This window comes from Rhizobium sp. BK376 (assembly GCF_004341625.1).
Lineage (GTDB): Bacteria > Pseudomonadota > Alphaproteobacteria > Rhizobiales > Rhizobiaceae > Rhizobium.
The window spans coordinates 115,344-173,014 of the sequence record NZ_SLZG01000010.1 but is presented as its reverse complement, the minus strand read 5'-3'; the positions used below and the strand labels follow the sequence as shown (position 1 = coordinate 173,014).

The window sequence follows — 57,671 nt, the reverse complement described above, 5'->3', positions numbered from 1 at the left end:
GTCGAAGATGTCTCGGCACAGAGCACCGCGTCGATCCCGGTCGGCCGCTACGGCGACCCGCAGGAATATGGCGACGTCGTCACCTTCCTGGCAAGCACCAAGGCATCCTATGTGACAGGCAGCGTTCTCAGGATCGACGGCGGGTTGATCGCAAGTATCTGATTTCGATAGGCTATCATCGGATCCGCGGCGCTGTTGGGCGTCGCTGCGGATCCGAGAAGTGATGACCAGCTTGAGGTCCTAGACGATTGCTCGATGACAGATCGCCACGCTGGCGATGCCATGGCGGCTTTGCCGGTCAAATCCATCCCATCATCAGTCCGCTGCCCAACAACCTCGCACGGTTCGCACGCCGGTTGCATTTGTAATTCGTTCGGATGAGTTACGTTTCGTAACTGGCCAGTTACCCCGATGCGGGACATCATGGGGACTGTCAAGCAGGTTGCGGATCGGGTAGTTGTGATAGACAAGAGATCATTTGGTCTCCAATATTGCAGCCGAGGATGATGATGAGCGAAGCCAAGACCGCCGGAGCCCGACGCAAGACCACAAAACCTGTCTCAGCGGAGACGGTTGTGGGCGAAGTGTCGGCGCTGAAGCCGCGGTTGCGGGACGCGGAGCGCACCAGCACGGCCATCCTGGCTGCTGCAACGAAGGAGTTCGCGGAACGCGGCTATGGCGGCGCCCGTGTCGATGCGATTGCCGCCCGGGCCAACATCAACAAGCGGATGCTCTACCATTATTTTGGTGGGAAGGATGCGCTCTATGTCGCAGTGCTCGAGGGTAGCTACATCGCCATCCGCTCGGCCGAGGCGAGGCTCGACCTCTCCCACCGCGCACCACGCGACGGCATGCGCGAACTGGTTGTTTTCACATGGCAATATTTCCTTGCCCATCCGGAATTCCTCGGCATACTCAGCACGGAAAACCTGCACAAGGCAAAATTCCTGAAGCGCTCCGCGCGAATTTTCGAGCTGCATTCGCCGTTGGTCGCCGAGATATCCGGGCTGCTCGATCGTGGGGAAGCCGGCGGTGATTTCCGGCCCGGCTGCGATCCGGTCAAGATCTATATGACGATCGCCGCGCTCGGCTCGTTCTTTCTGACAAACCGCTGGACTCTCTCGACAATTTTTCGTCGAAACCTGTCCGACAAGGCCGAGATCGAAGCCTGGGGCGAGCATATCGTCGAGGTCATCTTCGCCTATCTCCGGCCTTGATCGGCTGTCGCCCTCCACCCGATCGACTATCCCGGCAAGCCTCCCTTCGATTGATGAAGCTGGTTGACAGGGTTCATGACGCATGTCAGTTATGTAACTATCTGGTTATTTATTGGGAGGAATAATCATGGTGGCAAAATCGCTCGGCATCATCATGCACGGCATCACCGGGCGCATGGGATACAACCAGCATCTGGTTCGCTCCATTCTGGCAATCCGCGATCAGGGCGGCCTGCTGCTGTCGAACGGTGACCGGCTGATGCCCGATCCGATCCTCGTCGGGCGCAATGCCGACAAGATCGGGGAGATTGCCCGTAAGCACGGCGTTACCCGCACGACGACCGATCTCGATGCCGCCCTTGCCAATCCCAACGACACGATTTTCTTCGATGCCGGCTCGACCCAGATGCGCATCGGCCTTCTGACCAAGGCGATCGAGGCCGGAAAGCACGTCTATTGCGAAAAGCCGATCTCCGAGACCCTGGAAGAGGCGCTATCCATCGCAAGCCTCGCGGAACGTCGCGGCGTCAAGAATGGCGTCGTCCAGGACAAGCTCTACCTCCCCGGCCTGCGCAAGATCGCGCTCCTCCGCGACAGCGGCTTCTTCGGCAAGATCCTCTCCGTTCGCGGTGAGTTCGGCTATTGGGTGTTCGAGGGCGACTGGGGCGTCAAGGCGCAGCGGCCGTCGTGGAATTACCGGAAAGCAGACGGCGGCGGCATGATCCTCGATATGCTGCCGCATTGGCGCTATGTGCTCGACAATCTCTTCGGCGAGGTCAAGGCCGTCAGCTGCTATGGCGTCACGCATATTCCCAGCCGTATCGACGAGAGCGGCAAGACCTATGTCGCCGATGCCGACGATGCCGCCTATTCCACCTTCGAGCTTGAGGGCGGGATCGTCGCCCATATCAATTCGTCCTGGGCCGTGCGCGTACGCCGCGACGATCTGGTGACGTTTCAGGTGGATGGGACGCATGGTTCCGCCGTTGCCGGCCTGACGAAATGCTGGACCCAGCACCGCGTCAATACGCCGAAGCCTGTCTGGAACCCCGATCAGCCGCAGACGATCGACTTTTACAATACCTGGGACGAAGTGCCTGAAACCCAGACCTTCGATAACGGCTTCAAGGCGCAATGGGAGGATTATCTGCGCTATGTCGTCGAGGACGCGCCGTGGAAATTCACCCTGCGCGAAGGTGCGAAGGGCGTTCAGCTCGCCGAGCTTGCCCATAAGAGCTGGAAGGAGCGGCGCTGGGTAGACGTGCCCTCCCTTTCCGATGCCGAGCGCAAGGTGGCGTAGAGACGATGGCACTGACGCTCAATCTCCCTGTGGCCGGCGGAAAGCTGGCAGAATATGTGGTCGCCAACGCCCCGCTCATTCCCGAAGAGGGGACGAGAGGTGGTCGCGGCTTCAACCGTGTTGCCTTCGCCGCGGCACACGTCGTCGTCGACCCGCTGGCCGACAACGATCCCTGGCTTGATCACAACATCGACTGGGAGCGCACGATCGCGTTTCGCGAATATCTCTGGGACCTCGGTCTCGGCGTCGCCGAGGCCATGGACACGGCGCAACGCGGGATGGGGCTCGATTGGGCCGGCGCAAAGGAGCTGATCACCCATGCCCAGTCGGCGGCACGCGGCCGTTCCGACGCTTTGATTGCCTATGGTGCGGGTACGGATCACCTTGCATCCGGTCCTGACGTCAGCGTGGATGACGTCATCAGGGCCTACGAGGAACAATTCGCCTTTGTCGAAGGGCAGGGCGGCCGGATCATCCTGATGGCAAGCCGCGCCCTGGCGGCTGCCGCCAAGGGACCGGATGACTATGTCCGCGTCTATGACCGGATACTCTCCCAGGTGCGCGAGCCCGTCATCATTCATTGGCTCGGCGACATGTTCGATCCGGCGCTCAGCGGCTACTGGGGCTCCAAGGACGATCTTGCGGCCATGGATACGGCGGTCGGCATCATCAACGCCAATGCCGCCAAAGTGGATGGCGTGAAGATATCGCTGCTGTCGGCGGAAAAGGAGATCCTGATGCGCCGACGTCTCGATCCGCGCGTGAAGATGTATACCGGCGACGATTTCAACTACGCCGAACTGATCGCCGGCGACGAGCAGGGCTATTCGCACGCTCTTCTCGGCATTTTCGATGCGATCGCTCCGGCGGCCAGCGTTGCATTGCAGAAACTGGCCAAGGGCGACATGGATTCGTTTCATGCGGCCCTGGCGCCGACCGTCCCGCTCTCAAGGCATCTCTTCAAGGCGCCGACGCGTTTCTACAAGACCGGCGTGGTGTTCCTCGCCTATCTGAACGGCTTCCAGAACCATTTTCATATGCTCGGCGGCCAGCAAAGCACGCGCTCCATCCTGCATCTTTCGGAACTCTTTCGCCTTGCCGACAAGGCTCGCGTCCTACGTGATCCTGATATGGCGGCAACACGGATGAAGACGATACTCGCGACTGCTGGAATTTAAGTACCTGCTTCCGGCAGAGAGGGCCGGCGGTTGGGTGGGAGGACAAGCAGAATGGCTGTCGAAGGCCTTTCCATCAATCTCGCCACCGTGCGAGAACAATACAACATGCGCGAGGCTGTCGAGGCCTGCTTGAAACAGGGCATCACGGCAATTGCGCCCTGGCGTGACCAGGTTCATGCGATCGGTCTCGATGAAGCCGCGCGCATCGTCGCGGACAACAGGCTCCGTGTGACCGGCCTCTGCCGCGGAGGCATGTTTCCCGCCGACGCGGATGGACGGGCGGCAGCCATCGATGATAACAAGCGGGCAATCGATGAGGCCGCGGCACTGAACGCCGACTGTCTCGTCCTCGTCGTCGGCGGGCTTCCCCCCGGTTCGCGCGATATCCACCGCGCTCGTGAGATGGTCGCCGAGGGCATCGAGGCAATCCTGCCGCATGCGCGGGCTGCCGGAATTCCCTTGGCGATCGAGCCGTTGCATCCGATGTATGCGGCCGACCGGGCTTGCGTGAACACGCTGGAGCAGGCCCTCGACATCTGCGATCTCCTGGGCGACGGCATTGGCGTTGCGATCGATGTCTACCACGTGTGGTGGGATCCGGAGCTTGAAGATCAGATCGCGCGGGCAGGGACGTCGAATAGAATTCTGGCTCACCATATCTGCGACTGGCTCGTGCCGACCCGGGACCTGCTGCTTGACCGCGGCATGATGGGCGACGGTGTCATCGACCTGAAGCGTATCCGCAAGGCCATTGAAAAGGCTGGATATTTCGGCGCTCAGGAGGTCGAGATATTCTCGGCTCAGAACTGGTGGAAGAGGCCCGGCCATGAGGTGCTTTCCACATGCATCGAACGGTTTCGCACCGTCTGCTGAGCAAAGCGTGATTTGGCACCCTTGCTGAAATTTTTCTGGCCCTTGTAACGTTCGGCTGCGCCGCGCCGTAGGGGGCATACGGGGTGGATTTCCAATGTAGATCGTAGGCGGAAAATCAGTCGGCCACCGAACAAGGCGCAAGCCTCGGGAGGGGCACGGTTGTTACCTCCATTGCCGTGTGCACTGAAACGACCATGGGAGACGTAATGTCGACGATCGAAAACAATGACGACAGCCTCGCTGCGCGCAAATCCTTGAATGAGGCTATGAGTTCCCACGTTTCGGGGGATCTTCCGACGGCGGAAAAGCACTATGTGCAGGTCTTGAACCGGGACTACCGCACCGAGGATATCCTGCCGCTCTTGGCCGGCATCGTCGCGAAGCGCGGCGATTACGAGCTCGCACTCTACTATTGGGATAGTTTGCTGACCCTGAAGCCCGGCCATCTGGTCGGCCTTCTCGAAAAGGGCGGCATTCTGCACAAGCGCGGCCAATTGGCCGATGCCATTGCCTGCTACAAGCTGGCGCTCTCGGTATCGCCCGGCAATCCGCTGATTCTCAACAATCTCGCTGTGACCATGTCGGATGCCGGTCGCCGGGATGAGGCATTGGAGATGTTTCATCAGGTTCTGCGACTGCAGCCGGACAATATCGACGTCCGGCACCAGATCCGGCGTCTGTCTTCGGCGATCGTGCCCTTCTGGCATATTGCGATGATGAACGATCAGCCGAGAAACGATGCCTTCGAGGCCGCGATCAAGCGCGCCATCGAAATGCGCGGTGCTGAAGCTCAGATCCTGGATATCGGCTCGGGAAGCGGCCTGCTCTCGATGATGGCGGCCCGAGCTGGTGCCAGGAATATCGCTACCTGCGAAGCCGTCCCCGTCATTGCGAAGACAGCTGCCGAGATCATTGCCGATAACGGGTTCGAGGACAGGATCAGTGTCGCTGCGAAAACATCGCAGGATCTGGTGATCGGCAAGGACATGGAGAGACGCGCCGATATTCTGATCTCGGAGATTCTTTCAAGCGACCTGCTGGCCGAGCATGTCATAGCGACGTTCGAAGATGCGCATTCAAGGCTTCTCAGCGACGATGCGATCATCATCCCGCGCGCGGCGACGGCGCTCGGGTGCCTTGTCGCGAGCGACACCCTTGCCGAATATGCCCATGTCCAGACGGCCTCCGGCTTTGATGTCTCCCGCTTCAATGCCTTGGCACCGAACCGCCTGCCCCTTCACGGGACCATGACAGGCTGGACGCGCCTATCGGACGATTTCGAATTGGTCAGCATCGACCTTACGCAGCCGAAACATGCGGCGGCGAGCAGGAAGATAAGGCTGCCTGTCAGCGTTTCGGGTCGGGCGACCGGTATCGTGCAGTGGATGCATATCGACCTCATCGACGATATCACCTTCAGCAACCATCCGGACGATTACCATGACGGCGGCTGGCTCCAGGTGCTGCACACCTTCCCCAAGCCGGTTGAGGTTGTCGCGGGCCAGACGATCGAACTTGTCGTTGGCCATGATCGCAGCAGCCTGATAGTGATGCCCGCGTAAGAGGGGTCATCCGGTTGGCAGCATGATGGTTGGCAACCGGAACCGCTGGATGGCTAGCCATCAGCTGCCATCTTGATGGCAACCCTCTCGGGGTCTATATTTGCTGCAAAGGAGATTCCGATGGTTGAACCTCAACTCTCAGTCAGAAGTGCTAAGGCGCGTGATCTCGCCCATCGCCTTGCTCGCCGAGAAAATCGTTCGATCGCGGAGATCGTTGAGAGGGCATTGGAGGCCTACGATATCCGGGAAACTGGGCGTGAGCCTGCGTCTTCCTTCTATCGTCGGCTTTCAGAAAAAAGTGGTACAGATATCGATCTGGAAGACGTTATCCGAGAAGGTCGCCAGCCTCACAAGGGTATCGACCTTTGATCCTGCTCGATACGAATGTCGTCTCGGAAACATTGAAGAGATATCCCGACGAAGCTGTTGTCGCATGGCTTACGCGCTACGACGCCGAACTCGCGTTGTCGACTGTGACAATTGCTGAAGTTGCTTTCGGCATTCAAAAAATTAGGCCCGATCAACGGGCGGATCGTCTGGAGCAAGGTCTTTACGAATGGCGCAGACGTTTTGCAGACCGGATATTCGGATTGACGGAAGAGGCCGCTCTTGCCTACGGCGAAATCATGGGATCCGCGGCACGCCAGGGGCGTGTGATGTCCGTGCCTGATGGCATGATCGCCGCGATAGCGCTGGTAAACGGAGGCAAACTTGCGACCCGTAACCTCAGCGACTTTAGTACTACGGGCGTCGAATTAATTTCGCCATGGGACTTCTAGAACGCCGCCGTTCTTTTCGGCGGCGTCTTTGAGTTCATTTGATCGGCGATCCAATCAGTTCCCGAGAATACCGGGCAACCGCAAGCCTTTTTCCTTGGCGCATTCGATGGCGATGTCATAGCCCGCGTCGGCGTGGCGCATGACGCCGGTGGCCGGATCGTTCCAGAGCACGCGCTCCAAGCGCCTTGCCGCGTCATCCGTGCCGTCAGCGCAGATGACCATGCCGGAATGTTGGCTGAAGCCCATGCCGACGCCGCCGCCGTGGTGAAGTGACACCCAGGTGGCGCCCGATGCGGTGTTGAGCAGAGCGTTCAGCAGCGGCCAGTCGGAAACGGCGTCCGAGCCGTCCTTCATCGCTTCCGTCTCGCGGTTCGGCGAGGCGACCGAGCCGGAATCGAGGTGGTCGCGGCCGATGACGACAGGGGCCCTCAGTTCGCCGTTCTTCACCATCTCATTGAAGGCGAGGCCGAGCTTGTGGCGGTCGCCGAGGCCGACCCAGCAGATGCGCGCCGGCAGACCCTGGAAGGCGATGCGCTCCCTGGCCATGTCGAGCCAATTGTGCAGGTGCTTGTTGTCGGGCAACAGTTCTTTCACCTTGGCGTCGGTCTTGTAGATGTCTTCCGGATCGCCCGACAGAGCCGCCCAGCGGAAGGGGCCGATACCGCGGCAGAAGAGCGGGCGAATATAGGCAGGCACGAAGCCCGGGAAGGCGAACGCGTTTTCGAGACCCTCATCCTTGGCGACCTGGCGGATGTTGTTGCCGTAGTCGAGTGTCGGAACGCCGGCATCCCAGAAGGCAACCATTGCCTCCACATGCGCCCTCATCGAGGCGCGGGCAGCAACTTCGACGGCCTTCGGGTCGCTCTCGCGCTTGGCCTTGTGCTCGGCAACGGTCCAGCCGGCCGGCAGGTAGCCGTTGCGCGGGTCGTGAGCCGAGGTCTGATCGGTGACGATGTCGGGGCGCGGGCCGCCGGCCTTCATCCGCTTCACAAGCTCGGGGAAGATTTCGGCGGCGTTGCCGAGCAGGCCGACGGACTTGGCTTCGCCGGCCTTGGTCCACTTGTCGATCAGCGCTAGCGCTTCGTCGAGCGTCCTTGCCTTCTCGTCGACATAGCGGGTGCGGATGCGGAAATCGATGCGGGTCTCGTCGCTTTCGACGGCGAGGCAGCAGGCGCCGGCCATGACGGCCGCCAGCGGCTGCGCGCCGCCCATGCCGCCGAGGCCGCCGGTCAGGATCCACTTGCCCCTAAGGTCGCCACTGTAGTGCTGACGACCGGCTTCGACGAAGGTTTCGTAAGTGCCCTGGACGATGCCCTGCGTGCCGATATAGATCCACGAGCCGGCCGTCATCTGGCCGTACATGGCAAGACCCTTCTTATCGAGCTCGTTGAAATGATCCCAGGTCGCCCAGTGCGGCACGAGGTTGGAATTGGCAATCAGGACGCGCGGCGCGTCCTTGTGGGTGCGGAATACGCCGACCGGCTTGCCCGATTGAACCAACAGGGTCTCTTCTTCCGTCAGCGTCTTCAGCGTTTCGGCAATCTGGTCGAAATCGGCCCAGGTGCGGGCGGCGCGGCCGATGCCGCCGTAGACGACCAGTTCGTTCGGATTTTCCGCCACATCGGGGTCGAGATTGTTCATCAGCATGCGCAGCGGCGCTTCTGTCATCCAACTCTTGGCGTTCAGTTGGTCGCCGCGCGGGGCACGGATTTCGCGGATGTTGTGGCGTGGGTTGCTGGTCATGTCAGATCTCCAGAGAGGGCAGGATACCTGCGGAAACGGAAAGGTTGAGGGCGGCTGTTGCGACGAGATCGCCTGCGGCCCTGAGGTCGGTCGCCATGTAGCGGTCTTCTTCGAGCGAAGGGACTGCGGCGCGGATGGTCGAAATCGCCTTCTGCAGTTCCGGGCTGGTGGCTAGCGGGCTGCGCAGTTCCACACCCTGTGCCGCCGTCAGCGCCTCGATGCCGATGATGCCGAAGAGATTGTCGGTCATGCCGAGCAGGCGGCGGGCGCCGTGGCAGGCCATGGAGACGTGGTCTTCCTGGTTGGCCGAGGTCGGCGTCGAATCGACAGAGGCCGGGTGCGACATCTGCTTGTTCTCGCTCATCAGCGCCGCCGAAGTCACTTCGGCGATCATGAGGCCAGAGTTCAGGCCCGGCTTCTTGGCGAGAAAGGCCGGCAGGCCATAGGAGAGGGCCGGATCGACGAGCAGCGCGATACGTCGCTGCGCGATCGCCCCGATCTCGCACACGGCGAGCGCGATCTGATCGGCGGCAAAAGCGACCGGCTCGGCGTGGAAATTGCCGCCCGACACGACGGAATTATCGGAGAGAACCAGCGGGTTGTCGGTGACCGCATTGGCCTCGATCTCGAGGGTGCGGGCCACGGAACGCAGGAGATCCAGGCAGGCGCCATCGACCTGCGGCTGGCAGCGGATGCAATAGGGGTCCTGCACCCGCTCGTCGCCCTCGATATGGCTCTGGCGGATCACGGAATTGTCGAGGAGAGCGCGCAGGGCAGCTGCCGTATCGATCTGGCCGCGATGGCCACGCAGCGTGTGTATGTCTGGATGGAAGGGAGCGGATGATCCCATGGCCGCATCTGTCGACATGGCGCCTGTTATCAGCGCGGCCTGGGCCGCACGGTGGGCGCGGAAGAGCCCGGCAAGCGCCAACGCTGTCGAAACCTGTGTGCCATTGATCAGCGCAAGGCCTTCCTTGGCCGCAAGTACGACTGGCTTGAGGCCGGCCTTATCAAGTGCCGCAGCGCCATCCATCCGCTGGCCGGCGAAAAAGGCCTCGCCTTCTCCCATCATGACGACGGCCAGATGCGCAAGTGGAGCGAGATCGCCGGAGGCTCCAACCGATCCCTTTTCTGGGATGACGGGGATGACGCCCTTTTCGAGCATGCCCTCGATCAGCCGAACGAGATCAAGCCGGACGCCCGAGGCGCCGCGGCCGAGTGAGACCAGCTTCAAGGCCATGATCAGGCGCACGACGTTTTCCGGCAGCGGCTGGCCAACGCCGCAACAATGCGACAGGATCAGATTGCGCTGCAGGGTGGCGACATCGGCGCTGTCGATCTTGATCGACGCGAGTTTGCCGAAGCCGGTGTTGATGCCGTAGACCGGTGCATTGCCGGCGGCGATCTCGGCGATGCGTGCCGCGGCTTTTGCAATGCCGGCGTCAAAAGACGGATCGAGCCTTGCCGGTTCGCCGCTCCAATAGATTGCGGAAAGTTCGCTCAGCGAGACGGAGCCGGGATGAAGCGTGATGGTCATCGGTCGATCCTTTCGCCCTTGAAGACACGTGCATGGAGTGGATTGAAGCCGATGCGGTAGACCAGTTCGGCCAGGCTCTCGACATTCCAGATCGCCAGATCAGCGGATTTGCCGACCGCCAGCGTGCCGGTTTCGTCGAGCAGACCAAGGGCGAGTGCACCTTCGCGTGTGGCGCCGGCGATACATTCCTCGACGGTCAGGCCGAAGAGCGTGGCCGACATGTTCATGGTCAGAAGCAGCGAGGTCAGCGGCGAGGTGCCGGGATTGCAGTCGGTGGCGATAGCGATATGGGCGCCGGCGTCGCGGAGCGCCCTGACCGGCGGCTTCTGCTTTTCCTGAATGGCGTAGAAGGCACCCGGCAGCAGGACCGCAACGGTACCGGCCGCAGCCATGGCGCGGGCGCCGTCTTCATCGAGATATTCGAGATGGTCGGCGGACAGCGCCCCATAGGAGGCAGCGAGTTTGGCTCCGCCGAGATCGGAGAGTTGCTCGGCGTGAAGCTTTACCGGGATGCCCAGCGCCTTTGCCTTATCGAACACGCGGGCGATTTCGTCAGTGGAGAAGGCGATGCCCTCGCAAAAGCCGTCGACGGCGTCGACGAGCCCTTCCGCATGCGCCTGCTCAAGTCCGGGCAGAACGACATCGCTTATATATTCGTTGTTGCGGCCCTTGTATTCGACCGGCGTCGCATGGGCGCCGAGATAGGAGGTCAGGACGCGGACTGGGCGAATTGTTTCGAGCGCGCGGGCCGCCTGAAGCATCTTCAGCTCGGCTTCGACGTTCAGTCCGTAGCCCGACTTGATCTCGATCGTCGTCACTCCCTCGGAGAGCAAGGTGTCGAGGCGCGGTAGGGCTGCTTCGACAAGACCGCCGACGGAAAGCGCGTTGGTCGCCTTCACGGAGGACACGATGCCTCCGCCGGCGCGTGCAATTTCCTCGTAGGTCGCGCCTTCCAGCCGCATCTCGAATTCACGGGCGCGGTTGCCGCCATAGACGATGTGGGTGTGGCAATCGACGAGGCCGGGTGTGACCCAGCGGCCTTCGAGATCGACAATCTCCGCCTTCTCGATCGCAGCCACGGGAAGATCGCTCTCCGCGCCGACGAAACTGATCCGACCGCCCTCGGTGACGAGCGCGCCTTTTTCGATGATGCCCAACCCGGCCTGATCTGCGGCGAGCGTCGCCAGGCGCACGTTGCGCCAGAGGCGCGGACGGGCCTCGATGTCCGAGCTGCGCGCCAAAAAACTGTTCCCACTCATCAGCTTTGCGCCTTTCTTTATTGGGCATCATGTATATACATAATGGAAAAGGTGACAAGTGGGAATTTGTGCGCTTCTGTTGGAAAAGAAAGATGCGCACTGCCAGAAAAGAAGGCCAGAAAAGAAGGGAAGAGGCCATGACCAGACTTCATGCGGAATCAGCGCTGTTGACGAACGGCTGGCAGAAAAACGTGCGGTTGACCTTGGCCGATGGCCGGATTGCTTCGATCGAAATCGGTGCCGCGCCGGAAGCCGGGGACGAGCGCCATGGGGTTATCGTGCCCGGCATGCCGAACCTGCACAGTCATGCCTTCCAGCGCGCCATGGCGGGCCTCGCGGAAGTGCGCGGCCCCGCCAACGACAGCTTCTGGAGCTGGCGGACGGTCATGTACAAATTCGCGCTGTCGATGACGCCTGAACATGTCGAGGCGGTGGCAGCACAGCTCTATATGGAAATGCTGGAGGCGGGGTTCTCTCGCGTCGGCGAGTTCCATTACCTGCATCACGACAAGGATGGCAGCCACTATGCCAATATCGCCGAGCTGGCGGAGCGCATCGGGGCGGCAAGCCTTGAGACCGGCATCGGCCTGACGCTCCTGCCCGTGCTCTACGCTCATTCCGGCTTCGGCGGGACGGCTCCGATCGAAGGACAGCGACGCTTCATCAATTCGCTCGATAGTTTCCAGGCCCTGATGGCCGGCTGCCAAACGGTGGTCGCACGCCTGCCGGGGGCGGAACTCGGTATCGCGCCACATAGCCTGCGTGCCGTCACGCCGGAGGAACTGGCTGCAGCTGTTGGGTCCGCTGGTGAAGGGCCGATCCATATCCACGTGGCAGAGCAGACGAAAGAAGTTGACGATTGCGTCGCATGGTCCGGGCAGCGGCCGGTCGAATGGTTGCTCGACCACGCACCGGTCAATGATCGCTGGTGTCTGATCCATGCGACCCATATGACGGATGCGGAAACGCGCGGCATGGCGCGGAGCGGTGCGATTGCCGGCCTATGCCCGATAACCGAGGCCAATCTTGGCGATGGGATCTTTCCCGCACCGCACTTCCTTGGCGAGGGTGGTCGCTTTGGCATCGGTTCCGATTCGAATATCCTGATTTCGATCCCCGAAGAGCTACGCCAGCTCGAATATTCGCAGCGCCTTGGCCTGCGCGCCCGCAACGTCATTGCCGAAACGGGCGGCTCCACGGCTCGCTCGCTCTTCGAGGGCGCGCTGGCCGGTGGCGGTACTGCGCTGAGGGCCGGGTCCGGTCTTGCCGAGGGAGGTTTCGCCGATATGGTGTCGCTCGACGCGTCCGCGGTTCCCTATCTCGCTGACGATCAACTTCTCGACCAGTGGATCTTTGCCGGCGGCGTTTCCGTCGATTGCGTCTGGGCGCTCGGGCGCAAGCAGGTCGAGCGCGGGCGGCATGTGAAGCGCGAGGCGATCGCCAAACGCTTCGGCGCTGCCATGCAGGAACTGCTCGCCGGCTGAGGCTGGCTCCACTGAACCGTTGCAGCCGAGAGGTGGTTGGGATCACCTTCGCGCAAGGTCCCCGTGTAATTCCTTGCCGGTCTCCGTTGTTTCCGGAGGCAGGTGGGGAAAGGGGGCTTCAATGCTTTCCACGTATCTTGGATATTCGATCGTGAATCGTGATATCCCGGCAGCGCTCGATCGCGTCGCGGCGCAGCCGGCGACAAAGCGAGAGATTGATTACTACAATGCGAATATCGGCAAGGTGAAAACCGTTGACGATTTCATGGGCGATTATCGTCTCTATAATTATGCCGTTCAGGCCTATGGCCTTGACGATGTGGGATATGCGAAAGCCTTCATCAAAAAGGTCCTGGAGAGCGATCTCAGCGACGACAACAGCTTTGCAAACCGCATGTCCGACCAGCGCTACAAGGATTTCGCTGCGGCTTTCAACTTCGGCGGAAACGGTACTGCTGACGTCCAGTCGGAGGCCCAGGAAGACGAGCTGATCGGCCTCTACAAGCATTCGTTTGCCGACGAAGAGACATCTGCAAAGACTGAGGCGGATTACTGGAACGCCAATATCGGCAAGGTAAAGAACGTCAGCGGCCTCCTCAACGACAGTCGCATGCGCGACTTCATGCTGAAGGCCACGGATATCGATCCGACCTATGTGTCGAAGGACTTTCTCAAGTCTGTCCTGACGAGCGATCCGAACGATCCCAACAGCGTCGCCAATCAGAGCGGCATTGCCGGCTTCAAGACCCTTGCCGGATTGTTCGATTTCAAGGCCGACGGAACATTGTCCGGCGATACGGCCCAGACCGCCGACCAGGCATCTAAGCTGGTGGAAGCCTATCACTTGACCGTGCCGTCCTATGTCACGGAGACGGCGGCGAAGTACAACAAGGCTTATTACGAGAGCAAGATCGGGTCGATCACAACCGTTTCGCAGCTGACCGGCGATCCCCGTCTTTTCGCCTATATCAAGTCGGCGTTCAACATGCCTGCAACGCTGAGTGCGACGTCGGCGGAGTCGGTTTTCAAGAGCAATCTGGATGATCCAAAGAGCGTTGCAAACATTCTGGGGCTTGCCTCAGCGGTCAAGAAGTTCAATTTCAACCAGGGTGGGACGCTTCCCAGTGGAACCCCGGCTCAGAGCGATGAGCAGATAAAGCTGACTTCGAAAGACTATCTTGCCAACTACAGTAGTAGCCATGATCTGGATGTGACCAACGCCGCCAACAATTTCATCAATCGCACGACCAGCGGCATCAAGACGATCGACGACTTCTTCCTGAGCAACAAGGACGACAAGAGCCCGTTGAACGACAAGCAGCCTGAACTGTACGAGGTTGCGCTGCGGGCCTACGGGATCGAACTGGATACGATCACCAAATCGGACCTTCGCAAGGTTCTGACAAGCGATCCCTATGATCCCAAGAGCTACGTCAACTCGCTGAAGGACGACCGTCTGGTGAAACTCGCCAAGGCGTTCAATTTCGACAGCGACGGCAAAATCACAACGCCCCTGGAAGCGCTGTCTCAAAATCAGATCAGCAAATATGCGTCCGACTACAAGAAGCAGAAGACCGTCTTGCTGACAGGCGCACAATTGACGGCGGCTAAGAAGACTGTGCAGGACGATACCGACTATTTCAAAGAGACTATGAGCAAGGTGAAGACAGCGTCGGACTTCCTTGCCGACAAGAAGCTTGTTTCCTTCGTGCTGACTGCCGAGGGCCTGGACCCGAAGACCTATGAGAAGGACAAGGACTTCCTAAAGAAGGCTTTCGCTGCGGATCCGGACGACGCGAAGAGCATTCTCAACAAGCCCGAAAACGCCAAGATCAAGGATATCGTCGTCTCGTTCAACTTCGACACCAAGGGTAATCTGACGCGGGACACTTCAGGCGTTGCCCAGTCGGAGATCGGGTTGAAGCAATTGAACGCAACGTTTCTTCGTCAAACCCTGGAGAACCAGGAGGGAGAGACGAGCGACGGGGTTCGGCTCGCACTCTATTTCGAGCGCAAGGCTTCCGGCGTGACCTCGATGTTCGACCTGATGGGGGACAAGGCTCTGTTTCAGGTCATCACGACGACGTTCAACTTGCCGAGCGGCATATCGAACATGGATGTCGACAAACAGGCCGAGGCGTTGAAGCAGTTCATCGATATCAAGGACCTGCAGAATCCGAAAAAAGTCGATTCGTTGCTGAAGCGGTTCACGGCGATGTACGACCAACAGAATGGCACTGCCAATTCGCCATCGCTTTCCATCCTAACCGGGGGGGGAGCGGTCGGAATCAACGCGGACACGCTCCTTTCCATCGCCCAGCTTCGGTCGCGCTGACGGGGTTGTCCGAAGAGATTGGGAAACATTTGCCGCGGGCCGCTATTTGGCCTGCGGCGCTGTTATGCTGGCTTCCAGCTGGCCGCCATTGGCTGCCTGCCCTTCGCCCGAGGGGTTTAGGACTACGAGACTCAGGATCGAAGCGATCATTAGAACTACGACGGCAATCATCACTCGCATACGGTATCCTCATCAACCTTCGCGACAAAACGCTTGGCGATGGGCCTGGGTTCCCGTAGCGTTGGTGATCTACTGTTGCGATGGGCTCTGCTGATTCGGCATCAGACCCTCGGACTCGCGCATGGGCTGCGAGGGGTTGACCAGCAATATGCTGAGAATGACCAAAACCAAGGCAAAGATGAGGGAAAGGCCGATCAGTAGGGGGCGGATCGCCATCGCTCGCTGCTCCGTTCATTAGTGTGACCGTTATGGGACAAATAACACAAGAGCACGAGGTTTTTGAGGCAGTTGCCCATGGGGAACCCCCTTTGGGATGATAGTTTGATCGGTTCATTCAAGACAGCCGAGTTGAGTTGTTCTTACCGTGTTGCTGGCCTCGACGCTGCTTTATCCACGGGAGGATACTATGCGTGAACCTGACATGCAGAAACTCGACGCCTTCGTTAATCGATTGCTCGGAGATATCGGGGCGGCCACTTCCGGCGCCCTCGTCATTCTTGGAGATCATCTCGGTCTCTTCAAAGCCATGGCCGATGGTGAACCGCTGACGGCAGCGGAGCTTGCAGGCAGGGTGGGCGTCAAGGAACGCTACGTGCGGGAGTGGTTGTCCGCACAGGCGGCATCCGACTATATCATCTACGACGAGCGGACCGACCGCTTCAGCCTGACACCGGAGCAGGCGATGGTCTTTGCGCAGGAAGACAGTCCCGCCTTTTTCATGGGCGCCTACGATATGATACAGTCCATGTGGATGGATGAGCCGAAGGTGGCCGAGGCGTTTCGCACGGGCAAGGGCCTCGGCTGGCATGAGCACAGCCTGTGCCTCTTCCGCGGGACCGAGCGATTCTTCCGGCCAGGTTACAACAAACACCTCATTGATGAATGGATCCCCGCGCTCAAGGGCATGAAGGAAAAGCTGGAAAGAGGGGCAAGGGTGGCCGATATCGGTTGTGGCCACGGGGCTTCCACGATCCTCATGGCCCGGGCCTATCCCGAATCCAAATTCCATGGCTTCGACTATCATGGTCCGTCCGTCGAGCGGGCGCGCGAGGCGGCGAAGGAAGCCGGCGTGTCCGATCGCGTGACGTTCGAACAGGCGCCGGCAAATCAGTTTGCTGGACAAGGCTATGATCTCGTTGCCATGTTCGATTGCCTCCACGACATGGGCGACCCTGTTGGCGCCGGTCGGCACGTCAGGGAGACGTTGGCGCCGGATGGCATCTGGATGATCGTCGAACCATTTGCCCATGACACGCTGAAGGAAAATCTCAATCCGGTGGGCAGGGTCTACTATTCCGCCTCAACCATGATCTGCACGCCTGCCTCGCTATCCCAGGATGTGGGGCTGGGACTGGGTGCGCAGGCGGGAGAAATGAAGCTCCGCAAAGTCGCGATGGATGCTGGATTCCATCATTTCCGGAGGGCGACGGAAACGCCGTTCAATATGGTCTTCGAGGTGCAAGCCTGAGCGAACCCGAGCTGAGATAGTAGCTCCCGGGAGCCCGGGTCCATCCGCGGGCTTCCCCTCTCGATCTGCTTGACAAGCTTCTCTGCGCTGGGCAGGTTTTGCCCATGCGAAACCCTTCTTCCAAAGCGGATGAGATTCTTCAGTCCGCCGGCAACCTGATCATTCTCGGCGGATATAACGGATTCAGTTACGCTGATATTTCTGAATCCGTGGGTATCAGAAAGGCGAGCATCCATCATCATTTTGCGACCAAGGCCGACCTTGTGCGGACCGTTGTGGCGCGCTACCGCGAAGGCGTTCGCGCGGCGATGGCGTCGCTGGAGGCGAGCGTTCCGGATCCGGTCGCGCGATTGCGCGCCTATACCGGCTATTGGGAGGCCTGTATTCGCGATAGCTCGGCGCCCTTCTGCATCTGCGCCATGCTCGCGGCGGAGCTTCCGGTGCTGCCGCTTGATGTGGCGGTCGAGGTGCGTGGCCATTTCCGCGATCTTTCCGCCTGGCTGGCTTCGGTGATGGAGGAAGGTGTGCGGCAGGGGCGTTTTTCGTTATCCCGCACGGCTGCCGACGAGGCGGCCACGTTTATGGCAACGGTTCATGGTGCAATGCTCTCGGCGCGCGTCGAAGGCGACGAGGCGGCATTTGCTGTGATCGTCGGGCCGCTGTTTGATCGGCTTTCAGTCCGTCATTGATCACGGGTGCGCAAGCGCCTGTTTGCGATCAAGTCAGCCTCACCATTGTTTGATTGGCCGCTCTGTCGGTGGCTGGATAGGATCGCCCATATCGCAGAGAGACGGATTGGGCGAACGCTTTCAGATTGTTCGTCGCCCAAATCGATCGATCTGGCATCCAGTTGTGTTATCGGAACGTCTACCGATTAGTAGGTCAGTCAAAGGAGATATAAGATGGATCGTAAGCATCTGGCAAAGGGCGCCTTTGCGCTGGCGGCGGGTATCGTCGTCACGTTCGCCGCTGTTCAGGCAGCAAACGCCGCAGATCGGGTGCGCGTGCGTGGCACCATCGAAAGCCTCGACGGCGATACGCTGAAGGTCAAGGACCATGACGGCAAGGAAATCATGGTGATGCTGAAGTCAGGCTGGGCCGTGGCCGGCGTCGTCAACGCATCCGCTGCCGATATCAAGCCGGGCGATTTTGTCGGCATCGCATCTGTGCCGACCTCCAGCGGCGTCAACGGCGCAATCGAGGTCGTGGTGTTCCCGGCTGCGATGAAGGGCACCGGCGAGGGTGATCGTCCCTGGGACTCCAAGCCGAACAGCTCGATGACCAATGCGACCGTCGCCAATGCCGTCAAATCGGTGAGTGGCCCGACGCTGACACTTACCTTCCAGGGCAAGGAAAAGAAGATCAATATTCCTGATGGCACTCCGGTCGTGACCTTCGCGTCCGCGAGCAAGGATGACCTGAAGGCCGGTGCAGGCGTCTTCATCACCGGCGACAGCTCCGGCGATGGCATGGTTTCCACCGATCGGGTCGCTGTGGGTCTCAACGGTGTTGTTCCGCCGATGTGATCCATTCCATGAGCCGCGTCGCGGACGCGGCAGCGGCCCATGGCAAAAAATCTCTCCCGGACTGTAACAAATTGCCGCTAAGCATCGTATTCCTATTCGTGGGAGGGATGACGCCATAGGCGACGATCGGTCCTTCCACTCTTACGAGGAGTACCGTCATGGCCGAGAGCGAAGGTGGTCTGTCGTTGCCATCAGCTAAAACCGTCTACATTCGTCGCCACTCCCTGGTCACGCGCATCTCCCATTGGATCAACGTCCTGTGCCTCAGCCTGCTTTTGATGAGCGGGATGCAGATCTTCAACGCGCATCCGGCACTCTACTGGGGTCAGTATGGTGCGGATGCCGATCCGTCCTGGCTGCAGATGAAGGCAGTCGAGGACGGTGAGACGCTGCGCGGCACGACCCGCATTGGCGACATCACGATCCCGACGACCGGCATTCTTGGCGCTTCCAGGGTTGACGGCGAAATGACCGAGCGCGGTTTTCCGGCCTGGGCGACAATCCCGAGCTATCAGGATCTGGCGACGGGCAGGCGATGGCATTTCTTCTTTGCCTGGCTCTTCGTCATCAATGGCTTCGTCTATCTCGTCTATGGCTTTGCCGCGGGCCATTTCCGCCGCGATCTCGCGCCCTCGGGCGGCGAGCTGAAGCCCCGCAATATCTGGCACGAAATCATCGACCATGCGCGGCTGCGTTTTCCGAAGGGCGACAAGGCGCGGCACTATAACGTGCTGCAGAAGGTCACCTATCTCGTGGTCATCTTCATTCTGCTGCCGCTGATGCTGGCGACCGGCCTGACCATGTCGCCAGGCATCGACGCCGGCTATCCCTTCCTGCTGGACGTCTTCGGCGGTCGGCAGACCGCGCGCAGCATCCATTTCATCAGCGCCTGGACGATCGTGCTCTTCGTCATCGTCCATCTCGTGATGGTCATTCTCTCTGGCCTCTGGAACAACCTCCGTTCCATGGTGACCGGGCGCTATGCTATCCGCACCGAAGGATCGAACATATGACCTCGATCATAAACCGCCGACGTTTTCTGATCGGTTCCGGGGCCGCGCTCGGCGCAGTGGGACTGACCGGGTGCGATGATGTCGTGCAGAACGAGAACGTGCAGAAGGTCCTGGCGATGGCCGAGCAGCTGACCATGCGCAGCCAGCGCCTGCTCGTGCCGCAACAGAAGCTCGCGCGCGAATTCACCGAGAAGGATATCTCTCCGACCTTCCGCCCGAACGGCACCAGCCAGCCGGGTAGCGAGGAATATGCTGCGATGGTGGAGAACGGCTTTTCCACCTGGAAGCTGAAAGTCGATGGCCTGGTCAACCAGCCGATGGACCTCTCGCTCGCGGATCTGAAAAAGCTGCCGTCCCGAACGCAGATCACGCGCCACGACTGCGTCGAAGGCTGGAGCGCGATCGGCAAATGGACCGGTGTGCCACTTGGTCTCCTGCTGCGCAGCGTCGGGGTAAAGCCGGGCGCGCGTTATGTCGTCTTCTACTGTGCCGATGAGCTCGAACAGACCCTGGATGGTAGCGGCCGCTACTATGAAAGCATCGATCTTATCGACGCGTTCCATCCGCAAACCATTCTTGCCTATTCGATGAACGATAAGGATCTGGAAGTCGCCCATGGCGCTCCCTTGCGCCTGCGTGTCGAGCGTCACCTGGGCTACAAGCACGCCAAATACCTGATGCGCATCGAGGTCAGGGACAAGTTCAGCGATATCTGGGGCGGGAATGGCGGCTTCTGGGAAGACCGTGGTTATGAATGGTACGCCGGCATTTGAGGCGGCTTTCAGGCCTGGTTTAGGGAAGGCAGGTCGCTTTCTCGCGACGCGATGAATGCGATGGCCTGGTCTGCGGGAACCGCTTTTCCGAAGAGATAGCCCTGTCCGATATCGCAGCCATGGTTGACGAGATAGACGAGTTGGCTGTGTTCCTCGATCCCTTCCGCCGTTGTCTTGATGCCGAGGCTGCGGCCGAGGCCCAGCATGGCGCGGACGATCTTTTCCTGCCGCTCCTCGCTGCCGTAGGTGGCAACGAAACTCTTGTCGATCTTGATCTTGTCGAAACGATAGCGTGCCAGCTGCGCCAGGCTGGAGTATCCGGTGCCGAAGTCATCGAGCGCAATCTGGACGCCGGCGCCGTGGAGTTCGTCGAGAATGAGTGCGGCGATCTCCGGCTCCTGGATGAGCGCATTCTCGGTAATTTCAATCTCGAGCCGATGCGGCGGCAATTGTCCCTTGGCGAGAATACGCAGAATGCGCGTCGCGAGCAGCTTGTCTTCCATCTGCACGGGCGAGACGTTGAAGGAAAGCGTAATGTGATCCGGCCAATGCCGGGCATCGAGACAGGCCTGCTTGAGGAGATTCTCGAAGAGTTCCGTGATCATGCCCGTCTCTTCGGCAATGCCGATGAAGGCGGGCGGAGGAATGCTTATACCGTCATTGTCGGTCCAGCGTGCCAAGGCCTCGAAACCGCAGATATCGCCACTCCTAAGATTAATGAGAGGCTGATAGAAGGGCCGGATTTCGTTTTCCTGGATCGCCGCGCGCAGTTTCGATTCCAGTGCTGCCCGCTCGGTCACCTTATTTTGCATCGCCTCTTCATAGGCGAAATAGCGGTTCGGTCCCTGGCTCTTCGCCTCATACATCGCAAGATCGGCGCAGTGGGCCGCTTCCTCGAGATTTGCGTCCGCCATCGTCGTTGTCGCGTAGCCAATGCTGGCACCAACCTCCGCAGGGAGGGACCCGATATGGATGGGGCGCGTCAACGCATGGATGATCATCCGTGCGAATTTCTCTTCGCGCTCGCGCGTCAATCCGGTTGCGACGACGATGAATTCGTCGCCGCCGAAACGATAGACGCAACCGACATCGCCGAGCGCGCTCAGGCGCCGTGCGACCTCGATCAGCAGGGCATCGCCGCCCTTGTGTCCGACGAGGTCGTTCACCTTCTTGAATCCGTCGAGATCGACGGAAAATACGGTGACCGTCTGGTCCTCCGGCTCGCCGTCATCATCTGAGGATCTCATCTGGCGGCGGCCGAAGAGCCGGCGCTCGAATGCATATCGGTTTGGAAGCTTCGTCAGATGGTCGTGGGTGGCCGTCCAATCAGCGCGTGCCTGGGCCTTCGCGCGCAGGTCCATTTCCTTACGCAGGTCATAGATGCGGAAGATGGAGTAAAGGAAGCTCATGGCGCCGCCGATATTCAGCGCAAGGACCACCGCTTCGGCGCCGTAGCTTCGATAGGCCTCCAGGAACCCCAGAAGGTTCTGCTGGAACTGCAATTCGATACCGAGCAGCCAGAGCGCAAGACCCAGCACCAGCAAACACAGGAACTGCTTTCCCGCCCTCGTACGAAGAAAATCCGACATCCTCACCCCCAACATGTCGAATGTTTCTTATCGTAACATTGTGAAATAAACGTTGAAATATTGAGGGCGATTTCTCGCAGATTTTGGAGAAAGTGTATTAACCAGCCCGTCTCTGTGGCCTCTGTCTCGGCAATTGCGGCAGTGCAGATCCGGACCGACTTACCCTTGCAGGGACGCGCTGTGACAGAATGGCGCGGAGCCCATTTTGCGATAAAAGATACATTGTAGGTATGTCTTTTATCGAATAAATCTCCTGCATCGATAGATCTGAAAGCAAGGAGACCAAGATGTCAGAACCTCTCAGCGAACCGATAAGGGCCATCGTCCGGGCCACAGTGCCGGCGCTTGCGGCGCATGGAACGGACATTACAGCGGCGATGTATCGGCGGCTGTTTAGGGATGCCGAAGTGCGCGATCTCTTCAATCAGTCCAATCAGGGGGAGGGCGGCCGGCAGACCAAGGCACTTGCCGGTGCGATCCTTGCCTATGCCCGCAACATCGACAATCTCGGCGTCATGGGGGCAGCCGTCGAGCGTATCGCGCAGAAGCATGCCGGCCTGCAGATACTGCCGGCTCACTATCCCTATGTCGCGTCAGCGCTGCTCGGCGCGATCGAGGAAGTGCTGGGCGAGGCTGCGACGAGCGAGGTCCTTGCGGCCTGGGGCGAAGCCTTCTGGTTTCTGGCAAACATCCTGATCGGCCGCGAGAAGCAGATCTATGGGGACTTGCAGAACTCCGAAGGCGGCTGGACGGGATGGCGGCAGTTCCGCATCGAGACCAAGCGGCGGGAGAGCGACATCATCACGTCCTTCATCCTGCGGCCGGTCGATGGCGGCGCCGTGATACGTCACCGCCCCGGCCAGTACCTGACGTTTCGCGTTGCTTTGCCTGGGCTTTCGCCCCAGCGGCGCAACTACAGCATCTCGTCGGCACCGAACGGCGAGACTTATCGTATCTCCGTCAAGCGCGAACCACATGGGCTGGTTTCCAACGCATTGCACAACGATTTTGAAGAGGGCGCGCTGCTCGATGTCGCCCCGCCGACCGGCGATTTCTTCCTCATCGAAAAGCCGCAGCGCCCCATCGTGTTGCTCAGCGGCGGCGTAGGGTTGACGCCGATGGTAAGCATGCTGGAAGCGATTGCCGGCTCGGATGGCAATGTGCCCGTTCATTATGTCCATGGCGCTCAGGATGGCCGCGTCCACGCCATGGGCTCGCATGTCCGCGCGCTGGCGGCTGACCGTCCGCATCTGAACACGACGATCTTCTACCAGGCGCCGACCGATGAGGACGAGAAGGGCGTGCATTACGACCATGACGGCTTTGTCACCGTCGACTGGCTGGCCGACAATACGCCGATTGCCGAGGCCGATTTCTATCTCTGCGGTCCCAAGCCGTTCCTCGCCGCCTTCGTCAAGGGGCTGGCCGGTGCCGGCGTGCCGGAGAGCCGTATTCACTACGAATTCTTCGGCCCTGCCGATAATCTTTGACGGCAAAGACTGAGAGTGCCTCCGGATTCCGGCCTGAAGTCCGGAGGCCTATTTTAGATTTCACCGATAAAATGATGGATTGGCAAGGTATCTTTGTGTGGTAGATATCCATCCGCCATTTCCATCGTTGTTCGGACAGCAGACCATGCGACTGACCGTTTACTCCGACTATGCGTTGCGCCTGATGATGTATCTCGGGCTGAACGGCGATCGTCTTGCGACCATTTCAGAGATTTCCGAAGCCTACGATATTTCGAAGGCTCATCTGATGAAATCACCCATGAACTTGGACAGAAAGGTCTCATTGAAACTGTGCGAGGGCGCCAGGGCGGAATGCGGTTGGCACGCGGTGCCTCCGAGATCGGTGTCGGTGAGATCGTCAGGGCATGCGAGCCCGATTTTGCCATCGTTCCCTGCATGGAGGCGGGGGCAACCATGGTCTGCGCGGTTCAGCCAGCCTGCGTTCTCAAGCGTGCGCTGGCTTCTGCGGCTGCTGCTTTTCTGGATGTGCTCGACGGCTATACGCTGGCGGATCTCGTTCGCCCCTCGGTGCCGCTACGCCAGCTTTTGGGTATCAACCTGGATGTCGTTCGGGCACCCCGGCCTAACCCTCGATGATCTCGAACTGGTCGGGTGTCGCCGCGGCAAGTTCCGCCCAGTCGAGTTCCCGTTCAAGGGCGTGGAAGACATCGTCATCGATCGCCCCGCTGCGGCGCAACTCTGCGAGCTTGACGCGTTTGGCCCTGATGGTTTTCCGCCTAAGCTTGTCGAACTCGCTGGCTTCACGGGGGTGAATTCCGCTGCTGGTCAGTTTGCGCTCTCCGCGATAGATTTCGCGCAGCGTACGGACCTCATCCGTCTGTTCGGACTTGTCCAATTCATCGAGTGCAGTATCGAGCAATGCCAGTCGCGTGGCGGCGATCTCGTCGCGCAACGAGTCGTCGCTTTTAAATTTAAGCAGATGGATCAGGGGGCCGAGCGTCAGGCCCTGCAAGATAAGCGTGCCGAGTACGACGGCGAGAGCGCTGAATACGATCAGATCGCGCGAAGGAAAAGAAGCCGGAAGAGCGATTGCGGTTGCAAGCGTGACTACGCCGCGCATGCCGCACCATCCCGCAAGGATGGTCATCGCCATGGATGGCGACCTCTCCGAAACGATCCCCGCCTTGGCGAGATAATGGAGCACCCGATTGTAGAACAACACCCACAGCATGCGAACGCCGACCACGACAAGGAATACCGAGGCTGCAAAAAGCGAGGCAAAAGCCAGGTCGTGTTGATAAAGCTGCATGATCGTCGCGCGCGCCTGCATGCCCATCAGCAGAAATGCCAGTACATTGAGCATGAAGATGGTCGCTTCCCAGACCGAGTAGGAATGGATACGGTTGCGCGCCGTCTGCCGCTCAGGCATGTAGCGGGCAATGACCATTGCATAGACGACGATGGCAAGCACGGCGGAAAGATGCAGCCGCTCTGCGATCACCCAGGTGCCGAAGGTTGCTACGAATTCGAAAAGCGACCCGCCGAGCGTGCCTGCGAGCCTTGTCGCCAGAAACAGGTAGAGCTTGCCGAGAAGAAAGCCGAGGAGCAGTCCGCCGGGAACGGCAAGGGCAAGCCGAGGGGCGAGTTCCGTGAGGGGGACGATCCCAGATGCCGTCGAAACTGCGGCGCTGAAAATGAGCAGCGCCACGGCATCGTTCAGCAGGCTTTCACCTTTTAACACGGCAAATGCCCGGCGCGGCAGGGAAAAGCGGCTGAGCATGGCCGTTGCGGCGGCCGCATCCGGCGGCGCGACGATTGCGCCGAGTGCGATCGCGGCGGCGACCGGCAGTCCTGCAAAGGCAACGCCGAGCCAGGCAACGGCGAGTGTGGTGAGGATCACGGCGATGGCGGCCAGCGATATTAGTGGCAGCCAATTCTGTCTCAATGTCCGCGGCGGCAGATCGTAGGCGGCGTCGAAGAGGGCGGGTGAAATAAACAAGGCGAGCGCAAGCTGGGGATCGATCGAGATCGCCGGCGCCCAGGGCAGCGCCGCAACGAGTACGCCGGCGACCGCTAGCATGGTCGGATATGGAATGACCAATCGCCGCGACGGCTGCAGGACTATGACCGCTACCGCCAGCAGAGTGAGCAAGCTTTCGAAGAAGGCCATGATTGAGGTTCCCCTTGGCGTCGATCATGTCCGGAAAAATGCGGAGGGCAAAGAGGTAAGCTGCCAGGTTCGGAAGGGAACGCACTTTTGGCGAAATGGTTTCCGGCTAATCTTGTCACGGCATTGTCCGGGTCTCGACAAAGATTCTTCCGTCGGGAATGGAAGTTTTCATGACATATGTCATTTAATTGGTTTATGATGATGGTCGTCATTTAAGTCGTCGCAGAGAGGAATGCCATGTCCGCCTCAGATCCCGTTGTCATCGTTTCGGCCACACGCACACCACTCGGGCGTTTCCAGGGAGAACTATCGGCGCTTGCTGCGCCGGAACTCGGCAGCCATGTCATTCGCGCGGCGCTTGAGCGCGCCGGCCTCTCGCCGGAACGCGTCGAGGAAGTGCTCTTCGGCTGTGTTCTTCCGGCCGGCCAGGGACAGGCGCCCGCCCGGCAGGCTTCTAGAAAGGCGGGCCTTCCCGATGCAGTCGGCGCAACCACGGTCAACAAGGTCTGCGGTTCCGGCATGAAGGCGACGATGCTGGCGCATGATCTCATCCTTGCCGGCTCAGCCTCGATCGTGGTGTCGGGCGGCATGGAATCGATGTCGAACGCGCCCTACCTGCTGGCCAAGGCGAGGGGTGGCTATCGCGTTGGCCACGACACGATTTTTGATCACATGATGCTCGACGGCCTGGAGGACGCCTATGAGAAGGGCCGGCCGATGGGTGATTTCGGCGAGGCAGCAGCCGAGGCCTATCAGTTCACCCGTGACGATCAGGATGCCTATGCGGTCGAAACGTTGACCCGGGCGCGGACGGCAATCGAGAGCGGCGCCTTCGAAGCCGAGATCACGCCCCTGTCGGTGCCCGCGAAAGGCGGTCCTGTCACGATCAGCAAGGATGAGCACCCCTTGAAGGTCTCCCCCGAAAAAATCCCGACACTAAAGCCAGCCTTCCGCGCCGACGGAACAATCACGGCGGCAAGTGCATCTGCAAATGCCGATGGCGCGGCCGCCCTGGTGCTGACGCGGCGCTCCGTTGCCGAGCGCGAGGGCCTTCCCATCCTCGCCGAGATCAAGGCCCATGCGACCCACAGCCAGGAGCCGGCCTGGTACACTACCGCGCCGATCCCTGCGATCCGCAAGGTGCTCGACAAGACCGGCTGGAAGGTCGGGGATGTCGACCTTTTCGAGATCAACGAGGCCTTCGCCGTCGTTGCGATGGCCGCCGCAAAGGATCTCGGCATCGAGCGTGATCGCCTGAACGTCAATGGCGGCGCTTGCGCGCTCGGTCATCCGATCGGCGCGACGGGAGCCCGGCTGATCGTGACGCTGCTGCACGCGCTGGAGCGCCGCGGCGCCACGCGGGGCGTGGCTGCACTCTGCATCGGTGGCGGCGAGGCGACGGCGATCGCCGTCGAACGGGTGTACTGAACTGCCCCAACGGCTCACCAGCCGTAGCGGCGTTCGCTGCCAAATACGCAAACTCCGAAAAAGCGTCCGGCTAGCCGGTTTGGACGGTCGCCGCTTCAGCAAGTTCTTCCAGGATCGGGCAATCGGGCCTGTCATTGCCATGACAGGCATGGACGAGGTGCTCGAGCGTTCGCCGAAGCTCGGTCAGTTCTCGGATCTTGCGATCGATCTCGGTCAGTTTGGATGAGGCGATCTCGCGGACGTCTGCGCTGGCGCGGCTCTTGTCCTCATAGAGCGCCAGCAATTGCCGGCATTCCTCGACGGAAAAGCCGAGACCGCGCGAGCGGTGGAGGAAGCGCAGCTTGTGCACGTCGTCGCTGCCATAGTCCCGGTATCCATTATCGGCCCGATCCGGATGGATCAGGCCTATATCTTCATAATAACGGATCGTCTTTGCCGGCAGGCCGGATCGATCAGATGCTTCGCCGATATTCATGTCGTTCTCCTATAGCTCTTCCCGCCGCAGCCGTAGAGCGTTGCCGATGACCGAAACCGACGACAGGCTCATGGCTGCAGCCGCGATCATCGGCGACAGCAACAGGCCGAAGACCGGGTAGAGAATGCCGGCCGCGAGGGGTATGCCGAGCGCGTTGTATCCGAAGGCGAAGCCGAGGTTTTGCTTGATGTTGCGGATCGTCGCCTCAGACAGATGACGCGCGCGGACGATACCGTTCAGATCGCCCTTGACGAGCGTGATGCCGGCGCTTTCCATCGCGACATCGGCGCCAGTGCCCATGGCAATGCCGACATCGGCGGAAGCGAGCGCCGGCGCGTCGTTGATGCCGTCTCCGGCCATGGCGACGACCGCACCGCGGGCGCGGAGTTCATCGACCAACGCTTTCTTGCCTTCGGGCAATATATCGGCACGGACCTCATCGATGCCAAGGCTCCTGGCGACGGCAGCAGCAGTGACCGCATTGTCGCCTGTTGCCATGATGATTTTCAGTCCGCTTGCATGCAGCGCCCTGATCGCCTGCGCCGTCGTGGGTTTGATCTGGTCCGCGACCGCGATCAATCCGGCCAGCTTTCCGCCGAGCGCGACGAACATGACGGTCTTGCCGTCGGTGCGCAGAGCTGCGGTTTCCGCATCCAGCGAGGCGACATCGATATCAAGATCGGCCATCATTGCGCTGTTGCCGAGCGCAACAGCAGTATCGCCGGACAGGCCACGGACACCCTTGCCGGTTATGGCCTCGAAGCCTGAGATGTCGCCGAGCACGGCACGGCGCTCCTCGGCGCCAGCGACGATCGCCTCGGCCAGTGGATGTTCCGAGCCGCGCTCGAGGCTGGCGGCCAGCGACAGCAGACGGTTCTCGTCCATGCCGTTCACGGCAAGCACATCGGTGAGCCTTGGCTTGCCTTCGGTCAGCGTCCCCGTCTTGTCGACGATCAATGTATCCACCTTGGCAAAGCGCTCCAGCGCCTCGGCATCCCGGATGAGCACGCCGGCATGCGCGCCGCGGCCCGTCGCGATCATGATCGACATCGGCGTGGCAAGGCCGAGCGCACAAGGGCAGGCGATGATGAGGACGGCAACGGCTGCAAGCAGCGCATGCGCCAGCCGCGGTTCCGGGCCGACGAAAGCCCAGATTGCAAAGGCTATGATGGCGGCAAGAACGACGGCAGGCACGAAGACTGCCGACACACGATCGACCATGCCCTGGATGGGTGCACGGGACCGCTGTGCCTTGGCGACCATGTCGACGATCCGCGACAGCATGGTGTCGGCACCGACTTTCTCGGCGATCATGATAAGCCCGCCGTTTCGGTTGATTGTCCCGGCAGTCAGGGCATCGCCCTTGCTCTTCTCGACCGGGAGGGGCTCGCCCGTAATCATCGTTTCATCGACCGTCGATTGACCTTCTGTAACCGAGCCATCCACGGGGACGCGCTCGCCCGGCCGGATGCGCAGCCGGTCGCCTGTCCTGACGTCATCGACCGGGATGTCCGTTTCGCTGCCGTCGGCATGGATAAGCCGTGTCGTTTTGGGAGCAAGGTCGAGAAGGGCGCGGATCGCCGAGCCGGTGCGTTCGCGTGCCTTCAGCTCCAGAACCTGGCCGACGAAAACCAGTGCAACAATGACGGATGCCGCCTCGAAATAGACCGGAACGGCCTCGCCATGGCCACGGATGCTCATCGGAAAGATATCCGGCGCCAGCGTCGCGACCACGCTGTAGATATAAGCCGTTCCAACGCCGAGCCCGATCAAAGTCCACATGTTCGGACTGCGGTTGACCAGCGAGTTCCAGGCGCGGCGGAAGAAAGGCTGGGCCGCCCAGATGACAACAGGCGTTGCGAGGATGAATTCGATCCATGTCGCGGTGGTCTTGCCGATCGCCTCGCGCAAAGGCAGGCCGAGCATCGGTCCCATGCTGAGAATGAGCAGGGGGATCGACAAGGCAGCGCTGATCCAGAGGCGGCGCGTGAAATCGACGAGTTCCGGGTTGGGGCCTTCGTCGGCTGCGGAAACTCCCATCGGCTCCAGCGCCATGCCGCATTTCGGACAATCGCCCGGTTTCTCGCGGATGACTTCCGGGTGCATCGGGCAGGTATAGAGCGTGCCCTTCGGCATCGGCTTCGCTGCCGGCTGGCCGCTGCGATAGGCATCGGGATTGGCTTCGAATTTCACTTTGCAGCCGTCGGAGCAGAAATAGAACTTCTCGCCCTCGTGCGTCAAGAAATGCCGCGCTGTCGAACGATCGACATTCATGCCGCAGACCGGGTCCTTGGCGGTCAGGTAGTCCTGCGGCGTTGCCTCGAATTTTCCGCGGCAGCTGTCGCTGCAGAAATGATAGGTACGGCCGTTGTAATCCAGCGTGGGCTTGCCGGCACGGGGATCGACGGTCATGCCGCAGACGGGGTCGCGGATTATCGCGTCATTACCATGGCTGTGATGACCACCATGGTCGCGATGATGATGATGCGTGTGATCATGTTCTTCATGCAATGTCATATCAGGCTCCAGATGCTCGCAAGAGCAGTTGGCAGCTCTTATGAACCTTCTAGTAACTGGAAGGTCAAGCACTTTTCGAACCGTCCACGAAACTGTCGTGAAGCGAACTTTGCTGATAGGTTCCGCATGACGATTTCCGTGAAGTGATTCCAATGCGATACGATCTCAGCGACCTCCCGCTATCCGAACTTCTGCCTGCCTTAAGCCAGGCGGAGGACATGCTGGCGCGGCTTGATGAACGTGTGTTGAGACACGCTGTCGCCGATGGATTTAAGGAGCGCGGTCATTTCTTCGATTCTGTTGCGGCGCTCTGGGTCGGCGGCGAACTCGTCCATGTCGAGGATCTGGTGCTGCATGACGCCCATATGGATGCGCGTGCCCCGACCCATGAGTTGACCATCGCCCACGCTGTCCTGCGGGCGCGCCGCCGCCTCTGGAATGCCGAACCGGCCTGGGGCATCAGTCCGGCCGGAATTGCGGCGATACGGGGCGGGGCGGAGGGTGCGGACGATGTCGTCGTGCCACGTCCTCCCTCTTTGCAGACAGCCGAAGATGCAGGCGAAATCGGCGATGAGGACGAAGAGGAAGATTCTCTCGCCGCTGAATTTGCCGAGATCGACGCCATTCTTGCTCGGTCCGAACGCGCTCTCGAGGCAGGCGCCGGCATCTCAGAAAGTCGCTCGGCTGCCACGGACGTCGATCCGCTGGGGCTGGTCCATGATGAAGAATGGGACGAGGAAGAACGGCTTCAGGCATGGCGAAACGTAATCCGCGATGCGGATGCTTTACCGCCATCTCTCGGTGCCGCCATGCTTTTCGATGCCTGGGAACGGATCGAGCCGCTGCGCCGGCAGCACTGGATGGGCAGCCTGCTCGTCAGCGCCTATCTGCGCAGCCGCGGAAAGGTCACCTCCCATCTCTTCAGTCTCAATGTCGGCTTGAAGTCGATCCGTCACGAACGCCGCCGGTCCCGCGATGGTACGCTTCGCCTGCTGGCCTTCCTGGATGCCATGACACAGGCGGCTGATGCCGGCTTGAAGGAGCTCGACCGGCTCTCGCTTGCCAGGAGCCAGATGGAGCGGCGAATGAAGGACCGGCGCTCGAACAGCAAGCTGCCCGGCGTGATCGAACTCATCCTGTCGCGACCGATCGTATCGGTGAATATGGTCGCTCGGCATGTCAATGTGACGGCCCGTGGAGCCCTCAATCTCGTTGGTGAACTCGGCGTACGGGAAATGACCGGCAGAGGGCGTTATCGCGGCTGGGGTGTCCTCTAGACGCTTCCCTGGCGGCAGAAAGAAGGGAAGTGGTTCGCCGACAATCCCGCCATCCGGACACTTGGCTCTAGGCAGCCCGTTGGGCCGGAACATTCGCATGAACAAGACGTTTGCAGGTCCTGGGGAGCGCGTAGAACGCCAAACGAGGAGTTGAACCTATGGCCGAGAAGACGCTGGACGACCTTTTCCATGACACACTGAAGGATATCTACTATGCCGAGCGGCAGATCCTGAAAGCCCTGCCGAAAATGGCACGCGCTGCAAAGGCACCGGAACTGCGCGCCGCTTTCGAAAAACATCGCGAGCAGACGGAAGGCCATGTCGACCGGCTGCAGGAAGTCTTCGAGATCATCGGCAAGCGGGCACAGGGCAAGACCTGCGAAGCCATCCAAGGCATTATTGCCGAAGGAGAGGAAATCATCGAGGAATTCAAGGGCACCGCGGCACTCGACGCCGGCCTCATCTCTTCGGCACAGGCCGTCGAGCATTACGAGATCACCCGCTATGGAACATTGAAGGCCTGGGCGGAAAAGCTCGGGATGAAGAATGCCGCCAAGCTTCTGGACGCAACCCTCCAGGAGGAATCCGAGACCGATATGGCGCTGACAAGTCTGGCAAAATCAGCGGTGAATTCCGCTGCACAGAAGAAGGTCGCTTGAAGTTGAACGTTACGGTCGCAGCGCCCTTGAAAGCGTTGCGACCTTTCTAATTTTCAATTGTAACGTTGAAGCGGATAGCGACCCGGGGGCCATGAAGCTGAACCATATCTTCACGATCTTTTCCACTGCCGTCGCAGAAGGTGCGGGCAAGCCCGTAACCTTCGGCATTGCCTTCATTGTTATTATCCTGTGGGCCATTTCTGGCCCGTTCTTCGGCTATTCCGAAACCTGGCAGCTCGTGGTCAATACAGCGACCACCATCGTGACCTTTCTGATGGTTTTCGTCCTTCAGAATTCGCAGAACCGCGACAGCAAGGCGATCCAGACGAAACTTGACGAACTCATCCTCACCAGCAAGGCGCAAAACAAATTCATCGGCGTCGAAAATCTCGATGAGAACGAGCTGCGCGCGCTCAGCAAGAGCCTGCACAAGCAAGCCGAACGCATCGAGGCGAAGGTCGATCGAAAACGAACCAAGAAGAAACCTGTGGCACAGATCGCTAAATCGGCATCGCCAAGAGAAGAGGCGGCATCCCTGCCAAAGAGTTCTCGAACTGCCCGCAACACCGTTGTCCCATCGGCCGGCAAGAGTAAATCATAAGGCTCTAGCGCCTTGCCACTGGGGTTGTTCGATCACCTTTCATGATCCCGGCGTGAATTCCAGGGACATCCTTATGGATCGGACGTTCCTCGTCTAGGGTCCGCAAGAGACCCTTTAGGAGGAAGCACCAAGAGAAGACGACAGCGACCGGATCGAGGTCCGGTCGCGCTCTGTCAACGGTGCAAGAACTGTCTGATCTTTTCAGCTCTTCAGGAGGTTTGTTCCATCCCCTGTCTTAGACGCTACGCTCGATGATGATCTTCAGCGCATTGCGGTTGCCGTCCCAATAGGGAAGGGCGCCTTCCGCTTCGTCAAACGGCACGATCTTGGAGATCAGCGCATCGGCCTGGTCGCCGATCGTCTCGAGATGGCTGATGACGTCGCGGAAATCCTGCATGACGGCGTTGCGTGAACCCATGATATCGAGCTCTTTCAAATTGAAGAACTGCGTCTGGTAAGTCACCGGTGCCTTGGAATAGCCAACATAGACGACACGCCCACCGAAGCAGGCCAGATCGATCGCCTGCGTGAAGGTCGCGGGCAGGCCGACGGCTTCGAAGGCGACATCGACGCCGTCGTCACCCGTAAGCTCGCTGACCCTTGCCACCACATCTTCATTGCCGGCATCGATCGTTTCGACCGCACCGAAGGTCTTAGCGAGAGCACGTTTTTCTTCGCTGAGATCGACGGCAATCACCTCGGCGCCTCGCGCGACCGCAGCAATCAGCACGCCCATGCCGATCATGCCGCAACCGAGCACGACAACGCGGTCGCCGCGTGAAACCCGGCCACGCTCGACCGCGTGGAAGCCGACGGAGAGTGGTTCGACAAGAGCAAGGCGATGCGCAGGCAGAGTATCGTTCAGGATGAGCTTTTCCGCCGGCAGAACGATTTCCTCCGCCAGGCCGCCATCCTGCTGAACGCCGAGCGTCTTGTTATAGCGGCAGGCGTTCAATCGGCCTTTGCGGCAAGAGGTGCATTTGCCGCAGTTGGTATAGGGCAGAACGATGACGCGCTTTCCGGGCTGATAGGCCGCATCGACGCCTGCGCCGACTTCAAGGATTTCGCCGCCGATTTCGTGGCCGGGGATGCGCGGAAGCTTCACCAGCGGATTGAGGCCTTTGAATGTATTGAGGTCGCTGCCGCAGAGGCCGATATGGCGAACGCTCACCCGGACTTGGCCGTTCCCGAGCGGCGCTTCTTCCACCTCGTGAAAGCGGGTAACGTTCTCCGCCTCGATCATCAATGCCTTGATCATGCTGCCCTCCCCCGGCGCCTGCCGAGCGCCGATCTTTCGGGCATCCGGACAGGTATCCAGCCTTCATATCTATTTCGCAAAGCAAACGCCACGGCTCTCTTGCAAAAGCCGTGGCGCCTTTGATGTCAGCAGCGACTATTGGGCCGCTTCGCTTGCCCCTTCGGGAACGTCAGGCTGCTTCTCTTCCGGCAACTTGCCCTTGAAGATGCGGCGGACGCTGACGAAGAGCAACGGTATGAAGAACACGCCGAGCACGGTCGCCGAGATCATGCCGCCCATGACGCCGATACCGATCGAGTTCTGGCTGCCGGAGCCGGCGCCATTGGCGATCGCCAACGGCAGAACGCCGAGGATGAAGGCGAGGGAGGTCATGAGGATCGGGCGCAGACGCTGCCTTGCCGCCTCCAGCGTCGCTTCGATCAGCGGCTTGCCGGTCTTCTGCTGATCGATCGCAAATTCCACGATCAGAATGGCGTTCTTCGCAGCCAGACCGATTGTCGTGAGCAGGCCGACCTTGAAGTAAACGTCATTCGACTGGCCGAACAGGGTTGCCGCTGCCAAGGCGCCGAAGATACCGATCGGAACCGAGAGCATGACGGCGAGCGGGATCGACCAGCTTTCATAGAGGGCTGCCAGCGCAAGGAAGACCACGAGGATCGAGATCGCATAGAGCTGCGTCGCCTGGTTGCCCGAAAGCTTTTCCTGTGCGGACAAGCTCGTCCATTCATGGCTGAAGCCCGGAGGCAGCTTGGCCATGATCTGGTCGATCTCGTTCATGGCGTCGCCCGATGAAACGCCGGGAGCTGCCGCGCCCTGGATTTCGACTGCGGAGGAGCCGTTATAGCGTTCGAGGCGCGGCGAGCCATAGGTCCATTTGCCGGTCGCGAAGGCTGAGAACGGCACCATGTCGCCGCTGGAGTTCCGGACATACCAGCGATCGAAATCCTCCGGCTGCATGCGGAATTTGGAATCGGCCTGGACATAGACCTTCTTCACGCGCCCGCGATCGATGAAGTCGTTGACATAGGTGCCGCCCCAGGCCGTCGACAGGGTGGAGTCGATGTCGGCGAGGTTGATGTTGAGCGCGCTCGCCTTTTCCTGGTCGATCTCAACTGAGTATTGTGGCGTGTCTTCCTGCCCGTTTGGACGGGTGCCGAAAAGCTTGGGATCCTTGCCGGCGGCTCCGAGCAGAATATTGCGGGCAGCAATGAGCTGGTCATGGCCCGCGCCGTTAATGTCCTTGATGAAGAAGTCGAAACCTGACGAGCTGCCGAAGCCGGGAATTGCCGGCGGGGCAAGCGCAAATACGCTACCATCCTTGATCTTGGAGAACGCCCCCATGGCGCGGCTGGCGATCGCCTGCGCCTTCCCTTCCTTCGTCGGCCGCTGAGCAAAGTCCTTCAGCTTGATGAAGGCGATCCCTACGTTTTGGCCCTGTCCGTTGAAGCCGAAGCCGGCAACGGTGAAGACGGCGTCTACATAGGGCTTCTCTTTTTCGAGATAGTAGTTTCTCACCTGCGCCAGAATCTGCTTCGTTCGATAGTCGGTGGCGCCTGGCGGCAGCTGCACGCTGGTGAGCAGAATGCCCTGGTCTTCATCGGGCAGGAACGAGGTCGGTAGCTTGTTGAAGAGATAGCCGACAGCACCTGCAATCAGAACGAAGATAATAAGGAAGACCGGCGTGAACCTGATGATGCCGCGGACGGACCGCTGATATCCGCGGGTACCGCGATCGAAATTGCGGTTGAACCAACCGAAGACGCCGCGTTCCTTGGCGCCATGCTTCGGCTTCTTCAGGATCGTCGCGCAGAGCGCCGGCGTCAGGATCAAGGCCACCACGACCGACAGGATCATGGCCGAGACGATGGTCACCGAGAACTGGCGATAGATAACGCCGACCGAGCCGGAGAAGAAGGCCATTGGAATGAAGACGGCGGACAGAACGGTGGCGATACCGATCAGGGCGCCGGTGATTTCTTCCATGGATTTGATCGTCGCCTCGCGAGGCGAGAGATCTTCTTCCTCCATGACGCGCTCAACGTTCTCGACAACAACGATCGCATCGTCGACGAGAAGACCGATCGCGAGCACCATGCCGAACATTGTCAGCGTGTTGATCGAATATCCGAAGAAGGACAACACGCCGAACGTGCCGAGCAGAACGATCGGAACGGCGAGCGTCGGGATCAGCGTCGCGCGAATGTTCTGCAGGAACACGAACATGACGATGAAGACCAGCACGATTGCTTCGAACAGCGTCTTGACCACGTCCTCGATCGAGAGCTTGACGAAGGGTGTCGTATCGTAGGGATAGACGACCTCAACATTGGGCGGCAGCGTCTGCTTCAGGCTGTTGATGGTGTTTTCCACCGCCTCGGCCGTATCGATCGCGTTTGCGCCCGATGCAAGGTTGATGGCGAGACCGGCCGAAGGCTGGTTGTTGTAGGCGCTCGAGCTGGTGTAGCTGTCGGCACCCAGCTCGACACGGGCCACGTCGTTCAACCGGACGAGCGCGCCATCGGGCTGGCTCTTCAGGATGATGTTTTCAAACTGCTCCGGCGTCTGCAGGCGGCTCTTGGCCGTCACCGTCGCATTCAGCTGCTGACCTTTTACCTGCGGAAGAGCGCCGAGCTGGCCCGCGGAAACCTGCGTGTTCTGGGCTTCCACTGCGCCAACGACATCTGACGTCATCAGCTGGTATTTCGCAAGCTTGTCGGGGTCGACCCAGATACGCATTGCATACCCGGCGCCGAACAGCTGCGTGTCACCGACACCTGGCACGCGCTTCAGCGTGTCGTTGAGCGTGCTGTTGACATAGTCCGCAAGGTCGTTGCTGCTGAGCTTGCCGTCGGTCGACACGAAACCGATAACCATCAGGAAGTTCGAAGTCGACTTCGAAACGACGATACCCGTGTTCTGGACAATTTGAGGCAATTGCGCGGTAACCAGCTGCAGCTTGTTCTGCACCTGCATCTGGGCAACGTCGGGGTTTGCCTTGTTGTTGAAGGTGAGCGAGATCGATGCCTGGCCGGTCGATGTCGAAGTCGCGGCCATGTAGTCGAGGTTGTCGATACCGGTCATGCCCTGCTCGATGACCTTGGTCACCGAGTTTTCGACGGTCTGCGCGTCCGCACCTGAATAGGTGGCGCTGATACGCACTGTGGTCGGTGCAATCTGGGGATACTGCGAGATCGATAGCGTCGTAATCGACAACGCGCCGGCCAGCATGATGATAATGGCTATAACCCAGGCAAAGATCGGCCTGTCGATGAAAAAACGCGACATCGATCTACCTCACTTCGTCGAGCCGGTGATGACGCTCTTGTCTGCGCCACCGGTCTGCGGCTTGGCGCTGTCGCCAGCATCAGCCTGCTTCAACTCGCCACTGGCGTCGTCGATGGTCACGGAAGCGACAGTGACGTCCTGGCCGTCACGGATGCGCTGGGTGCCTTCGACGATGACGCGATCGCCATCCTTGATGCCGTCAGCAACAAGCCAGCTGTTGCCGACGCTGCGCTGTACGGCGAGCACGCGCTGCTGCACCTTGCCGTCTGCGGTGACGAACATTGCCGTCGGCTCGCCCTTGGTGTTTCTCGTGACCGCGCGCTGCGGAACGAGGAAGCTGTTTTCGGCAACACCTTCCTGCAACGTTGCGCGAACATACATGCCGGGCAGCAGGATCCGTTGCGGGTTCGGGAATACGACGCGCACCGACACGGTGCCGACCGCCTCGGCAACCGCGGATTCAAGAAACTCGAGCTTGCCGACCTGATCGAAGGTCGAGCCGTCTTCGAGGGTCAGACGCACCGAGACGTTGTCGCCGCTGGTCTTCAGGCGCCCCTCGTCCACTGCGCGACGGAACTTCAGGAGGTTGGTGCTGGACTGCGTAACGTCGACATTCATCGGGTCCAGCTTGCGGATCGTCGTCAGGGCTGTCGTCTGATCCGCCGTCACCAGCGCGCCAACGGTGACGGTCGAGGCATCGACGCGGCCGGAAATCGGCGCACGAATCTTGGTGTAGTCGAGGTTGATCCGGGCTGTCTCCAGCGCGGCCTTGGCGGAGGCGACATCCGCCTGTGCCTGGATCAGCGTCGAATTGGCGTCGTCGAAATCCTGCTGGCTGACCGCGTTCTGTGCGCTGAGGCCCTTGTAGCGATCAAGCTTTGCCTGGGCGCTTGGAACCGCACCCTGCGCCTTCGTCAGCGCCGCCTGGGCACTGTCATAGGCGGCCTGATAGGCGGAAGGATCGATTTCGTAGAGAACGTCGCCTTCCTTGACCTCGCTGCCTTCCTGGAAATTGCGTTGGCGGATAATGCCGCCGACCTGCGGCCGGACTTCGGCGACCAGATAGGCGGAGGTGCGGCCCGGCAGCTCGGCGGTGATTGCGACCGAGCGCGGATGCAATGTCACGGCGCTGACTTCTGTCTTCACGGCCGGCGCATTGTTCTGCGAGGCCTTCTGTTCATTGCAGCCTGCGAGCAGCACCGTGGCAGCGATGCCCATGGCAAGGAGACCAAGCCTGTATCCGCGAACCCGATGCCCGTCGAACGAGACCTCGCGGAACCGACCGAGAGCTTGAGAGGTTGAGGCGAGCTTTTCCACGTTGCTATTTCCCAGGATGCTAATTATTGTACGATGGAGTACAGAAAATATGTGTGTTGGGGCAAATGTCAATCGGTTTAAGGTTCGGAAAGATCAATGGAGCGTCGGCAAAAACTCATAGCTGAAGGCGCATCCTCTCCGCCAGTGCGACGACCCCGGGGCCGTCCGAAAGCTGCTAGCGATACCGCTAAGCGAATGAAAATCATCGCGGAAGCGCAAAGAACCTTCGAAACGTTGGGATACGGCGGAACGACAATGGACCTTGTTGCTTCGCGCTGCAAGATTTCCAAGCAGACGCTCTATCAACTCTTTGCTAGTAAACTTGAACTTTTCGTCGCTGTGATGGCCGTTCACCGCCAAAGCATGCTGGCGCTCCCGCGTGCGCCGGGTGCGGATATGCCGATTGCTGAAGAGCTCGCAGAGATTTTCATGATCGATATCGATGAGGAGGCCGAACGCGAGCGTTGGCCTTTCATTCAGGCGCTGATACTGGACGCACAGCAATTTCCCGAAATCAGCGAAGCCTTGCAGACATATGGCGTTGATGAGTCACGCCAGATTCTCGCCGACTGGCTGACGATACAGCGGTCCGAGGGCAAGATCGATATCGACGATACGCTGAGCGCCGCCCGCATGTTGATGGACATGATCTTTGCCGCGATGGTCGGCCCATCCGGGCACGCCAACTATTGGCCTGATAGAGAAACGCGGAGCAGGCACCTGCGACGCTGCATAGATGTCTTTCTCAACGGCGTTCGTCCGGGGCGATGAGCATGCTGGTACAATAAGCCCCCACCTCAAATGAACATGCCGGCATGATCCCATCGGATCATGCCGGCATATGTTTTTCTCCGGCCCCCACCAGAGAAAAAATTCGATGGAACTGTCAGTGCCTGGGCATGGAGACGTTTGTTTCCAAGACTTCTTCAAAAACCGGCTGCTGTAGGCCGTTTGCGTACATTTCCTGAAGAACGGCGCTGAGTGCAAGATCCAGGCACCAGACGGGAAAATCCGCGTTCAAGCCCTTGGCGCTCTGGCGTGCGTAGGTAATCAGGCGCGCGATCGAAGCGAGTTCCTTTAACGAGTCGGAATCGTGGCTCGTCGGTTCGATCGGAAATATTGCTGTCATTGTCTGCCCCTTGCCTTGTTATTGTAGCGACCGGAGCGCTGCACTTCCCTCAAAGAGCAGCCTGCTTCCGATCTTCGATCAGGTGCACCTTCTCTCAAGGTGCTTCCTGAAGGGACTATAGCCCATGTCGTGTGGGCTGGCGCGTGACAGGAGGCGTGACACAGGTATGGATTGCGTTGGCGCTCGCATTTTTCAATTCCAGAGCGCCAAACAAGGGGATAGTCGTCAGAAAATCAAGGAATTACGGCCGGCATGAACGTCGGCTCATGGGAACTGCGTCGGTCTAGTTGCGCAGACCGACAGACAAGTCAGCCGAAAGTTGGCTATGGGGCAGAGCGGATTCCGCAGACGACGCGTTCGCCAACGACTGCACGAGCATGAGGACAGACTGGCGGACGCTCGGATCGGTGATCTTCATGAAGGCCTTGTTGAGGCCGAGACCTTCCTTGGATGTCAGGAATTCAGACAGATCTTCCAGGCCGTCGAAGCCGCCGATGCCATCGGTGGTCAGAGCCTGCGAATTATCCTGCTGGAAGAAGAAACTGACCGGTATGGCAAGCACGGCGGCTATTGTCTGCAACCGGCTGGCGCCAATGCGATTGGTGCCCTTTTCGTATTTCTGGACCTGTTGGAATGTTACGCCGATGCGATCGGCCAGTCGTTCCTGGCTCATGCCGAGCATCAGGCGGCGCATCCGGACGCGCGAACCGACATAGGCGTCGATGGGATTGGGTAGCTTTACACTCACTGCGCCGTCTCCTTGTTTTACAACAGCACGGTGCAACTACGCATGAACCCGCCTGCGCTGTGCCCCCGGGAAAGAGGCAAGGACTTAATCCCATTAATCGCACAATCTGTAATAAAACGCGGCGAGTTTCAACTAAAAGTCTTCACCCGTATAAACTTTCAACAGCCAGAGCGATGACAGGCGGCTTCATTGCGGGTTGAATACCGACGCCGACCCGCAACGAAATACCGGGCAGGCGAGATTGTCTTCCGTGGGGACTGAGTTGCGAGCCGCGTAGCCTCGCAATAACCCGTGGTATGTCGGCACAATTTCGACTGAGCGATTGGCTCGTTTTCAGAGCCGCGGATAGACTCGGCGAATCTCGTCCATGTAGAAGCGGCCCGGCGATTTCGCGGCCACAAGTTCTTTCACCACCTTCGCAGGCACGACACCGAAATAGCGTACCTCGCCGTTCATGAAGTGCACATCCAGCCGCTTCACCTCATCGTCGTAGCGAACTGCTTCGATGAGTGATGATTTCACCGGCATCCATTCCATTCTGAGCTCCCCTGGCCTGCAGCAACAAATGAAGCCAATCGAAAGGCATTCATTGCACGCCAATGACCTTTACAATTTCGTCATCTTTGGGGAGCGAAGTCAACGGATTAGGGGTGATACAAACGGGTTATCTATCACCGATTGTATAAGCGAAGTCCAAAATTGGTTCAATTTACGTCTTGACCCTGTAATATTAGGGGCACTTAATGCACGTTGTCCGGTCGTGCCCGCGCCCGGACAAGTTGCTGGAGTCTTTGGCCCGCTGAACCAAGAACAGCGGGTCTTTTTTTATTCGTTTTTTGCTATCTTTGCGGGGCTCGCCATGCCTAGCGGCAAGGGGGGACAGCGAGCCCCGGCCGTCCAAGCACGGCGCTGCGGACGTTCCACCAGAAAGCTACGTCCGTCCACAAACTTGTGCTTTAATTCCTGATTGCCCAACTCGCACAAGCATTGTGAAAAACCCACTCGTCAGGGAGGTTGCCTCATCAATTGGGGCTAAGCCTCTATCTTATAATCCGTAAGCTTTGCAACGGATTGAAAATGCCGCTGCGTCCTTTGCGTGTGAAATTCGACGGGCGACGCCGCTCTCTCGGAAAGTCCTGGCGCTGAAAGCTGACTGAAAGGTTAGCGTGCTAGCTTTAGAGAACATCGCGGAGGAAGCCGGATGCCTGTCGGGCGACGGGAAGCGATGAGGACCATAACTCAGGAGGAGATTTCCTATGCGCTCGTCACGCGCTCTTTTTCATACTGTAGCCCTTTCCGTCGTCATGACCGCCGCCTCGCTCGGCGCGACCGCCCACGCGGCCGACAAAATCACCATTATGGTCGGTGGCTATGAGAAGCAGATTTATCTGCCGGCCAAGCTTGCCGAAGCTCTCGGTTACTTCAAGGATGAGGGGCTCGACGTCGAGATCCTCAACGAATCCGCCGGCGTCGACGCCGAAAACCAGCTGCTTGCCGGTGCCGTGGAAGGCGTCGTCGGCTTCTATGATCACTGCGTCGACCTGCAGGCCAAGGGCAAGTTCGTCGAATCCATCGTCCAGTTCAGCCAGGCTCCGGGCGAAGTCGAGCTTGTCTCGAGCAAGCATCCGGAAATCAAGTCGCCCGCAGATTTCAAGGGCAAGAGCCTTGGCGTTACGGGCCTTGGTTCCTCGACCAACTTCCTGACGCTCTACATGGCTTCGAAGGCTGGCCTGCAGCCGGGTGACGTGGTTACCGTTCCCGTTGGCGCGGGCGCTACTTTTATTGCCGCCATGCAGCAGGATCAGATCCAGGCCGGCATGACCACCGAGCCGACGATCTCGCGCATGCTGAAAACCGGCGAAGCTAAGGTTCTCGTTGATATGCGCACCGTTGAAGCAACCCGCCAGGCACTTGGCGGCACCTATCCGGCGGCTTCCTTCTATCTCGAGACCTCCTGGGTCGAAGCCCACAAGGAAGAATCGCAGAAGCTCGCCAATGCCTTCGTGAAGACGCTGAAGTTCATCAACACGCATTCCGCCGCCGAGATCGCCGACAAGATGCCGAAGGATTTCTACGTCGGCGACAAGGACGGCTACATCAAGGCGCTGGACGAAGGCAAGGGCATGTTCACGCCTGATGGCGTCATGCCGGAAGACGGCCCGAAGACGGTTCTCGCCGTGCTCTCCGAGTTCTCCAAGAACGTGAAGGGCAAGCAGATCGACCTTTCGAAGACCTACACGACCGAATTCGTCAAGAACGTCAAGTAAGCGTCCATCGCACCGCTTCCGGCCAACCGCCGGAAGCGGCTCAGATTGATCCCGGGCCTTGCGTGCATGCCCGCTGAAAGCACGCTTCAGGTTATCACGATGCAACAGGATAAAGGCCGGACACCGGCAATCGAGCTGATCAATGTCAGCCGCCGCTTCGTATCGCCGACAGGCAAGTCTTTGACGGCGCTGCGCGATTTCAACATGTCCGTCGAGCGCGGCGAATTCGTCGCCGTTGTCGGTCCGACCGGTTGCGGCAAGTCGACCACGCTCAATCTCGTGACGGGACTTGCGCGCCCGAGCGCCGGCGAAGTTCGCCTGATGGGCGGCCCGGTCAGCGGCATCGATCCGCGTGTTGGTTTCGTCTTCCAGACGGATGCGCTGTTTCCATGGAAGAATGTCATCGACAACGTCATGGCCGGCCCGCTCTTTCGCGGCAAGTCGAAGGCGGAAGCGGAGAGACTGGCCAAGGATTGGCTCGCGCGCGTCGGTCTTTCGAAATTCCTGCACCACTATCCGCATCAGCTCTCGGGCGGCATGCGCAAGCGCGTCTCGCTGGCACAGACCTTTATCAACGAGCCGGAAATTCTGTTGATGGACGAGCCCTTCTCGGCGCTCGACGTCCAGACCCGCACCGTCATGCATGAAGAGCTGCTGAAGCTCTGGGCAGAGCGCAAGGCTTCGGTCGTCTTCGTCACCCACGATCTTGAAGAGGCCGTGGCGCTTGCTGACAAGGTCTACGTTCTCACCGCCGGTCCGGCAACGGTCAAGTCGGTCTATCCGATCGATCTCCCGCGCCCGCGCGTCGTCTCGGAAATCCGCTACGAGCAGAGCTTTATCGATTATTGCAAGACCATCTGGGACGACCTTCGCGAAGAGGTCGAGACCAGCTATCGCCGCGCCAGCGAAGCGGCGTAAGGGAGGACAGGATCATGGCACATACAACCCTTGAGGCCGGAACGGCTCCCGTGTTCCGCACCGGAACCTCGGATGCGGAAATCGAAGCAGCGGCGCTGAAATCGATCCAGCGTCGCAGGAATCTGGTGCTCTTCTGGCAGATCGCGATCCTCGTCATCGTTATCGGCCTGTGGGAACTGTCCTCCAATCTGCAGTGGATCGACCCGTTCTTCTATTCGAGCCCGAGCGCCATCGTGCAGCGTCTCTATGAGTGGGCGACGGAAGGTACGACCGAGGGCTCGCTCTGGTACAATCTGTGGGTCACCATGGAAGAGGCGTTGATCGGCTTCTTCGCCGGCTCGATCACCGGCGTCCTTGTTGGCATCGGTCTTGGCCGCAACAGGTTCCTGTCGGATATCTTTTCGGTCTATATCAAGGCGATCAACTCGATCCCGCGCGTCGTGCTTGCGCCTATCTTCATCATGATCATGGGGCTCGGCCTGCCCTCCAAGGTGGCGCTCGCCTTCATCATGGTCTTCTTCGTCGTCTTCGCCAACGCCTTCCAGGGTGTGCGTGAGGCGGATCGCAACATGATCGCCAACGCCCGCATCCTCGGAGCCTCCAACTGGCAGGTGACGCGCACGGTCATCGTCCCCTCGGCCATGAGCTGGATCTTCGCCAGCCTGCACGTCTCCTTCGGCTTTGCCATCATCGGTGCGATCGTCGGCGAGTTCGTCGGTGCGCGCTTCGGCATCGGTCAGTTGATCTCGATCGCCAAGGGAACCTTCGATGCCGCCGGCATGTATGCGGCGATCATCCTTGTCATGATCGTAACGCTGGCTGCCGAAGCGATCATGACCATTGTCGAGAACCGGCTCGCCAAATGGCGCCCGCAGCAGCACATGGACATTCAATAAACACAGAATCCTCCCGCAAACTCAAAAGGCCGGGCGCCCCCACCCGGCCTTCTTTTTTGCCTTGAGACTGACTCCTACGCCGCCGGCAGCCGTATCGTCACCCGGAGCCCGCCGCCCGCCGCTTCGTCGAGCTCAACCGAGCCTCCGGCGCTATCGACAACTTCGCGCACGATGGCGAGGCCCAGACCGCTGCCCTCCTGCTCGGTGCCCATGATGCGGTAAAAACGCTCAAAGACTTGACCGCGCTCGGCTTCGGGAATGCCGGGACCATTGTCTTCGACACCGAGAATGGCAACGTCGTCCTGCTTCGAAATGCTCGCCGTGACCGTTCCGCCCGATTGCGTATAGCGCAGCGCGTTGTCGACCAGATTGACCAGCATCTCGCGGAGCATTGTGCCGTCGCCTTCGACGAAAACAGGCTCTTCCGCCTCCAGGCCGAGGTCGAGGTTTCGCCTCAGCGCTTCCTCGGCGTGACTTTCCAGGATCTGACGGGCGATGGCGGAAAGATCGATCCTGTCATTGCGCGGCCGACGCGCGCCGTGTTCGGCACGCGACAGCGTGAGAAGCTGGCTCGCGAGGCGGGTCACCTGACGGGTGCTGCCGCGTAGCGCTTGCAGAGCCTCGTCCCTGCGGCCCGAGTCCGCTTCGCGCGCGGCGACGCTTGCCTGCGTCGAAATCAACGCGAGCGGCGTGCGCAGTTGATGGGCGGCGTTGGAAACGAAGCGTCTCTGCGCAGCCATCTGGTTCTGCACCCTTTCCATATGGTCGTTGAGGGCATGGACGAGCGGGCGAAGCTCGCTCTGGACCATGTCCGGCCGCAAGGGGTCGAGCCTGTCGCGGCCGCGATCGCGGACCGCGTCGCGCAGCCGCAGGACAGGTGCCAATCCCCGCTGTAAGCCGATGATGGTGACCAGGCCGGCAAGCAGGACCAGCACGAGTTGCTTGGTGAAATCCGACAGCCAGAGACTGCGGCGCATAGCATGCTGGCCATTGCGCGTCACCGCGACGGTCACCGAGATGTCGCCATCATTCGGCAAGCCGACGACAGGATGGTTGAGCATCACCATGCGCACCGGGTCGCCGCGAAAATTGCCGTCTTCGCCGGTCTGTTCGATCTTGGGCTGGGGCATGCCGGGAAAGCCGGTCACCAGGCTGCCCCATGCAGTAACCACCTGATAGAACACCCGGTCTCCATATCCCGTATCGAACATCTCCAGTGCGGCGGGCGGAATATCGACCGCGACCGTGCCGCCTGCGTCGACATGAACGGCTTCCGCGATAACGCGGGCTGAAGCGAGCAGCGTATGGTCGGTGACGAGATCGGCCGTGATGTCGGCCGAGCGGAAGCTGAGATAGAGATTGATGCAGATCGCGCCAAACAGCGTCAAAAGCACCCATGCCAGCAACTGGATCTGAAGGCTCTCGCGGAGCCTGTGAAAGACGCGGCTCATTTTCCCGCGTCTAATTGCCGTGTCTTCAGTGCGCATGGCGCAACAGATATCCGAGGCCGCGGAGGGTCGCGATCTGCACCGTGCTGCCCTCCAGCTTCTTGCGAACCCGATGTACGTAGATTTCAATCGCGCTCGGGTCAGCGACGTCATCGAAGCCGAAGACGCTCTCCGAAAGAGCTGTCTTGGTGACTGTCGTGCCGACCTTCATGATGAGGTGTTCAAGAACGGCATGCTCCCGGGGCGTCAGGGCCAGCGTATCGCCGCCGAGAGAAAATTGCCGCGTGCCTCCGTCGAAGACCAGATCGCCGATGGCGATCTCCGGTGCTGCGCGGTCATGGCCGCGACGAACGAGCGCCCGGATACGGGCTTCCAGTTCCGCAATTTCGAAAGGTTTGGCGAGATAGTCGTCGGCACCGCTGTCAAGGCCGGCAACACGGCCATCGAGGCTGGCATTGGCCGTCAGGATGATGATGGGCACCTTGTTGCCGCCCAGCCGCAGCCGTTTCAGCAGGGTCAGGCCATCGAGTTTCGGCAGAGACAGATCCAGAATGACGACGGCGTAGGCGGCGACTTTCAGCATGTGTTCCGCGTCTTCGCCGTCATGCGCTATATCGACGGCATACTGCGCCTGGCGCAGCGCCTTGCCGAGCCAGGAAGCCAGTTCGCGGTTGTCCTCGACGATCAGAATCCTCATGCGAAAACATATTACAATCACGCGAACGGCGTGGCGAGCCGAAGCGCGCCACGCCGTGAGATTTTAACGGGAAAGTCGAGCTTCTAAGCTCGACCCGGGGCCTTGCGTTGTCGAAGGGCCGCCGCCCTACATCGTCGATTTCATCGCATTGTTCATATGGGTGGCGCAGGACTTCATCTTGTGAGCCTTCATGTCCGTCTGGGCCATCGCCAAACTCTTCATGGCCGTCTTCTTCTTGGCGGCATCCGTCATGGCGTCCACTTGCGACTGCACTTTCGTCATCGAGTCATTGTCGCATTTCATCATTGCCATGCTTGCAGAGAAGCTCGGCACAGCACTTGCTCCAGCCAGCATCACCGCAATAATCGTCGTTCTGATCATGTCGTTATCCTCCAGCTTGCGGGGTGGTTCACCCTTTTCGGTAACGCCTCTCTCGGCGCACTGTTCCGGACGGATAATCACATTGCCGTGTCCTCTCCGAAGGGAGGGACGGGCCGCCGACAAAAGACCGAGCGGATGATTCGTGCCGGTCGTCGGATCATTTTCGGCAAAGAGTGGAACATTTCGGGGCATGTTCCTTTATAAATCATGCGCGGGCACGACTGTCTTCGTTCGGAAGTTAGCATTCAGGAGTGCTAATATCAAAAGCACGTGGTCAGGATTGCGAAGGCGATCCAATCGGTTTTTGAGGAGAAACCAAACAAGCCGCAAACATGCGCGTCAGCTTGCAGGCAAAGAGCCGAATGGATGGCCGAAGAAAGGGGAGTTCGGCTCTTGGATTTTGCGGCTGCTGCGCCAACTTGCTCGGCTAAGAACCTTCGTGGAGTTTTGCCCGATCCTTTCGTGGTTTCGGGCCGGTCAAGGAGGCGGTCGTCCCAGATATCATGGTGCAGGTTTCGCAGCGCATGGACGCATATGAAACGTCGAGGGAGAAGAAGCCACGCATGCCGCATGCAGCCTGACTGAGGCTGAACGGGGAGGGAGGAGAAATGTATTCAGGCGGACTGAACTTCGCTCTGGGGGAAGATACTGAAGCATTGCGCGAAAGTGTTCGTCGCTTTGCTGACGAGCGCATTGCGCCGCTTGCAACTTCTATCGATAGAGAAAACAACTTTCCGGTGGCTCTCTGGCGGGAGATGGGTGCTCTTGGCCTGCTCGGCATTACCGCGCCTGAAGCTTATGGCGGCGCCGGCCTCGGCTATCTCGCCCATTGCGTCGCGATGGAAGAGATCAGCCGTGCCTCTGCCTCTGTGGGCTTGAGCTACGGTGCCCATTCCAATCTCTGCGTCAATCAGATCAGCCGAAACGGGTCGGATGAGCAAAAGAAACGCTATCTACCGAAGCTGATATCCGGCGAGCATGTCGGAGCACTCGCCATGTCGGAGCCGGCGGCCGGTTCGGATGTCGTCGCGATGAAGCTGCGCGCCGAAAAGCGCGGTGACCGATATGTCCTGAACGGCAGCAAGATGTGGATCACCAACGGCCCTGATGCCGATGTGCTGGTCGTCTATGCCAAGACCGATCCGGAGGCCGGACCGCGGGGCATCACCGCCTTCCTGATCGAGAAAAGCTTCAAGGGCTTCTCGACCGGCCAGAAGCTCGACAAGCTCGGCATGCGCGGCTCCAACACCGGCGAGCTTGTCTTTCGTGATTGCGAGGTGCCCGAGGAGAATGTGCTTGGCAGCGTCGGCGGCGGTGTACGCGTGCTGATGTCCGGCCTCGATTATGAGCGCGTGGTGCTGTCCGCCGGCCCGCTCGGCATCATGGCCGCCTGCATGGACGTGGTCATTCCCTATCTGCACGAGCGAAAGCAGTTCGGCCAGGCAATCGGCGAATTCCAGCTGATGCAGGGCAAGCTTGCCGATATGTATGTGACGATGAATGCGGCCCGCGCCTATGTCTACGCCGTGGCCGCAGCCTGTGATCGTGGTGAGGCGACCCGAAAGGACGCAGCAGGCTGCATCCTCTATGCCGCCGAGCATGCAACCGGCATGGCGCTCGAGGCAATCCAGGCGCTGGGCGGCAATGGCTATACCAACGACTATCCCGCCGGCCGTCTGCTGCGCGACGCCAAGCTCTATGAGATCGGCGCCGGCACATCGGAAATCAGGCGCATGCTGATCGGGCGAGAACTCTTTTCGGAAACGGCATAGATGACCGTCCTCAAATCGCAGATTTCCACCAGTTCAGAGACTTTCAAGGCCAATCGCGCGGGGATGATCGAAGCGATCCGTGTGGTCGAGGAGGCGGCGTTGCAGGCCGCGAATGGCGGCGGTGCGACGGCGCGCGAACGACATGTTGCCCGCGGCAAGATGCTACCGCGCGACCGGATCGCCACCTTGATCGATCCCGCCACGCCGTTCCTCGAAGTTGGAACGACGGCCGCCCATGGAATGTATGGCGACGATGCTCCTGCCGCTGGCCTGATAACCGGTATCGGCCGCATCCGAGGCCGCGAATGCATGATCGTCTGCAACGACGCCACGGTCAAAGGCGGCACCTACTATCCGATGACGGTCAAGAAGCATCTCAGGGCGCAGGAGATCGCGGCCGAGAACAATCTGCCCTGCATCTATCTGGTCGATTCCGGTGGAGCGAACCTGCCCAATCAGGACGAGGTTTTTCCGGATCGCGATCATTTCGGCCGTATCTTCTACAACCAGGCCAACATGTCGGCATCGGGCATTCCGCAGATCGCTGTCGTGATGGGCTCCTGTACGGCGGGCGGCGCCTATGTGCCTGCCATGTCCGACGACACCATCATCGTCGAAGGCCAGGGAACGATCTTCCTTGCCGGGCCGCCGCTGGTGAAGGCAGCGACGGGCGAGATCGTCACCGCGGAGGATCTGGGTGGCGGCGATGTGCATACCCGGCTCTCCGGCGTTGCCGACCATCTGGCGCGCGACGATGCCCATGCGCTGGCGCTGGCGCGTCAGGCAGTCTCCATGCTCAATCGACCGAAGAGGCCATCGATCGAAATGCAGGCCGCGGAAGCACCGCTTTACGATCCGGCTGACATAGCCGGGATCGTTCCGGCGGACCTGCGAACGCCCTACGATATAAGAGAGGTCATTGCCCGCATCGTCGATGGCTCGCGTTTCGACGAGTTCAAGGCGCGGTATGGCACGACGCTCGTCTGTGGGTTTGCCCATGTTCACGGAATGCCGGTGGGGTTGATTGCCAACAATGGCGTGTTGTTTTCGGAATCTGCTCTGAAGGGCGCCCATTTCGTCGAGCTGTGTTCGCAGCGAAAGATACCGCTCGTCTTCCTGCAGAACATCACCGGTTTCATGGTCGGGCGGAAATACGAGACGGAAGGCATAGCAAAGCACGGCGCCAAGCTGGTGACGGCGGTCGCGACAACCAAGGTGCCGAAGATCACCATGCTGGTCGGCGGATCGTTCGGCGCCGGCAATTACGGCATGGCCGGTCGCGCCTTCTCGCCGCGTTTCCTTTGGTCATGGCCGAACAGCCGGATTTCGGTCATGGGCGGCGAACAGGCCGCAGGCGTGCTGGCGACGGTTCGGGGCGAGGCGCTGGAACGCGCAGGCACACCATGGACGGAAGAGCAGGAGGCACAATTCAAGCAACCGATCCTCGATCGCTTCGAGGCGCAGAGCCATCCGCTCTACGCCTCGGCACGGCTATGGGACGACGGTATCATCGATCCGCGCAAGAGCCGTGATGTGCTCGCACTTTCGCTTTCCGCAACGCTAAACGCACCGATCGACGATACGCGTTTCGGGCTCTTCAGGATGTGAGGCGGCGATGTTCGACAAGATCCTCATAGCCAACAGGGGCGAGATTGCCTGCCGCGTCATCCGGACGGCAAAGCGGATGGGTATCCGCACTGCCGCCGTCTATTCCGATGCCGATATCGGCGCCTTGCACGTCGAGCTAGCCGATGAAGCATTTCGGCTTGGTGCTGCGCCTGCCGCCGAGAGTTATCTTTCGATCGAGCGCATCGTCGCGGTCGCAAGGCGCTCGGGTGCCCAGGCCGTTCACCCGGGCTATGGATTTCTCTCCGAGAACGGCGATTTTGCCGCGGCCGTCGAAGCCGCTGGTCTTGTGTTCATCGGTCCGCCTCCTGATGCCATCCGCGCCATGGGGCGCAAGGATGTGGCGAAAATGCTCATGGAGCGGGCGGGCGTTCCGATCGTTCCCGGCTATCACGGCGATAATCAGGATGCCGGCTTTCTGGCAGAGCGTGCCGAAGAGATCGGATATCCCGTCATCATCAAGGCTCGCGCGGGCGGTGGCGGCAAGGGCATGCGACGGGTGGAGCGGTCGGAGGATTTCTCCTCAGCACTCGATGCGGCCCGGCGGGAGGCGCAGGGGGCTTTCGGCGACAATGCCGTGCTGGTGGAGAAATACCTCGTCCAGCCCCGGCATATCGAAATCCAGGTCTTCGGCGATCGACATGGCAATATGGTGCATCTCTTCGAGCGCGATTGCTCGCTGCAGCGCCGGCATCAGAAGGTGATCGAAGAGGCGCCGGCCCCTGGCATGACCGACGAGATGCGCCGGGCGATGGGCGACGCCGCCGTTCGGGCAGCGCAGGCTATCGGCTATCGCGGTGCTGGGACTGTCGAATTCATCGTCGATGCATCGAGCGGCCTATGGCCGGATCGCTTCTTCTTCATGGAAATGAACACCCGACTGCAAGTCGAGCATCCCGTCACTGAGGCGATTACTCATCTCGATCTGGTCGAGTGGCAACTGCGCGTTGCCGCCGGCGAACCGCTGCCGAAGAAGCAGGCCGATCTCGAAATCGACGGTTGGGCCTTTGAGGCACGGATTTATGCGGAGGATCCCGCTCATGCTTTCCTTCCCGCGATAGGCACGCTGTCGCACCTGACCTTTCCCGATGACGACGTGCGGATCGATACCGGCGTCAGGGCTGGCGATCAGGTGTCGCCCTATTATGATCCGCTGATCGCAAAGCTGATCGTCCACGCGCCCAGCCGCCGCGAAGGGCTTGGAAAACTGACGCGCGGCCTGCAGGCATGCCGGATCGGTGGGGTTACGACAAATCTGGATTTCCTGACGCGGCTCAGCAAGCAGGGCGATTTCGTCGCCGGCCATCCCGATACCGGGCTGATCGATCGCCAGGTGGACGCGTTGACTTCAATCGAACCGCCGGGTGACGCAATCGTCGCCGCGGCCGCGGTTCTGTCGCTGGATGTCCACCGGGCCTTCGACGCGAACGACCCCTGGCAGGCCCTTGGCCATTGGCAGCAATGGGGCGAGATGAGCCGCATCGTGACACTGGAACATGCTTATGGCCGCATTCTTCTTAGGGTCATTGCCAAGGGACGGGATCTGTTCGTCGTCCAGACCGATCAGCGCATGACCGCAACCCGCATCATTCGACGTCTCGAGGATGGTTGCCTCATGGAGGTCGACGGGCGTCAGATGCGCATCCAGATATTCGGATCGCCTCAGCGGATGACGCTGCTTGCCGACGGCAAGGCTCATGAGTTTCATGTGCCGGATATGCTGGCTGGCGGTGTCGACCACGCTGCCGGCAGCGACCATCTCGTGGCGCCGATGCCGGGCTTCGTCAAGATCGTTCGAGTACGTCCCGGCGATACCGTCTCCACCGGCGATGCACTGATCGTCATGGAAGCGATGAAGATGGAGCTGACTCTGGCAGCCATGGATGATGGTGTGGTCGAAAACGTTCATGTCGCGGAGGGCGATCAGGTTGCCGAGGGTACGGTTCTGCTATCGCTGGAGCCGAAGGAGGCGTCATGAGTTCGTCTGCCGCGCCCTCGACCGGACATGTATCGATCGTCGAAATGTCGCCGCGTGACGGATTGCAGAACGAGAAGGAGCTGATCGGAACGAATGAGAAGATCGCGCTCGTCAACCTGCTCTCCGAATGCGGTTTCGAACGGATCGAGGTCACCAGTTTCGTAAGTCCGCAATGGGTGCCGCAGCTTGTCGATGCGCCAGAGGTCATGGCGGCAATCACGCGGAACCCGGGGGTTCGTTATGCTGTTCTGACGCCGAACATGAAAGGCTTCACGGCTGCCTTGGACGCCGGAGCCGATGAAATTGCAATCTTCGCATCAGCGTCCGAGAGCTTCTCACTGCACAATATCAACTGCTCGATCGACGAGAGCATCGCCCGCTTCCGACCTGTTGCGGAGGCAAGCCGCGAGCATGAGATACCGATGCGCGGCTATGTGAGCTGCGTGGTCGAGTGCCCTTATGAGGGAGCCGTGCCGCCGGCCAATGCCGCTCGCGTCGCGCACTATCTTCGGGATCTCGGCTGCTATGAGATCAGCCTCGGCGATACGGTCGGCAGAGGTCAGCCGGAAGCGGTCGCGAAAATGCTGCAGACGGTGCTTACGGATCTGCCGGCTTCGATGCTGGCAGGTCATTTCCATGACACGTCGGGGCGGGCACTCGACAATATCGAAGTGGCCCTGGATCATGGCTTGCGGGTTTTCGATGCCTCGGTCGCCGGCCTAGGCGGCTGTCCCTATGCGCCGGGCGCGAAGGGAAATGTGGACACCTTGTCCGTCGAGCGCTTTCTGAGAAGCAAGGGCTTCGAGACCGGGCTCTCCGTCGAAAAGCTTGAGCGCGCTGCAGCTTTCGCCGCCCGCCTGAGGAGCAATGTCTGATGGCAGATACGATCCGCGTCGAAACCGACGAAAGGGGGGTGGCGCGGGTTACGCTTGCCCGGCCCGAAAAGCACAACGCCATATCGGCGCAGATGATCGATGAGTTGGCCGAGGCAGCGCTTCGGCTTGGATCGGATAACGCTGTGCGCGCGGTCATTCTGGCGGGCGAGGGCGCAAGCTTCTGCGCCGGCGGCGACCTGAATTGGATGCGCGCGCAATTCGATGCGGATCGTGCTGGACGCGTGGCCGAAGCCCGGCGGCTGGCTCTGATGCTGAAGGCGCTGAACGAGATGCCGAAGCCTCTGATTGGCCGCGTTCACGGTAATGCCTTCGGCGGTGGCGTCGGGCTTCTGAGCGTCTGCGATCTCGCGATTGGCGCAGCCACTGCTCGCTTCGGTCTGACCGAGGTGCGTCTCGGCCTGATCCCGGCCACCATTAGCCCTTATGTCGTTGCCCGCATCGGTGAGGGCAGGGCGCGTCCGCTCTTTCTATCGGGAAAGGTGATCGATGCATGGCAGGCGCATGCCGCCGGCTTTATTTCCCGCGTCGTACCAGCAGAGGAACTGGACGGGGCAATCGAAAGCGAAATCCGGCATTTCTTCTCCGCTGCGCCCGGAGCGGTGGCGCGTGCCAAGAGGCTTGCGCGCTCATTGGGCGCGCCGATTACGGAAGAGGTCGTTGAGAGTGCGGTGCAGCAACTGGCCGACACTTGGGAAACCGCTGAGGCGAAGGAAGGTGTCGCAGCCTTTCTTGAGCATCGGAAGCCGGAGTGGGCGCAGCCGGACTGACCAGGCACTGCGCTTGAATTGCGCGTCAATTGAGCATATTTTGATATTGTTCTGATCAAAACATGCTGGAGGCTGCGATGGCCGCGATGGGTTTCGATGTTGTAGCAAGCCGGTTCGGCGAGGGTGGCTCGCCCTTTCTGTCGGCAAGGCGCGTTGCAGAGCAACTGGGCGTGACCTTGTCCGAACTCGCCAAGCTGACCGGTGTCGCGCGCAATACGCTGACGGCGAAATCGAGTGCGCGCAAGGTCGACAGCGCTCTCAGTCCGATCGTCCGCATCCTGGCAATGGCTGCCGAAATGGCGGGTGACGAAAGCCGCGCAGTCATCTGGTTCAAGCATCAGCCCATTCCCGGCTGGGCCGGCAAAACGGCCTTCGATCTCGTCAACGAGGGCAAGGCGGATCGCGTGCTTGCCTATCTGGAGGCTGTGCGGTCCGGCGTTTATGCCTGAGACCAGGGAGCCTCCGATCCATCATCTATGGCGCGCTTTCGTGCCGCGGTGGGCACATGCGCCGCTGTCGGGCGAGGGTGCCGCGCGCTTCGGCGGTCGCTGGAATCCCGTCGGTGCGCCGACCATCTATGCGGCGCGAGAACTCTCGACGGCCTGGGCGGAATATAATCAGGGCTTTGTCCAGCATCCGGCGCTGATTGCGCAGCTTGAGCTGAGAAATGCGCTGCTCGCCGATCTCACCGATCCCGCGCAACTGGACGCCGTCGGGGTTTCGATGGAAATCCACCGATGCGAATGGCGTTTTGTGCTCGACAGGCAAGAAGTGCCGGAGACGCACCGCCTGCGTGAGCGGCTGCTTGCGCAGGGCTTCGACGGCGTGATCTATCCCTCCTTCATGTCACGGGGCGGGACATGCGTCGCGTTCTGGCGCTGGAATATAGCGGATGGCCCGAAGCTCGATGTCGTCGATCCCGAGGGGCGGCTGCCGAAGTCGCCTGCATCCTGGCTTTAACCATCGGAAAGCATGTCCTATTCGGCACTGTACATTTCGCCGGCGACCGCGTATGTAGCGCGCCATGAACAGGCCTGCGACGTGCGGGCCGCGGCGATCTGCGCCAGTCCGATCCTCCCATAGTCCGGCGCGCGAAAACCGAATTCCGAAAGACATGACATGACTGAATTCGAAGGCATCGCACCAGCGATCGCCCAGGCGTTGGAAAAACGCGGATATACGACGTTGACGCCGGTTCAAAAGGCGATGCTCGATAGCGGGCTTGAGGGCGCGGACGCGCTGGTCTCGGCGCAGACGGGCTCGGGCAAGACTGTCGCCTTCGGTCTCGCGCTTGCGCCAACGCTGCTCGATGGCGAAGGCCGCTTCGGCCGCGCCGGTACGCCATTGGCACTGGCGATCGCACCGACGCGCGAACTCGCTCTGCAGGTCAAGCGCGAGCTGGAATGGCTCTATGAGATGACCGGCGCGACCATCGCCTCCTGCGTCGGCGGCATGGATATCCGTAGCGAGCGGCGTGCGCTCGAACGTGGCGCCCATATCGTGGTCGGTACGCCGGGCCGCCTCTGCGACCATATCCGACGCAATGCGCTCGACATCTCCGAACTCAAGGCCGTCGTTCTCGACGAGGCTGACGAGATGCTGGATCTCGGCTTCCGTGAAGACCTCGAATTCATCCTCGACACCGCTCCGGCCGACCGGCGCACGCTGATGTTTTCGGCAACCGTGCCGCGTTCCATTGCGACGCTTGCCAAGAATTACCAGCGCGACGCCGTGCGCATCGCTACCGCGTCCGAGCAGAAGCAGCATGTCGACATCGAATATCGCGCCCTTGTCGTAGCCCCGAGCGACCGCGAAAATGCGATCATCAACGTGCTGCGCTACTACGAAGCCCGTAACGCCATCGTCTTCTGCTCGACGCGCGCTGCCGTGAACCATCTGACGGCCCGCTTCAACAATCGCGGCTTTTCCGTCGTGGCGCTCTCGGGCGAGCTCAGCCAGAACGAGCGTACCCACGCGCTGCAGGCCATGCGCGATGGTCGCGCCCGTGTCTGCATCGCGACCGATGTCGCCGCCCGAGGCATCGACTTGCCGGGCCTCGAACTCGTCATCCATGCCGATCTGCCGACCAATCCGGAAACGCTGCTGCATCGCAGCGGCCGCACCGGACGCGCCGGCCAGAAGGGGGTGAGCGCGATGATCGTGCCGCTCAACGCGCGTCGCCGCGCCGAGCGCCTGCTGGAAAATGCGCGCATCAACGCGACCTGGGCCAAGCCGCCATCGGCCGACGAAGTCAGCAAGCGCGACGACGAGCGCATTCTTGCTGATCCGATCTTCACCGAGGCGCCTGCCGAGGACGAGGTCTCCTTCATCAAGGAATTGCTTGAGCGCCATGGCCCCGAGCAGGTCGCTGCCGCTTTCCTGCGCCAGTACCGTGCTGGTCACTCCGCTCCGGAAGATCTGGCCGAGGTTTCGGTCTACGACGATCGCAAGAACGTTCGCCGGGACGATTTCTCCGCACCCCGTGAAGACGGCCCGCCGGTTCGCGCCGATTTCACCGATGGCGCCTGGGTGTCGCTCTCGGTTGGCCGCAAGCACAGCGCGGAACCACGCTGGCTGATCCCGATGCTCTGCCGCCACGGAAACCTGACCAAGCGTGATATCGGCGCAATCCGCATGCAGCCCGACGAAACCTTCGTCGAACTCTCCGCCGAGGGTGCCGAGCGTTTCATGGCGGCGATCGGGCCTGCGGGTACGCTGGAGAAAGGTATCCGCGTGAAGCCGCTGGATGGCAAACCGGACACCTCCCGCTCGGGTCAGGATGTTTCTTTCGCGCCGACAAAGAAGAAGTCCTCTGCCAAGGACAATGCGGAGCCGGCCTTCCAGCGCAAGTCGCCCCGCCCGGCTGCAAGGCAGGATGCGTCCGCGGAACAGCAGGACCGCAAGCCCTGGAACAAGAAGCCTGGCAAGCCGGATTTCAAGAAGCCCGATTTTGCGAAGAATGACGGCCGGCCGAAGCAGGGCAAGCCTGCCGGCAAGAAGTTCGGTGGCAAGAAGCGGCAGGATGGCTGAAATCTTCCTGCCTGCCTATCCGTTAAGCACTTGCGCTCGATCGCTTTGACCGTCATCAAGGTTGCAGACACAGAATCCCAGCCAATGATGAAAACATGAGCATAGAGACGTCATCCGGTCGCAAAGACAATCTCATTCTGGCCGGCGTTCTCATCATGCTGGCGGGTGACTTCCTGTTTGCGTTGAACGACGCGATGGGAAAATGGCTGGTGACCAGCCTTCCCGTCGGCCAAGTCCTGCTGGTCCGGTCTATCGGCGCCTTCCTGATCCTCGGCCCGATGATCGCCCGTCAAGGCGTCTCCTCGCTGATCCGTATCGAGACCCCACATCTGCATCTCTTGCGCGTCGTCCTGGCGACCATGGATGTCGGGCTTTTCTACGCAGCGGTTGCCTATCTGCCGCTGGCCGACGTCATGACCTTTTATATGGCTGGGCCGATCTATGTCGCCGCCGTCTCCCACATCTTTCTCGGTGAGAAGATCGGTTGGCGGCGCTGGCTGGCGATCTTCGCCGGCTTTATCGGCGTTGTGATCGCGCTGAAGCCGTCTACGGCGATGTTTTCACTGCCGTCTATATTCGGCCTGATCGGCAGCGCCTCCTTTGCGATGACGCTTGTCTTGAACCGCGTGCTGCGCTCGACCAAAGATGCGACGCTTGTGACATGGCAGACCATTGCCGCCATGATCGTCGGCGGCGTCCTCAGCCTGGGAGCCTGGAAAACGCCGTCCATGATCGATCTCGGCGGCATGCTGCTTCTCGGCATCGTCGCATCAAGCGGCCACCTGATGATCACGCGGTCGCTGAAGCTTGCCCCCGCCTCGCTGCTTGCCCCGCTGCAATATA

Annotated in this window: 50 protein-coding genes and 1 pseudogene (2 of these 51 cut by a window edge); 34 read left to right on the top strand and 17 right to left on the bottom strand. The window is 60.3% G+C overall.

From position 1 onward, the window contains the following. From EV561_RS22430 to EV561_RS22395, 8 genes are all read left to right on the top strand, one after another. A protein-coding gene (locus EV561_RS22430) for an SDR family oxidoreductase (RefSeq protein ID WP_132524567.1) crosses the window boundary here: on the top strand, positions 1–162 show its final stretch. 624 nt of this gene lie to the left of the window's left edge; the window shows 162 of its 786 coding nt (coding positions 625–786); the start codon falls outside the window, past its left edge; its stop codon occupies positions 160–162. 347 nt (positions 163–509) lie between these two features. Continuing rightward, on the top strand, positions 510–1,217 hold the full coding sequence (locus tag EV561_RS22425; RefSeq protein ID WP_132524565.1) for a TetR/AcrR family transcriptional regulator: 708 nt from the start codon (positions 510–512) through the stop codon (positions 1,215–1,217). Between the two features lie 127 nt (positions 1,218–1,344). Continuing rightward, entirely contained in the window at positions 1,345–2,517 is a 1,173-nt protein-coding gene (locus tag EV561_RS22420) for a Gfo/Idh/MocA family oxidoreductase (protein WP_132524563.1), read from the top strand. Positions 2,518–2,522: 5 nt separating this feature from the next. Next, a complete protein-coding gene (locus tag EV561_RS22415) occupies positions 2,523–3,695 on the top strand; it encodes a dihydrodipicolinate synthase family protein (protein ID WP_132524561.1) in 1,173 nt (390 codons plus the stop codon). Positions 3,696–3,746: 51 nt separating this feature from the next. Further along, positions 3,747–4,568 (top strand): sugar phosphate isomerase/epimerase family protein, encoded by an 822-nt coding sequence (locus EV561_RS22410; RefSeq protein ID WP_132524559.1) that lies wholly within the window; start codon positions 3,747–3,749, stop codon positions 4,566–4,568. A 206-nt stretch (positions 4,569–4,774) separates the two neighbouring features. Next, positions 4,775–6,130, top strand: coding sequence for a tetratricopeptide repeat protein (locus tag EV561_RS22405; RefSeq protein ID WP_132524557.1), 1,356 nt, complete (start codon positions 4,775–4,777; stop codon positions 6,128–6,130). A 120-nt stretch (positions 6,131–6,250) separates the two neighbouring features. Beyond that, positions 6,251–6,499, top strand: a complete 249-nt coding sequence (locus EV561_RS22400; protein WP_132524555.1) for a type II toxin-antitoxin system VapB family antitoxin — start codon at positions 6,251–6,253, stop codon at positions 6,497–6,499. After that, positions 6,496–6,909 carry a type II toxin-antitoxin system VapC family toxin gene (locus EV561_RS22395; protein ID WP_132524553.1) on the top strand — a complete coding sequence of 138 codons (414 nt, stop codon included), beginning with the start codon at positions 6,496–6,498 and terminating at the stop codon, positions 6,907–6,909. The genes EV561_RS22400 and EV561_RS22395 overlap by 4 nt, the downstream gene beginning before the upstream one ends. A gap of 54 nt (positions 6,910–6,963) precedes the next feature. Here the strand turns inward: EV561_RS22395 and hutU are convergent, their stop codons facing one another. The 3 genes from hutU to hutI are packed head-to-tail and all read right to left on the bottom strand — an operon-like array spanning position 6,964 to position 11,448. Then, positions 6,964–8,652: a urocanate hydratase gene (gene hutU / locus EV561_RS22390; protein ID WP_132524551.1), complete on the bottom strand. Its 1,689-nt coding sequence runs from the start codon at positions 8,650–8,652 to the stop codon at positions 6,964–6,966. Between the two features lies 1 nt (position 8,653). Further along, a complete protein-coding gene (hutH, locus tag EV561_RS22385) occupies positions 8,654–10,189 on the bottom strand; it encodes a histidine ammonia-lyase (RefSeq protein WP_132524549.1) in 1,536 nt (511 codons plus the stop codon). Beyond that, positions 10,186–11,448 carry an imidazolonepropionase gene (gene hutI, locus EV561_RS22380; protein WP_132524547.1) on the bottom strand — a complete coding sequence of 421 codons (1,263 nt, stop codon included), beginning with the start codon at positions 11,446–11,448 and terminating at the stop codon, positions 10,186–10,188. Before hutI ends, hutH begins: the two co-directional genes overlap by 4 nt. Positions 11,449–11,585: 137 nt before the next feature. On the opposite strand from hutI, the gene EV561_RS22375 reads away from it, so the two are divergent. Next, positions 11,586–12,932: a formimidoylglutamate deiminase gene (locus EV561_RS22375; protein ID WP_132524545.1), complete on the top strand. Its 1,347-nt coding sequence runs from the start codon at positions 11,586–11,588 to the stop codon at positions 12,930–12,932. A 151-nt stretch (positions 12,933–13,083) separates the two neighbouring features. Continuing rightward, positions 13,084–15,267 carry a DUF1217 domain-containing protein gene (locus EV561_RS22370; protein ID WP_245512826.1) on the top strand — a complete coding sequence of 728 codons (2,184 nt, stop codon included), beginning with the start codon at positions 13,084–13,086 and terminating at the stop codon, positions 15,265–15,267. Between the two features lie 42 nt (positions 15,268–15,309). Here the strand turns inward: EV561_RS22370 and EV561_RS37275 are convergent, their stop codons facing one another. Continuing rightward, positions 15,310–15,447, bottom strand: coding sequence for a hypothetical protein (locus EV561_RS37275; protein ID WP_165927882.1), 138 nt, complete (start codon positions 15,445–15,447; stop codon positions 15,310–15,312). Between the two features lie 406 nt (positions 15,448–15,853). Between EV561_RS37275 and EV561_RS22365 the strand changes: the two genes are divergently transcribed. The 5 genes from EV561_RS22365 (at position 15,854) to EV561_RS22345 (ending at position 20,227) form a co-directional block, all read left to right on the top strand. After that, positions 15,854–16,915, top strand: coding sequence for a class I SAM-dependent methyltransferase (locus tag EV561_RS22365; protein WP_132524541.1), 1,062 nt, complete (start codon positions 15,854–15,856; stop codon positions 16,913–16,915). A 104-nt stretch (positions 16,916–17,019) separates the two neighbouring features. After that, a complete protein-coding gene (locus EV561_RS22360) occupies positions 17,020–17,604 on the top strand; it encodes a TetR/AcrR family transcriptional regulator (RefSeq protein WP_132524539.1) in 585 nt (194 codons plus the stop codon). A gap of 213 nt (positions 17,605–17,817) precedes the next feature. Then, positions 17,818–18,441 carry a hypothetical protein gene (locus EV561_RS22355; protein ID WP_132524537.1) on the top strand — a complete coding sequence of 208 codons (624 nt, stop codon included), beginning with the start codon at positions 17,818–17,820 and terminating at the stop codon, positions 18,439–18,441. 158 nt (positions 18,442–18,599) lie between these two features. Then, complete coding sequence (locus tag EV561_RS22350) at positions 18,600–19,454, top strand: cytochrome b/b6 domain-containing protein (RefSeq protein WP_132524535.1); 855 nt, start codon at positions 18,600–18,602, stop codon at positions 19,452–19,454. Further along, on the top strand, positions 19,451–20,227 hold the full coding sequence (locus EV561_RS22345) for a molybdopterin-binding protein (protein ID WP_132524533.1): 777 nt from the start codon (positions 19,451–19,453) through the stop codon (positions 20,225–20,227). The genes EV561_RS22350 and EV561_RS22345 overlap by 4 nt, the downstream gene beginning before the upstream one ends. 8 nt (positions 20,228–20,235) lie before the next feature. Here the strand turns inward: EV561_RS22345 and EV561_RS22340 are convergent, their stop codons facing one another. After that, positions 20,236–21,816 (bottom strand): EAL domain-containing protein, encoded by a 1,581-nt coding sequence (locus tag EV561_RS22340; RefSeq protein WP_132524531.1) that lies wholly within the window; start codon positions 21,814–21,816, stop codon positions 20,236–20,238. A gap of 287 nt (positions 21,817–22,103) precedes the next feature. On the opposite strand from EV561_RS22340, the gene hmpA reads away from it, so the two are divergent. Both hmpA and EV561_RS22330 read left to right on the top strand, forming a co-directional pair. Continuing rightward, on the top strand, positions 22,104–23,306 hold the full coding sequence (gene hmpA, locus EV561_RS22335) for an NO-inducible flavohemoprotein (RefSeq protein WP_132524529.1): 1,203 nt from the start codon (positions 22,104–22,106) through the stop codon (positions 23,304–23,306). Between the two features lie 145 nt (positions 23,307–23,451). Continuing rightward, a pseudogene (locus EV561_RS22330) lies at positions 23,452–23,924 on the top strand (Rrf2 family transcriptional regulator). Here the strand turns inward: EV561_RS22330 and EV561_RS22325 are convergent. After that, positions 23,911–25,458 (bottom strand): cation:proton antiporter, encoded by a 1,548-nt coding sequence (locus tag EV561_RS22325; RefSeq protein ID WP_132524527.1) that lies wholly within the window; start codon positions 25,456–25,458, stop codon positions 23,911–23,913. The pseudogene EV561_RS22330 and the gene EV561_RS22325 sit on opposite strands and share 14 nt — an antisense overlap. Positions 25,459–25,695: 237 nt before the next feature. Between EV561_RS22325 and EV561_RS22320 the strand changes: the two genes are divergently transcribed. After that, complete coding sequence (locus EV561_RS22320) at positions 25,696–26,886, top strand: acetyl-CoA C-acyltransferase (protein WP_132524525.1); 1,191 nt, start codon at positions 25,696–25,698, stop codon at positions 26,884–26,886. Positions 26,887–26,956: 70 nt separating this feature from the next. Here EV561_RS22320 and cueR read toward each other — a convergent pair whose 3' ends face one another. Then, entirely contained in the window at positions 26,957–27,361 is a 405-nt protein-coding gene (cueR, locus tag EV561_RS22315; RefSeq protein ID WP_132524523.1) for a Cu(I)-responsive transcriptional regulator, read from the bottom strand. A 9-nt stretch (positions 27,362–27,370) separates the two neighbouring features. Beyond that, complete coding sequence (locus EV561_RS22310) at positions 27,371–29,878, bottom strand: heavy metal translocating P-type ATPase (RefSeq protein ID WP_132524521.1); 2,508 nt, start codon at positions 29,876–29,878, stop codon at positions 27,371–27,373. Between the two features lie 152 nt (positions 29,879–30,030). Here EV561_RS22310 and EV561_RS22305 point away from each other — a divergent pair, with 152 nt between their 5' ends. From EV561_RS22305 to EV561_RS22295, 3 genes are all read left to right on the top strand, one after another. Then, the gene (locus tag EV561_RS22305; protein WP_132524519.1) at positions 30,031–31,155 is read left to right on the top strand and encodes an RHE_PE00001 family protein; all 1,125 of its coding nucleotides are present in this window, start codon (positions 30,031–30,033) and stop codon (positions 31,153–31,155) included. A 158-nt stretch (positions 31,156–31,313) separates the two neighbouring features. Beyond that, positions 31,314–31,814, top strand: a complete 501-nt coding sequence (locus tag EV561_RS22300) for a ferritin-like domain-containing protein (RefSeq protein WP_132524518.1) — start codon at positions 31,314–31,316, stop codon at positions 31,812–31,814. 91 nt (positions 31,815–31,905) lie between these two features. After that, positions 31,906–32,415: a low affinity iron permease family protein gene (locus EV561_RS22295; RefSeq protein WP_132524517.1), complete on the top strand. Its 510-nt coding sequence runs from the start codon at positions 31,906–31,908 to the stop codon at positions 32,413–32,415. Positions 32,416–32,650: 235 nt separating this feature from the next. Here EV561_RS22295 and EV561_RS22290 read toward each other — a convergent pair whose 3' ends face one another. The 3 genes from EV561_RS22290 to EV561_RS22280 form a co-directional block, all read right to left on the bottom strand. Next, positions 32,651–33,673 (bottom strand): zinc-binding alcohol dehydrogenase family protein, encoded by a 1,023-nt coding sequence (locus tag EV561_RS22290; protein ID WP_132524516.1) that lies wholly within the window; start codon positions 33,671–33,673, stop codon positions 32,651–32,653. Between the two features lie 135 nt (positions 33,674–33,808). Further along, on the bottom strand, positions 33,809–36,958 hold the full coding sequence (locus tag EV561_RS22285) for an efflux RND transporter permease subunit (protein ID WP_132524515.1): 3,150 nt from the start codon (positions 36,956–36,958) through the stop codon (positions 33,809–33,811). Positions 36,959–36,967: 9 nt separating this feature from the next. Next, the gene (locus tag EV561_RS22280) at positions 36,968–38,176 is read right to left on the bottom strand and encodes an efflux RND transporter periplasmic adaptor subunit (RefSeq protein WP_132524629.1); all 1,209 of its coding nucleotides are present in this window, start codon (positions 38,174–38,176) and stop codon (positions 36,968–36,970) included. A gap of 195 nt (positions 38,177–38,371) precedes the next feature. On the opposite strand from EV561_RS22280, the gene EV561_RS22275 reads away from it, so the two are divergent. Further along, positions 38,372–39,046, top strand: a complete 675-nt coding sequence (locus EV561_RS22275; RefSeq protein ID WP_132524514.1) for a TetR/AcrR family transcriptional regulator — start codon at positions 38,372–38,374, stop codon at positions 39,044–39,046. Between the two features lie 115 nt (positions 39,047–39,161). Here EV561_RS22275 and EV561_RS22270 read toward each other — a convergent pair whose 3' ends face one another. From EV561_RS22270 to EV561_RS22260, 3 genes are all read right to left on the bottom strand, one after another. Beyond that, positions 39,162–39,404, bottom strand: coding sequence for a hypothetical protein (locus tag EV561_RS22270; RefSeq protein WP_132524513.1), 243 nt, complete (start codon positions 39,402–39,404; stop codon positions 39,162–39,164). Between the two features lie 283 nt (positions 39,405–39,687). Continuing rightward, positions 39,688–40,152, bottom strand: a complete 465-nt coding sequence (locus EV561_RS22265) for a helix-turn-helix transcriptional regulator (protein ID WP_132524512.1) — start codon at positions 40,150–40,152, stop codon at positions 39,688–39,690. A gap of 333 nt (positions 40,153–40,485) precedes the next feature. Then, the gene (locus EV561_RS22260; protein WP_132524511.1) at positions 40,486–40,689 is read right to left on the bottom strand and encodes a KTSC domain-containing protein; all 204 of its coding nucleotides are present in this window, start codon (positions 40,687–40,689) and stop codon (positions 40,486–40,488) included. 719 nt (positions 40,690–41,408) lie between these two features. Here EV561_RS22260 and EV561_RS22255 point away from each other — a divergent pair. From EV561_RS22255 to EV561_RS22245, 3 genes are all read left to right on the top strand, one after another. Beyond that, positions 41,409–42,419 (top strand): ABC transporter substrate-binding protein, encoded by a 1,011-nt coding sequence (locus EV561_RS22255; protein WP_132524510.1) that lies wholly within the window; start codon positions 41,409–41,411, stop codon positions 42,417–42,419. Positions 42,420–42,518: 99 nt separating this feature from the next. After that, the gene (locus EV561_RS22250) at positions 42,519–43,337 is read left to right on the top strand and encodes an ABC transporter ATP-binding protein (protein WP_132524509.1); all 819 of its coding nucleotides are present in this window, start codon (positions 42,519–42,521) and stop codon (positions 43,335–43,337) included. A 14-nt stretch (positions 43,338–43,351) separates the two neighbouring features. Then, positions 43,352–44,233: an ABC transporter permease gene (locus EV561_RS22245; protein WP_132524508.1), complete on the top strand. Its 882-nt coding sequence runs from the start codon at positions 43,352–43,354 to the stop codon at positions 44,231–44,233. A gap of 74 nt (positions 44,234–44,307) precedes the next feature. Here the strand turns inward: EV561_RS22245 and EV561_RS22240 are convergent, their stop codons facing one another. From EV561_RS22240 to EV561_RS22230, 3 genes are all read right to left on the bottom strand, one after another. Continuing rightward, positions 44,308–45,720 carry a sensor histidine kinase gene (locus tag EV561_RS22240; RefSeq protein WP_132524507.1) on the bottom strand — a complete coding sequence of 471 codons (1,413 nt, stop codon included), beginning with the start codon at positions 45,718–45,720 and terminating at the stop codon, positions 44,308–44,310. Then, on the bottom strand, positions 45,710–46,378 hold the full coding sequence (locus EV561_RS22235) for a response regulator (RefSeq protein ID WP_132524506.1): 669 nt from the start codon (positions 46,376–46,378) through the stop codon (positions 45,710–45,712). The genes EV561_RS22240 and EV561_RS22235 overlap by 11 nt, the downstream gene beginning before the upstream one ends. Positions 46,379–46,504: 126 nt before the next feature. Continuing rightward, positions 46,505–46,759, bottom strand: coding sequence for a hypothetical protein (locus EV561_RS22230; RefSeq protein WP_132524505.1), 255 nt, complete (start codon positions 46,757–46,759; stop codon positions 46,505–46,507). 608 nt (positions 46,760–47,367) lie between these two features. On the opposite strand from EV561_RS22230, the gene EV561_RS22225 reads away from it, so the two are divergent. The 9 genes from EV561_RS22225 to EV561_RS22185 all read left to right on the top strand — a co-directional run. After that, positions 47,368–48,531: an isovaleryl-CoA dehydrogenase gene (locus EV561_RS22225; protein ID WP_132524504.1), complete on the top strand. Its 1,164-nt coding sequence runs from the start codon at positions 47,368–47,370 to the stop codon at positions 48,529–48,531. Continuing rightward, entirely contained in the window at positions 48,532–50,139 is a 1,608-nt protein-coding gene (locus EV561_RS22220) for a carboxyl transferase domain-containing protein (protein ID WP_132524503.1), read from the top strand. A 7-nt stretch (positions 50,140–50,146) separates the two neighbouring features. Continuing rightward, positions 50,147–52,135 carry an acetyl/propionyl/methylcrotonyl-CoA carboxylase subunit alpha gene (locus tag EV561_RS22215; RefSeq protein WP_132524502.1) on the top strand — a complete coding sequence of 663 codons (1,989 nt, stop codon included), beginning with the start codon at positions 50,147–50,149 and terminating at the stop codon, positions 52,133–52,135. After that, positions 52,132–53,010, top strand: coding sequence for a hydroxymethylglutaryl-CoA lyase (locus EV561_RS22210; RefSeq protein ID WP_132524501.1), 879 nt, complete (start codon positions 52,132–52,134; stop codon positions 53,008–53,010). Before EV561_RS22215 ends, EV561_RS22210 begins: the two co-directional genes overlap by 4 nt. Then, entirely contained in the window at positions 53,007–53,798 is a 792-nt protein-coding gene (locus EV561_RS22205) for a crotonase/enoyl-CoA hydratase family protein (protein ID WP_132524500.1), read from the top strand. The genes EV561_RS22210 and EV561_RS22205 overlap by 4 nt, the downstream gene beginning before the upstream one ends. Positions 53,799–53,875: 77 nt before the next feature. Then, entirely contained in the window at positions 53,876–54,247 is a 372-nt protein-coding gene (locus EV561_RS22200; RefSeq protein WP_132524499.1) for a DUF2384 domain-containing protein, read from the top strand. Then, on the top strand, positions 54,240–54,758 hold the full coding sequence (locus tag EV561_RS22195; protein WP_132524498.1) for an RES domain-containing protein: 519 nt from the start codon (positions 54,240–54,242) through the stop codon (positions 54,756–54,758). The genes EV561_RS22200 and EV561_RS22195 overlap by 8 nt, the downstream gene beginning before the upstream one ends. Before the next feature lie 159 nt (positions 54,759–54,917). Further along, entirely contained in the window at positions 54,918–56,828 is a 1,911-nt protein-coding gene (locus tag EV561_RS22190; protein ID WP_132524497.1) for a DEAD/DEAH box helicase, read from the top strand. Positions 56,829–56,923: 95 nt separating this feature from the next. Continuing rightward, on the top strand, positions 56,924–57,671 hold the 5' portion of the coding sequence (locus EV561_RS22185; protein ID WP_132524496.1) for a DMT family transporter. Its footprint extends 173 nt past the window's final position; only the first 748 of its 921 coding nucleotides appear in the window; it begins with the start codon at positions 56,924–56,926; its stop codon lies off the right edge, out of view.

Bases quoted from the DNA above. Each gene is read 5' to 3' on its own strand.
- EV561_RS22420 (WP_132524563.1), top strand. From the start codon at position 1,345: ATGGTGGCAAAATCGCTCGGCATCATCATGCACGGCATCACCGGGCGC.
- EV561_RS22245 (WP_132524508.1), top strand. From the start codon at position 43,352: ATGGCACATACAACCCTTGAGGCCGGAACGGCTCCCGTGTTCCGCACC.
- EV561_RS22230 (WP_132524505.1), bottom strand. From the start codon at position 46,759: ATGATCAGAACGACGATTATTGCGGTGATGCTGGCTGGAGCAAGTGCT.
- EV561_RS22400 (WP_132524555.1), top strand. From the start codon at position 6,251: ATGGTTGAACCTCAACTCTCAGTCAGAAGTGCTAAGGCGCGTGATCTC.
- hutH (WP_132524549.1), bottom strand. From the start codon at position 10,189: ATGACCATCACGCTTCATCCCGGCTCCGTCTCGCTGAGCGAACTTTCC.
- EV561_RS22410 (WP_132524559.1), top strand. From the start codon at position 3,747: ATGGCTGTCGAAGGCCTTTCCATCAATCTCGCCACCGTGCGAGAACAA.
- cueR (WP_132524523.1), bottom strand. From the start codon at position 27,361: ATGAATATCGGCGAAGCATCTGATCGATCCGGCCTGCCGGCAAAGACG.
- EV561_RS22260 (WP_132524511.1), bottom strand. From the start codon at position 40,689: ATGGAATGGATGCCGGTGAAATCATCACTCATCGAAGCAGTTCGCTAC.
- hutU (WP_132524551.1), bottom strand. From the start codon at position 8,652: ATGACCAGCAACCCACGCCACAACATCCGCGAAATCCGTGCCCCGCGC.
- EV561_RS22195 (WP_132524498.1), top strand. From the start codon at position 54,240: ATGCCTGAGACCAGGGAGCCTCCGATCCATCATCTATGGCGCGCTTTC.
- EV561_RS22375 (WP_132524545.1), top strand. From the start codon at position 11,586: ATGACCAGACTTCATGCGGAATCAGCGCTGTTGACGAACGGCTGGCAG.
- EV561_RS22300 (WP_132524518.1), top strand. From the start codon at position 31,314: ATGGCCGAGAAGACGCTGGACGACCTTTTCCATGACACACTGAAGGAT.
- EV561_RS22270 (WP_132524513.1), bottom strand. From the start codon at position 39,404: ATGACAGCAATATTTCCGATCGAACCGACGAGCCACGATTCCGACTCG.
- EV561_RS22280 (WP_132524629.1), bottom strand. From the start codon at position 38,176: ATGGGCATCGCTGCCACGGTGCTGCTCGCAGGCTGCAATGAACAGAAG.
- EV561_RS22190 (WP_132524497.1), top strand. From the start codon at position 54,918: ATGACTGAATTCGAAGGCATCGCACCAGCGATCGCCCAGGCGTTGGAA.
- EV561_RS22210 (WP_132524501.1), top strand. From the start codon at position 52,132: ATGAGTTCGTCTGCCGCGCCCTCGACCGGACATGTATCGATCGTCGAA.
- EV561_RS37275 (WP_165927882.1), bottom strand. From the start codon at position 15,447: ATGCGAGTGATGATTGCCGTCGTAGTTCTAATGATCGCTTCGATCCTG.
- EV561_RS22220 (WP_132524503.1), top strand. From the start codon at position 48,532: ATGACCGTCCTCAAATCGCAGATTTCCACCAGTTCAGAGACTTTCAAG.
- EV561_RS22355 (WP_132524537.1), top strand. From the start codon at position 17,818: ATGGATCGTAAGCATCTGGCAAAGGGCGCCTTTGCGCTGGCGGCGGGT.
- EV561_RS22285 (WP_132524515.1), bottom strand. From the start codon at position 36,958: ATGTCGCGTTTTTTCATCGACAGGCCGATCTTTGCCTGGGTTATAGCC.
- EV561_RS22325 (WP_132524527.1), bottom strand. From the start codon at position 25,458: ATGGCCTTCTTCGAAAGCTTGCTCACTCTGCTGGCGGTAGCGGTCATA.
- EV561_RS22310 (WP_132524521.1), bottom strand. From the start codon at position 29,878: ATGACATTGCATGAAGAACATGATCACACGCATCATCATCATCGCGAC.
- EV561_RS22225 (WP_132524504.1), top strand. From the start codon at position 47,368: ATGTATTCAGGCGGACTGAACTTCGCTCTGGGGGAAGATACTGAAGCA.
- EV561_RS22275 (WP_132524514.1), top strand. From the start codon at position 38,372: ATGGAGCGTCGGCAAAAACTCATAGCTGAAGGCGCATCCTCTCCGCCA.
- EV561_RS22360 (WP_132524539.1), top strand. From the start codon at position 17,020: ATGCGAAACCCTTCTTCCAAAGCGGATGAGATTCTTCAGTCCGCCGGC.
- EV561_RS22415 (WP_132524561.1), top strand. From the start codon at position 2,523: ATGGCACTGACGCTCAATCTCCCTGTGGCCGGCGGAAAGCTGGCAGAA.
- EV561_RS22215 (WP_132524502.1), top strand. From the start codon at position 50,147: ATGTTCGACAAGATCCTCATAGCCAACAGGGGCGAGATTGCCTGCCGC.
- EV561_RS22240 (WP_132524507.1), bottom strand. From the start codon at position 45,720: ATGCGCACTGAAGACACGGCAATTAGACGCGGGAAAATGAGCCGCGTC.
- EV561_RS22290 (WP_132524516.1), bottom strand. From the start codon at position 33,673: ATGATCAAGGCATTGATGATCGAGGCGGAGAACGTTACCCGCTTTCAC.
- EV561_RS22405 (WP_132524557.1), top strand. From the start codon at position 4,775: ATGTCGACGATCGAAAACAATGACGACAGCCTCGCTGCGCGCAAATCC.
- EV561_RS22200 (WP_132524499.1), top strand. From the start codon at position 53,876: ATGGCCGCGATGGGTTTCGATGTTGTAGCAAGCCGGTTCGGCGAGGGT.
- EV561_RS22295 (WP_132524517.1), top strand. From the start codon at position 31,906: ATGAAGCTGAACCATATCTTCACGATCTTTTCCACTGCCGTCGCAGAA.
- EV561_RS22340 (WP_132524531.1), bottom strand. From the start codon at position 21,816: ATGTCGGATTTTCTTCGTACGAGGGCGGGAAAGCAGTTCCTGTGTTTG.
- EV561_RS22365 (WP_132524541.1), top strand. From the start codon at position 15,854: ATGCGTGAACCTGACATGCAGAAACTCGACGCCTTCGTTAATCGATTG.
- EV561_RS22250 (WP_132524509.1), top strand. From the start codon at position 42,519: ATGCAACAGGATAAAGGCCGGACACCGGCAATCGAGCTGATCAATGTC.
- EV561_RS22345 (WP_132524533.1), top strand. From the start codon at position 19,451: ATGACCTCGATCATAAACCGCCGACGTTTTCTGATCGGTTCCGGGGCC.
- EV561_RS22235 (WP_132524506.1), bottom strand. From the start codon at position 46,378: ATGAGGATTCTGATCGTCGAGGACAACCGCGAACTGGCTTCCTGGCTC.
- hutI (WP_132524547.1), bottom strand. From the start codon at position 11,448: ATGAGTGGGAACAGTTTTTTGGCGCGCAGCTCGGACATCGAGGCCCGT.
- EV561_RS22255 (WP_132524510.1), top strand. From the start codon at position 41,409: ATGCGCTCGTCACGCGCTCTTTTTCATACTGTAGCCCTTTCCGTCGTC.
- EV561_RS22320 (WP_132524525.1), top strand. From the start codon at position 25,696: ATGTCCGCCTCAGATCCCGTTGTCATCGTTTCGGCCACACGCACACCA.
- EV561_RS22350 (WP_132524535.1), top strand. From the start codon at position 18,600: ATGGCCGAGAGCGAAGGTGGTCTGTCGTTGCCATCAGCTAAAACCGTC.
- hmpA (WP_132524529.1), top strand. From the start codon at position 22,104: ATGTCAGAACCTCTCAGCGAACCGATAAGGGCCATCGTCCGGGCCACA.
- EV561_RS22305 (WP_132524519.1), top strand. From the start codon at position 30,031: ATGCGATACGATCTCAGCGACCTCCCGCTATCCGAACTTCTGCCTGCC.
- EV561_RS22425 (WP_132524565.1), top strand. From the start codon at position 510: ATGAGCGAAGCCAAGACCGCCGGAGCCCGACGCAAGACCACAAAACCT.